Genomic DNA, 55,609 nt, shown 5'->3' on the forward strand with positions numbered 1-55,609 from the left:
ACGCGATGGCCGACTGGCTGTTCGAGCACGCCTACGACGTCGCCCACGTCGACGTGCGGCCCGCAGAGGGCGTGCCCGAGAAGCCCTACCCGGTCCTCGCGGCGACGGCTGCGGGCGATCAGGAGCGAGCCGAGGCCGAGGGCGACAGCACCTCCCGAGAGCAGCAGCCAGGAGCCGGTCTCCACTCCGGTGGAGGGGAGGCCGCCGGGGCCGGTCGGTGCGGTGATCGGCGCGGCCGTGGCGGTCGGTCCGGCCGTCGGCACGACGGTGGGCTCCGGGGTCGGCGTGGGCTCCGGGGTCGACGTGGGCTCGGGGGTCGACGTGGGCTCGGGGCTCACGGTCGGCTCGGGCGTCGCGGTGGGCTCGGGCGTCGCCGTCGGCTCGGGCGTCGCCGTGGGCTCGGGAGTCGCGGTCGGCTCCGGCGAGCCGGTCGGCTCCGGCGTCGGCGTGGGCTCCGGGGTCCCCGGCAGCTCGACGGCGGCGCCCTCCGGCGCCACGGCGAGCAGCGCCCGGGCGACGTCGCTGAACGCTCCGACCGGGTGGTTGCGGAACACCGGCGAGGTGCCGAAGAGGAAGCCCTCGGTGCCCGACTCCGTCGAGAACGAGACGGCCGAGGCCTGCCCGGCCGCGTCGCTCCGGGACTGACCCTCGGAGTCGACCCAGTGCCCGGCGACGAACGTGCCGTCCTCCGAGTAGCTCTGCTCGACCGCGACCGACTCGTCGAACCCGGCGAACCACAGTGCCGGCGAGACGAACGCGGTGTCCTGCGGGTAGTCGCCCAGGACTCCGCCGGCGGGCGTCTCGACCGAGACGATGCCGTTGGAGCCGCTGGTGCCGGTCTGCGCGGTCAGCTCGGCCAGGCCGAAGTCGGACACGAAGGCCGCTCCAGCGCCACCGCGGCCGACGACGTCGCCGCCCGCCGCGAGGAACTCCTCGACCACGGTGCGGCCCGCGGCCTGCTCCGGGGTGAAGGAGAGGGCGCGTCCTACGTAGAGCACGTCGGCACCCTCGAGGGTCGCGGTGCCCGCGGTGAGCGCGGCCGCGTCGACGGCGACCGCATCGGCGAAGCCGAGCTTGGCCAGCGCGTCGCGGTCCTCGTTCGTGCCGGAGTAGGCGACGCGGAGGGCGTCGAGCGCCTTCCCGTCCTCGGCGCGCACGCGGTCGGCGGTGGTCGCCGTGAAGTCGACGCCGAAGACGGCGGCGGCTCCCTCGGCGGCCGCGAGCCCGGCGGCGTCGGCACGCAGGGCGATGGTGCCGTCCTCGAACTGCTCGAGAGCGACGCCGTCGGCCAGCAGCGCGTTGACGGCCTGGTACTCCAGGACGCCGCGCGGCTCGAAGGCGAGGTAGTCGGCGCCTGCCGGGACGGAGCCGACCGGAGCCACGGCGGTCACCGGCTCCAGGCCGACGGCCGGGAGGGCGTCGGTGGTGGAGCCGATCGCCTGCACGTCGGCGCCCCAGAGGAGCGAGAGGCTCCAGGCCGAGACGTCGTACATCTCGGGCACGCGGCTCGAGATGTCGCTGCCGTCGGCGAGGAGGACGTTGGCGAGGCCGCGGACCGACTGGTGCATGTCGACCAGGTAGGTGCCCGCGGGGTAGGAGACTCCTCCGACGCTCGTGGCGGCCGTGGTCCGCGACACCTCGACGCCGTGGGCGAGCAGCTGCGCGACGAGGGTCTCTGCGTCCGAGACGGAGCGCTGCGTGCCGTCGACGGGGATGACGTAGGCGCGCGGGTACTCGGTCGTGTAGACGTCGGTCTCGTCCCAGATCTCGGTCCACTCGGTCGGCACGCCCGCGGGCAGGTCGGCCGCGGAGACGTCGGCGGGGATCTCGATGGCGGGGGCGCCGGTGACGCCGCGCTCGAAGATGGCGACCTGGTTGCTCAGGAGCGCGTCGCGGTTGGCCTCGATGTAGTCGACGGAGGCGTCCATGACGATCCCGGCGACCTCGACGTCGATGTCCGCGTTGGCCTGGCCCTGGGCGATCTCCTCCGGAGTGCTGTTGGCCGTGCGGCCGAGCGGAAGCTCCACCGTGTTGGTGATCGCGCCCTGGAAGGCGACGTACTGCGGGGCGAAGATGGGGGGCCAGTCGTCCCAGCCCGCGCGGATGTCGCGGTAGGGGATGAGGATCTTCCCGGTGTTGTCCGTCGTGGCGCTGCCGTCCTCGGCGAGGTAGGTGTTGCCGGGCACGTCGGCCTCGACGACGCGGCGCTCGATCTCCAGCGCGGTCGCGTACGCGTGCGGGAGGAAGAGGTCGTACTCGTAGTTCTCGCCGTGCGGCGGGCCGCAGGGCTCGACCTGGAGGATCCCGGTGTAGCCGTGGATGTCGATGAAGTACGTGGGCTGGAGGACGCTCGAGAGGTCGCGGATCACGGCCGCCTCGCTGGTGGCTCCGGTGATCATGTCGCGGTTCGGGTCGTAGCCCGCGGCGACGGCGCGCTGGCCGAGGGCGCGGCCGTCGGGGTTGTTGGTGACGGTGAAGTAGAGGCGGTTGCCCTCGAGCAGCGCCTCGGTCTCCGCGTCCTCGGCGGTGGCGACGCCCTCGATGTACTCGAGGATCGCGTCGCTGCCCTCCCACTCGTTGCCGTGGATGTTGCCGTTGAACCAGACCGGCACCTTGTAGCCGTCCAGCAGCTCGGCGTCGGCGGCCGCGGCGGCGGGCTCATACTTGAGCCGGTCGCGCCACTCGGCCTGCTGAGCCGTCTCGGCCTCGGTCTCGGGGGCGGTGACGGTGACCAGGTAGATGTCGCGGCCGAGGCCGGACTTCCCGACCACCTGGGTCGAGACCCGGTCGGAGCGGGCGGCGAGCGCGTTCAGCTGAGGCGCGATGGCGTCGTAGGGGGTGACTCCGCGCAGGAGCGAGGCGTCGGTCGGGTCGACGGGCACCTCGGTCAGCGGGGTCTGCTGCGGGTAGCTGGTCGGCACCGCGATCGGAGCGGACGGCGGACGCACGATGTCCACGCGGGTGTAGTCGGCGGGTGCTGCGGTCGTGGCGGTCGCCGGCGGGGCGACCAGGAGGCCGCCGGCGGCGAGCGCGAGCGCGGCGCATCCGGAGGCGAGGGCGGTTCGAGATCTCAAGCGGAGTTCTTCCCTTGTCGAGGCGTGACGGAACGGATCGGGCCCCCGTCGGCGTCTGGATCTCCGAATCGGATGTGAACCCTCTCAGGAAGATAGAGGCTCCATGTTTCCGTCACGTGTCGGCCGGGTCAGCTCCGCGAGATGCCTCTTCGGTACGCCTGGCCCGGCGACTCGAGTACCCGAGTGGCATCCGGCGGAAGGAGGAGGGAGGGCCCGGTCAGAGGAAGAGGGAGAGGACGAGCGTGGCGCCGAGCGCGAGGACGGAGGCGAGGGAGACGCCGACGGTCACGGACTTGAGGGCGCCGCGGACCGACTGGCCGAGGAAGCTCTGCAGCAGCCAGAAGGTGTTCGAGGTGACGTGGATGCAGAACAGCGCGCCGGAGCCCGCGGCGAGTGCGATCAGCAGCGGGTCGAGGCCGAGTGTCGCGGCGACCGGCGCGACGACTCCGGCCGCCGTGATCGCCGAGAGGGTGACCGAGCCGACCGCGATGTGCAGCACGGCCGCCATCACCCAGACGAGCAGCAGCGGCGCGGTCGCCGAGGTCGAGAAGTAGCCCTTCAGGATCTCGCCGAGGTCGCCCTGCGCGATCACCGCGGCGAGCGCCCCGCCGACGCCGGTGAGCAGGAAGATCTGCCCACCGTCCTGGAAGCCCTTGGCGACCGCCTTCTCCATCCGCGCGGTTCCCACGGTGGACCGGCCGACCACTCCGGTGCCGATCACGGCGAGGAGGAGCGCGATGACGGGGTTCCCGAGGAACTGCAGCACCGGCAGCTCGACCCCGGAGACGGTGAGCACCGCCTGCGCGGCGATGAGCAGGAGGGCGAGGAGCATGGGCGCGAAGAGGAGCAGGAGCGGGCGCTCGCGGGCGGCGTGGGCGTCCTGCGCTCCGGCGGGACCCGCCGCGTCCTCGACGGACGAGCCGGACGAGCCGCCCGATGCCGCTCCGGCTCCGCTCGAGGACGCCCCGCCGCTCCCCCGCGCTCCGAACGACGGCAGCCGTCCGCCGTCCGCGGCGGGCGACGCCCCCACCGTCGCGAGCCCGGTCGTGTCGTCGCGCACGACCAGCTGCTCGTCGCGCGCCGGGTCCCAGAAGCCGAGGCGGAACGCGAGCGACATCAGCAGGATCGTGACCACGACCGTCGGCGCCACCACCGCGAATCCGCCGAGCATCATCACGCCCAGCGGCACTCCGAGCAGCCCCGCGAGCGCGACCGCGGCGAAGCCGGGCACCATCATCACGATGCCCGTCTCGAGCCCGACGGCGAAGGTCACGGCGACGATGCCGGTGCCGGCGCGCCCCAGCCGCGGCGCGATCCGGCGCGCGAGCGGGGCCGCGATCACGATCAGCGCGTCGACGAAGATCGTCTGCAGGTAAGTGGCGAAGGAGAGGCCCAGCGCGTAGGGGATCCCGCGGCGGCCGAAGACGCGCAGCAGGCCCTCGACGAGCCGGACGACGGCGCCCATCTCGTTGAGCATCGCGCCGATGAGCACGCCCCAGCCGATCAGGAGGCCCGCCTCCATCATCACCTCGCCGAAGCCGGTGGTCATCGTGGAGACGGTGTCGACGGGGCCGAGCCCGGTGAGCAGGCCGATCGCGGCGGCTCCGACGGCCAGCGCCAGCACCGGGTTGAACCGGAAGCGCACGATCGCGACGACCACCACGACGATCACGAGGGCGACGACGCCCAGGGTGTACCACTCGGGCATGACGTCCTCCTCCGCCCGCGACTGCGCGTGCCGTCACACCCTAGGGGACCGCCGCGCACCCCCTCGCCCCCGCCGGGCACGGGGCCCTAGCGTGGACGCATGGCACTGACGCTCCCCGAGCCCCGACTCCCCTCCCTCCTCGACTCCCCCGTCCTGCGCTGGGGGGTGATCGCGCCCGGCTCGATCGCCGGCTCGTTCGTCGAGGCGCTGCAGAAGCACACCCGGCAGCGCGTGGTCTCGGTGGGCTCCCGCTCGCTGGAGCGCGCGGAGCGGTTCGCGAGCCGGTTCGGGATCGAGCGGGCCTCGGCCGGCTACGAGGCCGTGGTCGAGGATCCTGAGGTCGACGTGGTCTACATCGCCTCGCCGCACTCGGAGCACGCCCGCCAGGCGCTGCTCGCCATCGCCGCGGGCAAGCACATCCTGGTCGAGAAGCCGTTCGCGCCGACCCCGGGCGAGGCCGAGATGATCGTGCACGCCGCGCGCGACGCCGGAGTCTTCGCGATGGAGGCGATGTGGATGCGCTACCTGCCGCACATGGACGTCGTGCGGCAGCTGCTCGCCGACGGGGCGGTCGGCGCGCCCGCCGTCGTCTCGGCCGACTTCGGCGCCGCCTTCGACTTCGACCCCTCCAGCCGCATCTTCGACCCGGCGCTCGCGGGCGGCGGCCTGCTGGACGTCGGCGTCTACGCCTCCTCCTTCGTCTCGATGGTGGCGGGCACCCCGCAGAGCACCGTCGTCGCCGGCAGCATGACCTCGACCGGCGTCGACGCGACCGCGACGATCGTCGGCAGCCACGCGCACGGGGTGCAGTCGGTGGCCACCTCGACCGTGCTGGCCGACACCCGCCACGCGGCGAGCGTCGCGGGGCGGGCGGGGCGGATCGACGTGCACCCGTCGTTCTGGACGCCGGGCGGCGTGACGCTCACCCGCGGCTCCGAGAGCGGGTCGTGGATCGACGAGACGCCGCTCCAGGGCGGCGAGGGCCTCGCCTGGGAGGCGCTGCACGTCGCGCAGTACGTGACGGAGGGGCGCACCGAGTCGCCGCTGCACCCGCTCGACGAGGTGGTCGCCGTGGTGCGGACCCTCGACGACGCGCGCCGCCGGCTGGGCGTCTCGGTGTAGGGCGGGCGGCGGGAGACCGCCGCCCCGGCCCTCAGCCCGCCGGCAGCTCGACGCGGAAGCTCGTGCGCCCCTGCTCGGACGCGACGAGGACGCGCCCGCCGTGGGCGTCGACGACCGCCGCCACGATCGCCAGGCCCAGCCCCGTCGATCCGGTCGTGCGCGCTCGGGAGGAGTCGCCGCGGGCGAAGCGCTCGAACAGCACCGGCACCAGCTCCGGCGCGATGCCCGGGCCGGAATCGGTGACCGTCACGACCGCGATCGGCCGCCCCTCCGACACCTCCTCGGCGAGCGCCGCCACGACCCGGGTGCCGGGGGGCGTGTGCACGGTCGCGTTCCGCAGCAGATTGGCGACCACCTGGTGCAGCCGGAAGCCGTCGCCGCGGATCTCGATCGGCTCCTCGGGGAGCTCGAGGTCCCACTCGTGGTCGGGGCCCGCGGCGTGCGCGTCCGAGAGCGCCTCGATCACGAGCAGCGTCAGGTCGACGGGCTCCTTCTCGAGGTCGCGGCCCTCGTCGAGGCGGGCGAGCAGGAGGAGGTCCTCGACCAGCGAGGTCATCCGGGTGGCGGCGGACTCGATCCGATCGAGGGAGTAGGCGGCCGACTCCGGCAGCTCGGTCCCGCCGCGCCGGGGCAGCTCCGCGTAGCCGCGGATCGCCGCGAGGGGGGTCCGCAGCTCGTGCGAGGCGTCGGCGACGAACTGCCGCACCTTGTCCTCGCTCGCCTGCCGCGACTCCAGAGCACCGGTGACGTGGTCGAGCATGCGGTTGAAGGCGGCGCCGACGCGGCCGACCTCGGTGCGGGTGTCGGCGTCCTCCTCCGGGACCCGCTCGACCAGCTCGACGGCGCCGCGGTCCAGCGGCAGCTCGGCCACGCGGGTCGCCGTCGCCTCCACCCGCTCCAGGGGCCGCAGGGCCACGCGGATGATCGCGGTGGCGACGAGGGCGACCAGCAGCATCGCCAGCAGCACCACCACGACGACCACCCAGGTGAGGGAGGCGAGCGTCTCGGCGACCTCGCCCAGGGGGACGCCGACGACGACGACGGAGCCCTCGACCGCCGCCGCGCGCACGCGGTAGGTCCCGAGGCTCCCGGGCAGCTCGATGGTCGCCTCCTCGCCCCCTGCGGCGACGGCCGCCGCGAGCACCGAGTCGGCCGGGTCCGAGAACTGCCGGCAGACCCCGTCGGCGTCGACGTAGGCGCCGATGAAGGAGCCGTCCGAGCCCTGGACGGCGGTGATGGTGCTGAGGTTCTGGCTCGGGCCGCCGCCGAAGGATCCGCTCGGGCAGGTCGTGGCCTGCTCGATCGCGCTCGACCCGCCGAAGCGGCTCGGCCCGTCGAAGTCCTGGAGGCGCGTGACCGACTGGCTGAGCGACGCGTCCGTGCTGCCGTAGAGGATCGAGCGGGCGGAGAGCACGCTGACCGCTCCCACGACGCCCGCCGTCACCGCGACGAGCGCGACCACGGCGACGACCATCCGCCGCCGCAGAGTCCACGGCGCGCGCCGTCCGCGGCGGGAGCCGCGGAGGGCAGAGCGGGTCGCGAAGTCGCCGAGCGACGGGCGGCCGGTGCGGCTCACTGGTCGGCGGGCTTCAGGAGGTAGCCGGCGCCGCGCACGGTGTGGATCATCGGCGAGCGGCCGGCGTCGATCTTCTTGCGCAGGTACGAGATATAGATCTCGACCACGCTCGACTTGCCGCCGAAGTCGTACGACCAGACCCGGTCGAGGATCTGGGCCTTGCTGAGCACGCGGCGCGGATTGCGCATCAGGAAGCGCAGCAGCTCGAACTCGGTGGCGGTCAGCTCGATCTCGTCGCCGCCCCGGCGGACCTCGTGGCTGTCCTCGTTCAGCACCAGGTCCCCCACGACGACCTCGGGGTCGTCCGCGTCGTTGGCGAGCAGGGTGCTGCGGCGGATGAGGCCGCGCATCCGGGCGACCAGCTCCTCGAGGGAGAAGGGCTTGGTGACGTAGTCGTCGCCGCCGGCGGTGAGCCCGGCGATCCGGTCGTCGAGCGCGTCCTTCGCGGTGAGGAAGAGGACCGGGGTCTCGCTGCCGTCCGCGCGGACCCGCTGCAGGACCTGGAGGCCGTCGATGTCGGGGAGCATCACGTCGAGCACGATCACGTCCGGTCGGAACTCGCGGGTGATCGTGATCGCGGCGCGGCCCTCGGCGGCGGTGCGCACCTCCCAGCCCTCGTAGCGCAGCGCCATCTGGAGCAGGTCGGTGAGGGTGCTCTCGTCGTCGACGACGAGGACGCGGATCGGCGTCCCGTCGGCCCGCTTCAGGCGGGTGCGCTGCGCGGGGGCGAGGTGCTTCGAGGGGGCCGGGGTGCTCATGACTCCAGTATCGGGAGTTCCCTATGGATCGGCTATGACCGGCCGATGCCGTCGCTGTGCGCTCCCGATGCGTCCTCCGCGGGATCGGCGTCGAGCTCCTCCGGAGCGATCGCCGCGGTGCGCGCATAGCCGCGGACCCGCCGGTCGATGAAGGTCGCCACCCAGAGCAGGACGCCGATCACGAGCAGCACCCCCGCGATGCCGTACTGGGCGGTGTCGCGTCCCGAGGTGATCGGCAGCACCAGGTAGACGCAGGCGATCGTGCCCAGCACCGGCAGCACGGTGGGGGTCCGGAAGTGACGGTGCTCGACCGGCTGCCGCCGCAGCACCAGCACGGAGACGTTGACGACGGCGAAGACCGCCAGCAGGAGGAGCGACGTGGTCCCGCCCAGGAGCACCGCGATGGGGTCGGAGGGGTCGCGCGACACGTAGGCGGTGAGGAGCAGGGCGATCACCGTCGTGAAGAGGATCGCGGCCCACGGCGTGCGCCGTCCGCGCAGCACGTTCTGCAGGAACGGCGGCAGCACGCCCTGGCGGCTCATCCCGTAGAGCAGGCGGCTGGCCATCATCATGTTGATCAGCGCGCTGTTGGCCACGGCGAAGAGCGAGATGAAGGGCAGGAGCGTCGAGATCGGGAAGTCGGGCGCCGCGGCCTCGACGACCGTGACGAGCGGAGTGTCGTTGCCGGCCAGCTCCCCCACGGGGACGATCGCGACGGCGAGCGTGGATACGAGCACGTAGACCACGGCGGTGATGCCGAGACCCGTGAGCATCACGCGCGGGAAGATGCGGCTGGGCTCCTTCGTCTCCTCCGCCATGTTCACGGAGTCCTCGAATCCGACCATCGCGAAGAACGCCAGCGAGGTCGCGGTGCTCACCGCGAGCAGCAGCGACTTGTCCTCCGGCGCCTCGAACGCGACCACCCGCGAGAAGTCGGCCTGCCCGCCGAACACCGCGAAGAAGCACACGAAGATCACCAGCAGCAGGCCCGAGAGCTCGATCAGGGTGAGCACCACGTTCAGCCCGACGCTCTCGGCGACACCGCGCAGGTTCACCAGGGCGATGCAGACCATGAACACCAGCGCGATGCTCAGCCGCGTCCCCGCGCCGTCCCCGAGCCCGAAGCCGATCGCGAAGTTGCTCGCGAAGGCGCCCGAGGCGGCGGAGGCCGAGGTGATCCCGCTCGCCATCACGGTGAAGCAGACGAGGAACGTGACGAAGTGGATCCCGAACGCCTTGTGCGCGTAGAGCGCGGCGCCCGCCGCCTGCGGGTACTTCGTCACCAGCTCCAGGTAGGAGCAGGCGGTGAGCGTGGCGACGACGAACGCGATCACGAAGGGGAGCCACGCGGCCCCGCCCACCTCGGCCGCGACCTGCCCGGTGAGGGCGTAGATCCCGGTCCCGAGGATGTCGCCGACCACGAACAGCAGCAGCAGCTTGGGGCCGAGCACCCGCTTGAGCTCGGGCGGGGCGGACGTCTCTCTCGTGGCGGTCATCGTCGGCCCCTCCCGTTGCGGATGAGCGCGAGCCTACGACCGCGGGCACCGCCCCGGGAAGAGCGGGCGCCCGGGGAGCAGGAGCTGACGACACCCACCACTCCGCTGTCGCGCCGTGCGCAGCGCAGCCTCCACCTCGCCGGCGGGAGGCTGCGCGAGGCCGGCTGACCGGATGCTGCCACGGCCGGAGCCTGTCCGGACGTCCCGTGGGCCCCCGACCCTCCGCCCCGCGCGGAGCCGGGGGTCCGCCGCATGTCCGGATGCTGCCGTGCCCGGATGCTGATCTGGTGCCGCCGACGGGCCTCCGCGAGGCTCTGAGGAACACGACGAGAGGACGCACCATGACCGCCACTGCACCCGCCGCCACCCCGCACCTCGGCCCCGTCGCCGCCGGAGGCGCCCTCGCCTGGGCCGCGCTGGCCGCGCTGCTCCTGCTCGGGGAGCCGCACCCCGCGGCTGTCCTCGTGCTCGTGCTCGCGGCCGCCGCCGCGACCTCGCTGAGCGTCGTCGCCGTCGCCCGCCGGCAGCCCCCCGCCCGCCGCACCGGCGTCGTGATCGGTCTCCTCGCCCCCCTCCTCGCGAACGCCGGTCTCACTCCGCTCGCCGCGCTGGTCGGCCCGGCCGTGTTCGGAGCGGTGGCGCTGGTCCTCGCCGGTGAGCTCGCCGTCGTCGCGGTTCTCGCGCGGCGGCGCTGAGTGCGCGCCTCCTACACTCGGGAGGGTCGGGAGAACGGGGGGCCGCCGGTGCTGAGCGAGAACGCGATCGCGCTGTACCTGCACGCGTCCGTGCGCGGAGACTGGTCGCTCGAGAGCGCGTCGGACGAGCTCGGCGTCACCGTCGACGGCCTCCGCGAGGCGCGCGACGAGCTGATCGGGCTCCGGCTGCTCGCTCCGCTGCACGCGGGGGCGGAGTCGCTCGCCACGGCCGCGCCGGACATCGCCCTGGCCGAGCTGATCGCCGACGACGAGCGGCGCCTCCTTGAGCTGCAGACCGGGATCACCCGCCGCCGCAGCGAGCTGATGGCCCTCGTCCCCGCCTACCGGAGCGCCCGCAGCGCCCTCGCCGCCGCGGAGCAGGTGGAGGTGATCGAGGACCCGGCGACCGTCCTCCGGCTGCTCCTCGACCTGCAGCGCGGAGCCTCGGAGGAGGTGCTGATCGCCGCTCCCGGCACCAGCAGCGTGGAGCGGCACGAGGCGAGCGACGCCGTCGACCGCGAGCTGCTCGGGCGCGGCATCGCGAGGCGGACGCTGTACCACGACCGCCGCCGCGACAACGCGGCTCTCCGGCGCTCGGTCGCGGAGCTCGAGCCGCTGGGCGCGCGGTTCCGGACCCTCCCGACGCTGCCCTTCCGGCTGGTGGTCTTCGACCGCTCCCTCGCGATCGTCGCCCGCTCCCGCGACGAGGACGACCGCGCCGCCCTGGTCGTCCGCTCCCCCGAGCTCGCGGCGACCCTGGCGCGCGTGTTCGACGCGGCGTGGGAGTTCGCAGCGCCCCTGCACGCGGCAGGTGCCGAGGAGGAGCCCTCCCTCTCCGCGGTGCAGCGGTCGATCCTGCAGGGCCTCGCCGCCGGGCTCACCGACGAGGCGCTCGCGGCACGGCTGGACCTCAGCGTGCGCACCTGCCGTCGGCACATCGCCGGTCTCTTCGAGCTGCTCGGCGCCGAGAGCCGCTTCCAGGCGGGCGTGCTCGCGGCCCGGCGGGGCTGGCTGCCGGTCCGACCGCGCTGAAGCCGGCCGTCGGCGAGCTCAGCGCCGCGGAGCCGCAGTGTCGGAACGGGGTGTCCGCTAGCGGACACGTCCTCTTCCGGCTCTTGTCCCGGCACTCTCCCAGGTCGAACATGGGGACCGCCGCCGACATCCCCGATGACGGGCGGCCTCCGCACCGCGACCCCGTACCCGACGGGACCGCGGCCCCGACGCCCGCGCCGTACCCGACGGACCGCGGCGCATCAGCGACCTGAGCCGAACGCGCGCACAGGCGCTCCTCCGGCGCGCCGTCCGGCACCCCCGACCGACGACGCTCCGGGCCCCCGCTTCCACCTACCCGAAGAGCTCACCCGTGAACCCCAGCACCCCCGCCCGCCCTGGTCCTCCCGCTCCACCCGAGATCCGCCCGCTCCTGACGCGCCAGCAACGCGTCGCCAGCCCCCGTGCCGTCACCAGCCGCGCCAAGCAGCAGTCGCCCTCGCTCATCATGATCGTGCTCCTCTCCGGCGCCGGCGCTCTGCTCTACGGCGCCTTCCTGCTCAACCCGCGCAACATCGGCGACCCCCTCCCGTTCGCCATCGTCATCATCTGCGAGCTGTACCTGATCGGCCAGGCCGCGCTCACGATGTGGACCGCCCTGTCGAGCACCTACGACCCGCGCGACTCCGCCTTCCACTCCGCTCGAGCGACGCTCTACGGGAGCCCGGTCGACGGCATCCCGATCGGCGAGGACCTCTACCTCGGCCGCCGCCGCATCACCGTCGACGTCTTCATCACGACCTACAGGGAGGACCCCGCGATCATCGAGGAGACGGCCCGTGCGGCCCGCGACATGCGCGGCACCCACGTGACGTGGCTCCTCGACGACGGGGACGACCCGCAGGTCGCCGCGATCGCCGGGCGCCTGGGCGTCCGCTACGTGGTGCGCGAGGACCGCGCGGGTGCCAAGGCCGGCAACGTGAACCACGCGCTCCGTCTGACCGACTCGGACTTCGCCGTGATGATCGACGCCGACTTCGTGACCGTGCCGGAGTTCCTGGAGGAGACTCTCCCCTTCTTCGCCCACGACGACGTCGCCTTCGTGCAGGCCCCGCAGGTCTACGGGAACGCGCACAACTTCATCTCGCGCGGCTCCGCCTACATGCAGATCGTCTTCTACGCCCTCACCCAGCCGGGCAAGAACAAGTACAACTCCGCCTTCTGCGTGGGCACCAACGCCGTCTTCCGCCGCAAGGCCCTCGACGACATCGGCGGGATGTACGAGGGCTCGCAGTCCGAGGACATCTGGACGTCGATCTTCGTGCACGAGCGCGGCTGGCGCTCGATCTTCGTGCCGATGACCCTCGCGGTCGGGCGCACGCCCGAGACGATCGAGGCCTTCGTCCGCCAGCAGGTCCGCTGGGCCGTCGGCGGGTTCGAGATCCTGCTCAAGCACAACCCGTTCTCGCCGAAGCGCCGGCTCACGACCGACCAGCGCGTGCAGTACTTCATGACCGTCACGTTCTACTTCACCGGGATCGTGCCGCTGGGCCTGATCGTGCTGCCCCCGCTGCAGATCTACCTGAACATCACGCCGGTCAGCCTGGAGGTGCCGCTCGTCGAGTGGATCCTCTTCTACTGCGGGTTCTACGTGCTGCAGATCGGGCTCGCGCTGTTCATCATCGGCTCGTTCCGGTGGGAGACGCTGCTGCTGTCGACCGTCACCTTCCCGATGTACACGAAGGCGTTCTTCCTCGCTCTCGCGGGCCGGAAGCCGGCCTGGACCTCGACGGGCGCGACCGGGCAGGCCGCCTCGCCCTTCAACTTCATCAAGGTGCAGATGGTCTTCCTGGTGTTCCTGGCCGCGACCTCCGTCGTCGGCTTCCTCAAGGCGGAGTGGACCGCGGAGTACTCGGTGGCGCTCGCCTGGAACGTCCTGAACACCCTCACGCTCGGAGCGTTCGCGGTGATCGCGGCGCGCGAGCACGTCCTCCTGAAGCGCGCCGCCCGGGCCGAGGTGGTCGCTCCGAGCGGCCCCGCCGCCGCGGGACGCCACGGACTCGCCGTCGGTGCGGCATGACCGCGCTGCGCTGGCTCGGCTTCCTCGCCTCGTGCGCCCTCGCGCTCGGCGTCGCCGCCGCCGGCCTGGTCTACGCGAACAACTCCTCGCTCACCGTGCGGGCGGCGAGCGCTCAGCTCGTCACCGACGAGTACTCGCTGGGGACGCCCTACGCGGGCACGATCCAGGACCTCACGATCTCCCGCGGCGACGCGGTGGAGAAGGGCGACGTGCTCTTCAGCCTGCAGAGCACCGTCCTCGAGTCCGACATGCAGACGAAGACGTTCACCAGCGCCGATGTCGGCTACCGGATCGAGGAGGGCGGCCTGATGGTCTTCACGGCGGCGCTGGACGGCGTGGTCACATCGGTCGACGCCGAGATCGGCTCCTTCGTCGAGGAGGACCAGATGATCGCGGTCGTCGCGATCTCGGACTCGATCCACCTCGAGAGCGAGTTCGTGCTCGGCGCCCGGGACTACTCGCGGGTCCCGATCGGCGGCACCGTCGCCGTGGCGATGCCGGACGGGACGACCGTCGACGCCGAGATCTACGACGTCGAGGTGGAGCGGTTCCACGAGGGGCGGGCGACGACCGTCATCCGCGCGCGCACCGACGAGATCACGACGCAGGACTACACCGTGGTCGGAGCTCCCGTCGCGGCGGAGGTGCGGCTCCGCGACGACGGCGACGGCTTCGGCGGCTGGCTGGTCGCCCAGCTCGGCAGGCTCTTCACGCCGGGCGGATTCGCGCGGTGAGGCGCGGGGCGGGGGCGGCCCTCGCTCTCGCCCTCGCGATCGCAGGCCTCACCGGATGCACGTCCGACGGCTCCGCGTCCGACTGGGCCGTGGCAGCGTCCGTGCACGCGCGGGAGCTGCCGCAGGTCCCCGGCCCCTACGCGGGGACGGCGCGGCTTGCCGAAGGGGTGCGGCCGCCGACGAACTCGTGGGTGTCCGGACCGGTGTTCGGGGAGGATCTCCCGCTCTACTCAGGGATCCTCACCGTCACGCCGCGCGCCGACGGCTTCACCGTGGGCCTCCCGATCGTGGAGGCGGCTCCGCGGACCGTCTACGCCCTCGCCCGGGACGATCTCACCGTGACGGTCCCCTCGAGCGCGGTGGCGCTCTCCGCGTTCGACGACCTCGTCGCGCACTGGAGCCTTGCGGGTGCCGGTGAGCTCGTCGCAGCCGAGGGCTGGCCCTACGCCTCCTACCGGACCGAGAGCGCCCAGACGGTGCTGATCGGAGGCGCCACCGCTCCCGAGCGCGCGGCCGGCGGCCTGCTCCTGGTCACCGCGGGCGGACAGCGGTACGGGCTGGTGGCGCCCGCCGCCGCCCTCGATACGTTCCCCCGGATGACGCTGGACGGCACGCTGCTCCTCTTCGCGGTGCCTCCGGGAGCGAGCAGGGCGCGGATCGACGAGCTTCGGCGTCGTGCAGTGCCCCTCGAGGGCGCGAGCGTCTCCCACGACGTCACGGCGAGCACCACCACCACGACCTACGCGCTGCGGACCGAGGGCGGCGCCGAGACGTTCTTCGGCCTCGGGGCCGAGGGGGCGATCGGCTACGACACGCTCTACGGCCGGGTGGGGCTCCGTGCGGGAACGTCGTTCTCCCGCGCCGCCCCCACTATCGTCGAGTCGGGGGCGCTCGATCTCGGCTCCCTCACGGCCGAGGAGAAGACGACGCTCCGGACGCAGGTGCCACTCGACGCCGCGGCCACCCGCTTCGCCGCGCCCGACACCTACGGAGCCGGCAAGGAGCTCTACCGCGCCGCTGCTCTGCACCGTCTCGCCGTCGACCTCGGCCTGGAGGAGGTGGCGGCCGACCTGCACGACCGGATCGCCGCCGAGCTCGACCAGTGGCTCGACCCGCGCGGCTGCGCACCGGGCGCCGTGAAGTGCGTCGTCTACGACCCCGTGCTCGGAGGCGTCGTCGGCTCCGCGCCGTCGTTCGGGTCCGACGCGTTCAACGACCACCACTTCCACTACGGCTACCTGCTCTCCGCCGTCGGGATGCTGGCCGCCGAGGACCCGTCCCTCCTCGAGCGGTACCGGACCGTCGCGGACCTGCTCGCCCTGGATCTCGCCTCTCCCGTCGACACCGCCGAGTTCCCGCGGCTGCGCGTGTTCGACGCGTACCGCGGCCACTCCTGGGCCTCGGGGCTCGCGCCGGCCCGGGACGGCAACGACCAGGAGTCGGTGTCCGAGGCGGTCAACGCCTGGAACGGCCTCGCCCTCTGGGCCGCCGCCTCCGGGAACGCGCCGCTGCTCGAGGAGGCGCGCTGGCTGCTCTCCCTCGAGACGCAGGCGGCCGCAGACCTCTGGCTGAGCCCGGAGACGCCGGTCGGCTTCGAAGCGCCGTTCGTCGCGATCAACTGGGGCGGCAAGCGCGACTATGCCACCTTCTTCGACGCGACACCCTCGGCGCTGCTGGGGATCGAGCTGATCCCGATGCCGCCGTCGACCGCGTTCCTCCCCGACCCCTCGCGGGTCGACGAGCTCGTGGCCGGAGCCCCAGGCGCGCCGCTCGCCGACTACGTGCTGATGCTGCAGGCGACCAGCGACCCGGCCGCGGCTCTCGCGCGGGCGGAGCGCCTGCCGGACTCCTCGATCGACAGCGCCGACTCGCGCAGCTACCTGGTGGCGTGGATCCTCACCCGCTGATCCCGCACAGCCCGCTCAGCCCGCGTGCGCTCCGAGGAACGCGAGCGCCCGCGGCCAGGCGTCGGTCGCCGCCTCGGCCTGGTAGGTCTGCTCGTTCGCGTCGTTGAAGAAGGCGTGGCCCGCTCCCGGGTAGACGACGACCTCGACGTCCTTGCCCTCGGTCGCCTCGCGGATGCGCGGCACCTGCTCGACGAGGGGAGCGTCCTGATCGCCCAGGAACGCCAGCACCGGCACCTGCAGCGCGCCGAGCTCCTCGGCGGACGCGGTGACGTGCCCGTAGAACGGCAGGGCCGCCGCCAGCCGCGGCTCGGCCAGCGCGAGCGCCCACGAGAAGGTGCCGCCGTAGCAGAACCCGGTGACGGAGACGCTGGTCGCGCCCTCCTGGCGCAGGAGCCGCTCGACGAGGGCGCGGAGGATCGCGACGGTGCGCGTCGCGTGCTCCGGAGTGAAGACGGGGGCGAAGAAGGTGCGCAGCTCGACCTGGCGCGGCAGGCGCCGCACCGGGTGGTCGTAGTCGGCGCGCTGCTCCTCGTCGAGCTGCTCGAGCAGGCCGCTGTCGGCCAGGAGCTCGGGGGCGACGACGCTGTAGCCCTCGGCCGCGTAGCGGTCGGCGACCGAGCGGATGTGCCCGTCGACCCCCCAGACCTCGTGGATCAGGATCAGCGCGCGGCCGCCCTCACCGCTGCGGTACACCGGTACGTCGTGCTCGGCCAGGGTCCAGGTCTCATCGCTCGTGGGCATGCTCGCACCCTAGCCCCGGACCCCGGGAGCACGCGTCGTCAGAAGTCGTACTCGCAGTTGCGGAGGTTCGCCACGTCCTCGGTGAGCGTCGGCTCCCCGCCGAGCAGGAACGCGTAGTTCTTCGAGTTGGAGGCCAGGAAGCGCAGCGTCGAGTCGTGCACGCAGTCGCGCTCGGTCAGCAGCACGGACGAGCCCAGGGCCGCCGCCGTCGTCGCTCCCGAGAGGGCGTCGGCGAAGGAGGACCCCGCGGCGAGGAAGACGCTGTCCTGCAGCAGCGACTGGGGGTAGGCGCTGTTCAGCTCGACGCTGGTCTCGTAGCGGTCGCGGCCGGCGATCCTCGAGACCGAGGGGGCGAGGCCGCGACGCTCGAAGTCCGCCACGTACGCGTCCCGGATCGAGGGGTCGCTGCCGAGGAACTCCACGTGCTCCGGCGCCAGATCGCGCACCGCGGTCGCGGTCGCGGAGTCGGCGCCCGAGGTCGCACCGTCGACCAGCAGCACGGGCTGCGCACGCCAGCCGGCGATCGGCGCGGCCGACAGGGCGTCGGGGAAGTTCGTGCCGGTCGCGACGAACATGTTCGAGTAGGGGCCGCTGCCGAAGGCGTCTGCGACGATCCGGCGGGAGGTGTCGTAGCGGTCCGTCCCGCCGATGCGCTCGGTGCCGCCGACGATCGAGCGGATCTCGGACAGGACCCCGGGGCTCACGCTCAGCTCGCTGCCGACGACCACGACCCGCTCCGGGCGGAGGCGGCGGATCTCGTCGGAGACGACCCGAGGCAGGCGGTCGGGATCGGTGAGCAGGAGCGCGCCTCCGAGGGCGGCGGCGGCCGGGCCGGCGCTCAGCGCATCCGGCCAGTTCGCCCCGCTGGCCACGTAGAGCACCGGGATGCCCGGGGAGAAGTAGCCCGTCGCCTCCACCGAGGTCGCGTAGCGGTCCGATCCGGCGAGGCGGCCGGTGTACTGCTGGTAGTCGCTGCTCAGCGAGAGGTCGATCCCGGCGGCCGATCCGCCCACCGGGACGCGCACGTCGCCCGCGTCGCCCGAGCGGAGGACGTGGTCCCAGTAGCTGTCGTCGATCACGTCGTCGCGGCTCGACGCCCGGACGAGGTAGTCGCCGGGGACGACCTGCTGGAACGAGTACGGGTTGTCGCCGCCCGTGATCAGGTCGAGCTCGCCGGTGCGGAAGTAGCCGTCGGTTCCCGGGTCGCGGTACCAGATGTCGACGCGCTGGTCGCCCGCGACGCCGCTCAGGCGTCCCTCGAGCGACCCCAGCCGTGCGGTGCGCAGCTGCACGCCGGCCGCCGGGGCCTGAAGCGGCTCGGCGCTGCGGGCGACGGCGCTGCCGCCGGACCAGAGGTCGGCGTACAGGTCGGCGTTGTCCTTGATCAGCAGGTAGTAGGTCTGCCCGGCGGTGAGCCCGTCGATGCTGAAGGTGAGGTCGCCGGCGACGGAGTGGTTCCCGAGGAGCCCCGCCTCGCTCGACCAGACCTCGACGTTCAGGAGGGCGCCGCGGGGAGTGGTGGTCGCGATCGAGCCGTCGGCCTCCTCGACCACGACACGGCCGCTGATCGACGCCGCAGCGCTCGCACGGGCGGCGCTCGGCGCCTCGTCCGGCACGGCGGGCAGGGGGGACTCGGCGCTGGGCTGCCAGAGAGGCTGCCCCTCGGGGAGCACGATCGAGCGGGGCGCGTCGGAGGCGGCGCCGAATGCGGCGACGGGGGCGGCCGACGGCGCGGCCGCCGATGCGGCGGAGGCGAGCGGGCTGGAGGTGATCGCCAGGGCGGCGACGAGGACCGCGGAGGCGGCGGACCTCAGAACGAGCGGGGACACGGCGGAGTGCCTGCTTCCAGGAGGAGGTCGCCCTGCGGCCGACCCGGCGGAGGGGATCGCGCTCATGCTAGCGGCGGCCCGCGCCCCGTCGTCCTCCCCGATCAGGGGTCAGGAGACAGGCGGCGCGACGAGGATGTCGTCCCACTCCAGAGCACGCTCGAACAGGAAGCCGTGCCGCTCGTAGAGGCGGCGGGCGTCGCTGCGCTTCAGCACGTCGAGCCGGAAGGGCAGACCCGGCCGCGCCTCCTCCGCCATCACCCGACGCAGGACGGCGCCGCCGACTCCGCGTCCCTGTGCGTGCGGCGCCAGGTAGAAGTGCTCGATCCAGACCGCGTCCGGCTCGACCCGCGCGGCGATGCTCCCGGCGAAGGCGCCGTCGAGCTCGATCACCCGGGTGAGCTCGGGCCGGTAGCCGTCGAGGAAGCGGTGCCGCACGCGGTGCTCGTCGTAGCGGTCGAGCGTCTCGAGCGACGGGCGCATGACGACCGCGCGCAGCTCGGCGATCGCTGCGGCGTCCTCCGCGGTGGCGGGGCGGAGCGACCAGCCGGCGTCGTCGGCCACGGTCAGCGGCCGCGGGGCTTGCGGGTGCGCCGCACCGCCGGCGCGGACGCCTTGGCGCGGGCCGGCTTCTTCTTGCCGCCGCCGGCCCTCTCCGCCTTCTCGCGCGCCTCCCGCGCCTTCGCCTTGGCGGCCTTCGCCCGCGACTCGACCTTCGGCGTCGCGGCGGTTCCGCGCGTGGTGTTCGCGCTGCGGCCGCGGACGACTCCGATGAAGTCCTCGACGTCGTCGCCCTTGTCGTCCGTCACCCAGGCGAGGCGGACGGAGGAGGGAGCGACGCCGGTCACCGGCACCGCGGTGACGTCCTTGCGGCTGTGCACGCGCGCCACCGACTGCGGCACGATCAGCACGCCCACTCCGGCCGCGACCTGCTCGACCGCGTCGTCGAGGCCGGCCATGCGCGGCAGCGGGCGCCGCGAGCCGTCCGCGAGCTCCTCGGCGACCGCGGCCCACTCCGGCACGTCCTCCGGATCCTGGAGGAGATGCTCGCCGGCGAGCTCGGCGACGTCGAGCTCCTCCGCGGCGGCCAGGACGTGCTCGCGGCCGACGACGGCGACGGGCTGCTCGTCGTAGAGGTGGATGGAGCTGAGGGCGGAGGAGGAGACGTCGCCGCGGACGAACGACAGCTGCGCGCGGCCGTCGAGCAGCGCCTGCTCCTGATCGCGCTCGGCGACGACGGTGATGCGCAGCGGGAGATCGGAGCGGCGCTGGCCCCAGACGCGGGTCCACTTGGTGGGGGTGACGCCGGGCACGAGGGCGACGGCGAGCACGGGGCCGGCGGGGACGGCTTCCTCGGCGTCGGAGTCGGCCTCGTCGGAGTCGGCGGCGTCGACATCGCTGTCCCCGGCGTCGCTGTCCTCGGAGTCGAGGTCGTCGGAGTCGCCGTCCTCGGAGTCGCCGTCGGTGTCGTCCGACTCGGTTCCGGCTCCGGCGCCGACCGCGCCCGATCCGGCCGACGCGTCGACAGCCGCCGCGTCCGCCCCGCCCTCCGGACGCCCCTCCGCCTCGGGAGCGGCCTGCGGGTCGACGGTCTCGGGCTGCTCGCTCATCCCCTCAGGGTAGGTGGTCCGCGCCGCGCCGGTAGGGTTGCCGCATGGCCAAGGCGACACAGACGATGAAGGCTGCGACCGCGGCGAAGAAGCTGCAGGTCTACCTGCCCGCGACCCCGGAGGAGTTCCAGGAGTCGGCGATCACGCGCGAGCAGTACGACGAGCTCGCCGCGAACCCGCCCGCCTGGCTCGTGCAGCTCCGTGAGGAGGGGCCGCACCCGCGCTCCGTCATCGCCTCCCGGCTGAACGTCTCCATCTCGGGGCTCGCCCGCGGCGGCGTCACCGAGGCGCTGACCACTCCCGAGATCCAGGCCCTGCTCGACGAGGTCCCCGAGTGGCTGCGCGTCGAGCAGAACCGCTACGCGGAGGTCCGCCGCGAGCAGGCCCGCATCAAGTCCGAGCGCGCCGCCAAGGCCGCCGACTGACCGCTCTCCCGCCTGCGGGACCCCGATCCGGCGCGGGCGACGTGGCCTGCGGACCGGAGCGGGATCCCGCCGAGGGGAGCCGCGCGGCTACTGGTTCGAGAACGCGGCGTCGAACGACGCGGTCGGGGTCCTCCAGAGCAGCGAGCGGATGAAGCCGACGGCCTCCTTCGCGCCGTGGAGGCGGTCCATCCCGGCGTCCTCCCACTCGATGGAGATCGGGCCGGAGTAGCCGATCGACTCCAGCGCCCGGAACGCGTCCTCCCACGGGACGTCGCCGTGCCCCGTCGAGACGAAGTCCCAGCCGCGGCGCGGGTCGCCCCAGGGCAGGTGCGAGCCGAGCACGCCGGCGCGGCCGTTCTTCGGACGCAGGCGGGTGTCCTTGCAGTCGACGTGGTAGATCCGGTCCTTGAAGTCGACGATGAAGCCGACCGGGTCGATGTCCTGCCACATCATGTGCGACGGATCCCAGTTGAAGCCGAAGGCCGGGCGGTGCCCGATCGCCTCGAGGGTGCGCACGCTCGACCAGTAGTCGTAGGCGATCTCGGACGGGTGCACCTCGTGCGCGTAAACCACGCCGTTCGCGTCGAACTCGTCGAGGATCGGGTTCCAGCGGGTCGCGAAGTCCTCGTACCCCTCGTCGATGACGGAGGCCGGGACCGGCGGGAACTGCGCCACGTAGGGCCAGATCTTCGAGCCGGTGAAGCCGACGACCACGTCCACGCCGAGCTTGCGGGCGACCCGCGCCGAGCGCTTCATGTCCTCGGCGGCGCGCTGCCGCACCCCCTCCGCGTCGCCGTCGCCCCAGGTGTAGTCGCGCACGAGTGCCTTGTGGCGGAAGTCGATCGGGTCGTCGCAGACGGCCTGGCCGGTGAGGTGGTTCGAGATGGCGAAGACCTCGAGGCCGTAGCGGTCGAGGATCTCCAGGCGCGAAGCGGCGTAGGCGTCGTCCTCGTCCGCGCGCTTGAGGTCGAGGTGGTCGCCCGAGGCCGCGATCTCGAGGCCGTCGTAGCCCCACTCGGCGGCGAGTCGGGCGACCTCCTCGAAGGGCAGATCGGCCCACTGCCCGGTGAACAGCGTCACGGGGTGGGTGGCGGGGTAGGTCTTCTCGTCGCTCATGCGGCGATCTCCGTCCGGTCGTCGGCGGCGGGCACGGTCACCCAGACGCCTGTCTCGGCCGCGTCGAGCACGGCCTCGGTGATGCGCGCCGCGCGGAGGCCGTCGGCGAAGGTCGGCAGACCCTCCACGTCGGCGCCCGCCACGGCGGCGTAGGTGTCGCGGGCGAACGCCGTGAAGGCGTCCTGGTAGCCCATCGGATGACCGCTCGGCACGATCGAGAGCCGGGCCGCATCGGGCGCGAGGATCGAGGCGTCGCGCGGCACCAGCAGGGCGCTGTCGCGCCGGCCGACCCACAGCGTCTCGGGGAGCTCCTGCTCGAAGCGCAGCGACTCCTCCAGCCCGGAGACCTCGAGCACCAGCTCGTTGCGGTGGCCCGCGGTGACCTGCGAGACGAGGAGCGTGCCGACGGCGCCGCCCTCGAGCCGGACGATCAGGCCGGCCACGTCCTCGGTGCTCACGGGGCGGCCGCCGCGCTCGGCGTGGACGGTGCTCGTGATCGCGGCGAGCGAGTCGATCCGGTCGCCGGTGACGAACTCCAGCAGGTCGACCAGATGCGAGCCGATGTCGCCGAAGGCGCGCGAGCGGCCGCCGGCGGCCGGGTCGACGCGCCAGTTGTCGTCGGAGGCGCCCAGCAGCCAGTCCTGGAGGTAGCTCCCGCGGACCGTGACCAGACGGCCGGTCTCGCCGGAGGCGACGCGGGCACGGGCCTCGCGCACCATCGGGTGGAAGCGGTAGGCGAACGGGACGGTCGCCACCACGCCGGCGGAGGACGCGGCCGCAGCGAGCGACTCCGCCTCCCGAAGCGTCGCGGCGAGCGGCTTCTCGCAGACCACGTGCTTGCCCGCCTCGATCGCCGCGAGCGCGAGTGCGGCGTGCGTGGCGTTCGGGGTGCAGACGTGCACGAGGTCGATGCTCTCGTCCTCGATCAGGGCCCGGGCGTCCGGGTAGGCGCGCTCGACGCCGAGCTCGGCCGCCGCCCGCTCGCCCTTCTCCGGGGTGGAGGAGGCGACTCCGGCGAGCACCGCTCCGGCGCTGCGGGCCGCGCGGCTGTGCACGGCCGCCATGAAGCCGCCGCCGAGCACGCCGACGCGCAGGGGCGCGGGCATCAGGAGAGGGTCGCTTCGGTCGGGTCCCAGCTCTCGGGCAGTGCGGGGCGGGGCGTCACGGAGCTGGTGACGAGGACCTTCTCGCCGGTCTCGGCGGCCTCGAGGAGCGAGAGCATCACGTCGGTGACGTGATACGCGAGGTCTCCGGAGGCGGCCTCGGGGCGGTCGGCCCGGATCGCGCGGGCGAGCTCGAGCACGCCGGTGCCGCGGGAGGCGGTCGAGCCGGTCGCCGCGATGACCTCAGGCTCGGCGGACCCGCGGCGGTGCAGGGTGATCTCTCCGTCGTGCTGGTTCGGGTCGGGGAGGACGAGGGTGCCCTCGGAGCCGTTGATCTCGACGAAGCCGGTGCGCGGCAGGCTCGACTCGAAGCTCCACACGCCCTGGGCCGAGGCCCCGGACTCGAAGCGGAGCAGCCCGCCGATGTGCGTCGGGATGGTCACCGGGAACTCGGTGCCCTCCTTCGGGCCGGAGCCCACCACGCGGGTGGCGCGGGCCTGGGACGAGATGGCGGTGACGCTCTCGACGGGGCCGAGGTTCTGCACGAGCGTGGTGATGTAGTAAGGGCCCATGTCCAGCAGCGGTCCGCCGCCCTCGGCGAAGAAGAACTCCGGGTTCGGGTGCCACGACTCGGGGCCGGGGCCCTGGAAGAGGGTGAGGGCCGAGAGCGGCGTGCCGATGGCTCCGCTCTCGATCACGCGCTGCGCCGTCTGGAGGCCCGCGCCCAGGAAGGTGTCGGGAGCGGTCGCGACGCGCAGCCCCTTCTCCTTGGCCAGCGCGAGCAGCTCGATCCCGCTGTCGCGGTCGAGCGAGAAGGGCTTCTCGGTCCACACGTGCTTGCCCGCCTCGACCGCGCTGCGCGCGACCTCGACGTGCGCGGCCGGGATCGTGAGGTTGACGACGATCTCGACGCCCTCGTGCGCGAGGAGCTCCTCGACGGTGCCGGAGGCGGGGACGCCGAAGGCCTCGGCCTGGGTCCTCGCCCGCTCGAGGTCGATGTCGGCGACGAAGAGCACCTCGAGGTCGGGGAAGACGGTGAGGTTGGTCAGGTACTGGGTGCTGATGTTGCCGGCGCCGATGACGCCGACGCCCACGCGGCCGGTGCCGCTCATGCGCCGAGCCCCGAGACGTAGCGGTGGGCCGACTCCAGGCCCTCGAAGATGTCGCCGGCGTAGGCGTCGAACTCCAGCACGGGCAGGGCCTGCGGAGCGGCGGCGAGGATCGCCGGGACGTCCATCGCGCCCTCGCCCGCGGGCAGCTGCTCCTGGGTGTCGGCCGAGATCGGGCCGTCCTTCACGTGCAGGAAGCGCACCTGGTCGCCGAGGCGTCCGAGCACCTCGACCGGGTCGTCGCCGCCGACGGCCGCCCAGTAGGTGTCGAGCTCGAGGACCATGCGCGGGTCGAGCAGGCTCGCGAGGTGCTCGAAGGCGCTGCGGCCGTCGACGCGGTTCTCGAACTCGAAGGCGTGGTTGTGGTAGCCGAGCACCAGGCCGCGGGCGGCGGCGGAGTCGACCAGCGCGTTCAGCTCGTCGGCGATGCGGGCGACGTCGTCCGCGGTGGTCCAGCGGGTCGGGTCGACGAAGGGGTCGATCACGGTCTCGACTCCGAGCGAGGCGGCGGTGTCGAGGATCTCGTCGACGGTGGCGTCGCCCTGCGGGCCGAGGAGGCGGGCGTGGGCGCTGGGAGCGCGCAGTCCGCTGGCCGGGAGCGCCGCGCGGTAGGCGTCGGCCAGGTCGACGAACCCGAAGAGCTCGACCGTGGTGAAGCCGATCGCCGCGAGGCGGTCGAGGGTGGCGGGCAGATCGGCCGCGAGCGGCTCGCGCACCGAGTACAGCTGGACAGAGAGGTCTGGGGGTGTGGCCACCGGTGGGGCTCCTGATCGCATCGGAAGGTGTGCCTCGAACCCTACGCGGACTTTTGCTCACGGACAAGCAAAACTAGCCCTGCGCGCCCGCCAAGTCGGGCGCCCGCCGCACAGAAGCACGGGCGCTGTGGTTGACTCTGGCCATGTCCCCGCGCCGCCGCATCACCGTCAGCGCGGTCGGCGAGCTGCTGCTCCTGCTGGCCGACGGGGCTCCCCGGACTCGGGCCGACGTGGTCGCCGAGACGGGCCTGCCGCGCGCGGCCGTCTCCGCCCAGCTCGACGTCCTCACCGCCTCCGGCCTGGTCGCCCGACAGGACGACGCCCCCTCCTCCGGCGGCCGCCCCGCCGCCCGCGTGGCCTTCGACCCTCGGGCGCGCAGCCTCCTCGCCGTCGACCTGGGCGCCGCGCACGCCGTCGTCGCCCTGACCGACCTCGACGGCACGGTCCTCGCCCGCCGCCGCGAGAGCATCGCCATCGCCGACGGCCCCCTCGCCGTCCTCGGCCACGCCCTCGACGTCGCCGCGGCCCTGCTCGGCCGGACTCCGGCGGCCGGCCCGCTCGCGGGAGTCGGCGTCGGCGTCCCCGGACCCGTCGAGCACGCGACGGGCCGCCCGGTGAAGCCGCCGATCATGCCCGGCTGGGACCGCTTCGACATCCCGGAGTTCGTCGGCCGCCGCCTCCCCGTGCCCGTCCTCGTCGACAACGACGTGAACCTGCTGGCGCTCGGCGAGCACGCCGACCACTACGCCGACGTCGACGACCTCCTCTACGTGAAGGTCTCCACCGGCATCGGAGCCGGGATCGTCAGCGGCGGCGCCCTGCAGCGCGGAGCCCTCGGAGCGGCGGGCGACCTGGGCCACGTGCAGGTCCCCGGCGACCGCGGCGAGGCCGACCTCGAGGCGATCGCGAGCGGCTCGGCGATCGCCCACCGCCTGACCGAGTCCGGGATCGACGCCGCCAGCACCTCCGACGTCGTCACCCTGCTGACCGGCGGGGACCCCACCACCGTCGAGCTCACGCGCGCCGCCGGCCGCGACATCGGCGAGGTGCTCGCCACCTGCGTGAACCTCCTGAACCCGTCCGTCATCGTCGTCGGCGGCAGCATCGCCCAGGCCAGCCACGAGGTCCTCGCCGGGGTCCGCGAGGTCGTCTACCGCCGCTCCCTCCCCCTGGCGACCCGCGCGCTCGACATCGTGCAGGCCGCGGCCCAGGGCGGAGGCGTCCGCGGCGCCGCCCTGATGGTCCGGCGCCACCTCCTCTCCCCCGCGCACGTCGACGCCTTCCTCGACGCCTGAGCCGCCGGCGCGAGCCGTCGCGCCCCGGTGAGACGCCGCGGGTCGGCGTGCCGATTCGACCGGGCGCCGCAGGGGGCAGAGAATGAATCGGTGCCCGACCTGCAGCTCTCCTTCCCCTGGGAGACGCAGCCCGTCTTCACGGACGCCGAGCCCCCGCACCTCCGGAGGGTCGTCGCCGACTCCTCGGACCGCGTCGCCTGGCTCCGCGCCCGCTCGCGCGGCATCACGGCGACCGACGTCGCCCGCCTCTCCTCCCCCGCCGCGATCGGCAAGGCAGCGCTCGACAAGCTCTACGGCACCGGCTTCGGCGGCAACGCCTTCACCGACCACGGCCGCGCCCGCGAGCCCGAGATCGCCGCCTGGGTGCGGAGCGAGCACGCGATCGAGCCCAGCAGCACCCTCTTCCACGCGAGCCAGGAGCGGCGCCACCTCGCCACGCCCGACGGCATCGGCCTCCGCGAGGACGGCCGGCTCGAGCTCTGCGAGATCAAGACCACGACGAAGCCGTGGCGGAGCATCCCGCGCCACTACCTGCGGCAGGTCTTCTGGCAGCAGTACGTCCTCGGCGCCGAGCGCACGCTCGTCGTCTGGGAGCAGCACCGCGACTTCGTGCCGATCGAGGGCGAGCCGAACTCCCGCTGGGTCGACCGCGACGAGGACGAGATCCACATCCTCGTGCGGCTGGCGGGGATGCTGATGGCCGAGCTGCACGAGCGGACGCGCGCCCGGTGACGGTCCTCCTCCTGCACGGCCTGGGCGGCGACCGCTCCCAGCCGCTGGGGCTGCTGCGCTCCGCCCTCCCCGCCGGCAGCGAGGTCATCGCTCCGGACGTCCGCGCCCACGGCGCCTCTGAGCTGCTCGGCGCGCCCGACGACTTCGCCCTCGAGGCGCTGGCCGACGAGGTGACGGAGGAGGTCGTGCGCGCCGGAGCCGCGCACAAGCCGCTCACGGTGCTCGGCATCTCGATGGGCGCCGCGATCGCCCTGCGCCTCGCGGTCCGACGCGTGCTGCCGATCGACCGCGCCGTCTTCGTGCGCCCCGCCTTCACCGCCGAGCCGCTGCCCGAGAACCTCACCGTGTTCCCCGTCATCGCGCAGCTGCTGCACGACCACGGCGCGAAGCGCGGCGAGCGGATGTTCCGCGCCTCGGGCCTGTTCGCGCGCGCCGCCGAGGTGTCCCCCGCGTCGGCGGAGGCGCTGACGCTGCAGTTCCGCTCCCCGCGCGCGGCCGAGCGCGCCGTCCGGCTCGCCCAGATCCCGCGGAACGCCGCCTACCGCGATTCCGGAGAGCTGGGCGAGGTCATCGCGCGCACCCTGGTGATCGCGGCCGAGCGCGATCCCGTGCACCCGGTCGAGGTCGCGGAGGCGTGGGCTAGGGCTCTTCCGGATGCGGACTGCGAGCGGGTGCCGTCGCGGGACGAGGGCTTCGCCGCTCAGCAGGACCGGATCCGCGGGCACGTCCGCGGCTGGCTCGCTCGGCGCTGAGGTCCTCGAGCGCGAGCACCAGGCCGACGAACGCGAGCCAGAGCACTGCGATCGCCGTCGCCACGAACTCGAGCGTGCCGCCGAGCCGCAGCCACACGCGCAGGAGCGACAGGATCCCACCCGTCCCGGCGACGACCGCCACCGAGATCCCGGCGGCGAGCGAGAGCCGCGCGACCGCAGGGCGCCCCCGCACGGTCGCCAGCTGGAGCATCGCGGCGCAGGCAGCCCCGAAGCCGAGCACGGCGGCCGAGGTGTGGATGAGGTCCTGCCAGCGGAAGGCCGGCCCGACCGGCAGCGGGCAGCCCGCCGTGCAGGTCACCTGCGAGGCGAGCGCGAAGCAGGCGGCCGCCAGGAGGATCGCGCCCGCCGGGCGGAGGGCGGGGAGCAGGCGGGCGCGCACCGGCCAGGCGCCCGCGGCGATCAGCGCGCCGCCGGCCGCCACGAGCAGAAGAGCGGCCTCGAAGGCGCCCGCCGTCGGCAGGTCCGGCGCGCCCATCTCGCTGACGTAGACCCAGCGGCTGGTGCCGATGCTGATCCGGGCGGCCAGGAGGACCACGAGCCCGGCCAGGACAAGGAGGGCACCGCCGACCAGCAGGGTACGTCGGCGTCGCATCCCCTCATCGTGCCAGACCGGGCGCCCGCGGCTCCGCGCGCCAATCTTCTCCCGAGGGTGACACCCCCGTAACAGCGCCGACTCATTGCCTCGATTGACTGGTCGCGGCGTCGGATGCGGGGATCGGGGGCGACGTCCTCGGCACGCTCCACCCGCACGCCTCAGCGACAGGAAAGGCGACGATGCACACCAGCGCGCTCGGGCACGGCCTCGCGATCGGCGAGATCCCGGAGGAGGTCGTCCTCCCCGACACGATGACGGCGGCGGTGATCGACGCGCCGGGCGACGCCTCCGCCCTGCACCTGGCGACCGTGCCGACACCCTCCGCCATCAACGCCGAGTTCACCGTGAAGGTGGTCGCGGCCGGCGTGAACCCGCTCGACGCGAAGACGCGCGCGGGCCAGGGGGTCGCCTCGCAGATCGCCTCCTACCCTGCTGTCCTCGGCCACGACTTCTCGGGCGTCGTCGTCTCGAGCCCCTACCCGGCGCATCCGCTGCGGCCGGGCGACGAGGTCTACGGCTTCGTCATGGTGCCGCGCTACTCGGGCTCCTACGCGGAGTACGTCAGCGTGCCGAGCGTCTCCATCGCGCGGAAGCCGTCGACGCTCTCGCACGTCGAAGCGGCCGGCGTCCCGCTCGCGGCGCTCACCGCCTGGGGCATGGTCGTCGAGCTCGCCAAGGCGCACGAGGGTCAGCGGATCCTCATCCACGCCGGGTCGGGCGGAGTCGGCCACTTCGCGGTGCAGTTCGCCGCCTACTTCGGCGCCTCGGTGATCGCGACCGGCTCGACCCGCAACCTGCAGTGGCTGCACGAGCTCGGCGCCGCGCAGGTGATCGACCACACCGCCGAGCGCTTCGACGAGCTGCTGTCCGGCGTCGACGTAGTCATCGATCTGGTCGGCAACGTCCACGACGACACGGGCTCGCGCTCGCTGAGGGTCCTCCGCCCCGGGGGCCTGATCGTGAACGCGCCCACCGGGAGCTGGCCCGGGTTCTTCGAGGAGGCGGCCGCTGCGGGCGTGCGCGCCTCCACCTACCGCGTCGCTCCCGACGGGGCGACCCTCGGCGTGGTCTCGCGCCTTCTCGAGTCGGGCGACGTCCGCGTCTTCATCGACGGCATCTTCCCCCTCGCCCGCGCCTGCGAGGCGCACGAGCAGCTCGAGACGGGCCACACCCGCGGCAAGATCGTCCTCACCGTCTCCGAGGGCTGACCTCGGCGAGAGGCCACTCGGATACGCCGCGCGGAGCGGGTCGCGTACCCGGGTGGCGTCTCGCGGGGAGGGTCAGGCGAGAGAGCGCTCGAGGACGAAGTCGTCCTCCCAGCGGTCGCCGACGAGGAAGCGCTTGCGGCCGACGACCGCGAAGCCGTGCTTGGAGTAGAACCGTTGAGCACGCGCGTTCTGCTCGTTGACGCCGAGCCAGACGCCCGCGGCACCGTGATCCAGCGCCTCCTCGAGGGTCGCGGCCATCAGCGCGGCCGCCGCTCCGGAGCCGTGCCGGCCGGGCAGGAGGTAGAACTTGCTGAGCTCGACGGTCGGACGCAGCCGGATCGCCGCGACGACGTCGGCGTCGGCGGGCTCCCCGCGCACGAGCATCGCGTAGCCGGTCAGCGCGCCGGAGTCGTCGTCGACCAGGAGCGAGCGGAGCGGATCGGCGAGGTGGTCGCGGAAGCGCTCGACCGAGAGCACGGTGCGCACGAACTCGGCCTTCGCCTCCGCGGTGGTGTGCGGCGGGCAGGCCAGTGGGAAGGTCGCGGCGGCCAGCTCGGCCAGGGCGTCGGCGTCGGCGGGGGACGCCCGGCGGACGGTCACGGGAGGCGCGACGGAGCGGAGCGGCGGATCACCGGTCCAGTATGCCGGGACGACGAAGGAGGGGGCCCGCCGAAGCGGACCCCCTCCTCACGTCAGTGCGTGCTCGGCTCAGGCCAGGACGTTGACGTCCAGCGGGATGCCGGGGCCGAAGGTCGTCGAGACGGCGGCCTTCTGGATGTAGCGGCCCTTCGAGGAGGACGGCTTGAGGCGGAGGATCTCGTCGAGCGCGGTCTTGAAGTTCTCCTGGAGCTGCTCCTCGGTGAACGCGGCCTTGCCCACGACGAGGTGCACGTTGGCGTGCTTGTCGACGCGGAACTCGATCTTTCCGCCCTTGATCTCGGTCACGGCCTTCGCCACGTCCGGGGTCACGGTGCCGGTCTTCGGGTTGGGCATGAGGCCGCGGGGGCCGAGCACCTTTCCGAGACGGCCGACCTGGCCCATGAGCTCCGGGGTCGAGACGGCGGAGTCGAACGAGGTGTACCCGCCCGCGACCTTCTCGATGAGCTCGGCGCCGCCGACCTCATCGGCACCGGCGGCCAGCGCGGCCTCGGCGGCCGGACCGGTCGCGAACACGATGACGCGGGCGGTCTTGCCCGTGCCGTGGGGCAGGATGACCGTGCCGCGGACCATCTGGTCGGCCTTGCGGGGGTCGACACCGAGCTTGAGGGCGACCTCGACGGTGCTGTTGAACTTGGCGGAACCGGTCTCGCGGGCGAGCGCGACGGCCTCGTCGGCCGTGTAGAACTTGCCCTCTTCGAGCTTGGCCGCGGCGGCCCGGTAGGCCTTCGACTTCTGTGCCATGTTGTTTCTCCTTGAAACGAGAATGTGGTTCTAGAGCCTGGCGGGCTCTCCCACGGGGGTGATGGAGTTCTGGTGGTGCCGCGATCGCGGCCGTGACTGCTGCTCGCGGGAGGCGGGGAGGTCCTGCGGAGGCGTATCCGGACCGGGCGTGCGACCCCGCTGAGGGGCCGCCGTCGGGTTCATGAGGCTTCCGCGGTGGGTCCGCGCCGATGGGCGCGTCGCTCCCGCCGTCGAGCAGCGCGTCGCGCTACTCGACCGTGATGCCCATCGAGCGGGCGGTGCCGGCGATGATCTTCGCGGCGGCGTCGATGTCGTTGGCGTTCAGGTCGACCTGCTTCGCCTCGGCGATCTCGCGGACCTGCGCCTGGGTGAGCTTCGCGACCTTCACGGTGTGCGGGGTCGAGGAGCCCTTGGCGACGCCGGCGGCCTTCTTGATGAGCTCCGCCGCGGGCGGGGTCTTCAGCACGAAGGTGAACGAGCGGTCCTCGTAGACGGTGATCTCGACGGGGATGACGTTGCCGCGCTGCGACTCGGTCTGCGCGTTGTACGCCTTGCAGAACTCCATGATGTTGACGCCGTGCTGACCGAGCGCCGGACCGATCGGGGGCGCGGGGTTGGCCGCGCCGGCCTTGATCTGGAGCTTGATCAGGCCGGTGACCTTCTTCTTGGGGGCCATTCTGATTCCTTTTCTCAGGGTTCGAGCGGTCGGGGGCTCCCGGCCGCTCTCCCGCGCATCCGACGGTGCCGGATCGCGGTGGAGGAGGGTCGTCCGGCGCGCACAGAGGCGGGCGCCGACACGAAAACCCGTACGAGCTTACACGAGCGGGGCCACCCCCGACAGGGCGGAGGAGGTGCCGACGCCCGGGGGCGCGTGGGGCGGTGCCGGAGGGGGCGCCGCCCGGAACGGCGAACGCCCCCTCCGACGTGCGGAGGGGGCGTTCACGCGGCGCGGAGGCGACGCGTCAGAGCTTGGTGACCTGGTCGAACGACAGCTCGACCGGGGTCTCGCGCTCGAAGAGCGAGACGAGCACGGTGAGCTTGCCGCTCTCGGGCTTGATCTCGCTGATCGAACCGGGAAGACCCGCGAACGAGCCCTCCTTGATGGTGATGGTCTCGCCGATCTCGAAGTCGACCTCGGCGGGCAGCACGCGCTGGGCCTGCTTCTGCCCCTTGGCACCGGAGGTCTTCGAGGGGGCGACATCCTTGATCTCGACGAGGCTCTTCAGCATCGTGAAGGCCTCCTCGAAGCGCAGCGGGGTCGGGTTGTGGGCGTTGCCCACGAAGCCGGTGACGCCCGGGGTGTGGCGGACGACCGACCACGAGTCCTCGTTGAGGTCCATGCGCACCAGCACGTAGCCGGGGATGCGCACGCGGGTGACCATCTTGCGCTGGCCGTTCTTGATCTCGACCACGTCCTCCATCGGGACCTGGACCTCGAAGATGTAGTCCTCGGCCTCGAGCGAGACCTTGCGGTTCTCGATGTTCGACTTCACGCGCTTCTCGAAGCCGGCGTAGGAGTGGATGACGTACCACTTGCCCGGCTTGCCGCGCAGCTCGGTCCGGAAGGCCTCGTACGGGTCGATGTCGGCGAGGTCCTCACCGGCGGACTCGGCGTCCTCGGCGGCGACCTCGGCCTCGTCCTCGACGGCCTCGAGGGCCGCTTCGGCCTCCTCGACGGTGTCGATGTGCGCGGCCTCGTCGACCGCGGAGTCGGCCTCGGGGTCGTCGACGGAGCCGATGGCGTCCAGCGCTGCCTCGAGGTCGGAGGCGAGGTCGTCCTCGGACTCGTTCTCGTCGATGATGCTCAGCGCACCCTGCTCGGCGGGCTCGACGGCGTCCTCAGCCTGCGACTGGACGTCGCCCTCCTGCTCCTCCTCGACCTCCGACGACTGCTCGGCAGCCGTCGCCCAGTCGACGTCGTCGCGGTTTCTGTCAGACACTCGTCACAACTCTCTCTCGATCGATCGGTCGCGCCCCTCGGGGCGCGTCCCGCTGTCGCCGGCACCCTCCGCTCGCGCGGCCCGGATGCTCTCGGGTCAGGCGGCGGGTGTGCCGAACACGTACGTCACGGCCAGGGCGAAGACCCAGTCGAGGAAGGACACCAGCGCCATCATGATGACGACGAAGATCAGCACGACCACGACGTAGTTGCCCAGCTCCTTGCGGGTGGGCGTCACGACCTTCTTCAGCTCGGCGATGACCTGCCGGATGAAGAGGGCGATGCGCGCGAACGGGTTGCGCCGCGCGGCTCGCTGCTGATTGGCGATCGCGACGACGTCCTCGCTCGGCTCGTCGACTGCTTTCCCGGCCACCTGCACGCACCTTTCCCGCACCGGAACCTCCGGTGTGGCCGACCGCCCGTCATGGGCGGCCCTGGACCGATGACCGCAGCGTCGCGGGGACCGCGTGCGACGGGCATCGATGTGCAGGGCGGACAGGGCTCGAACCTGCAACCTGCGGTTTTGGAGACCGCTGCTCTACCAATTGAGCCACCGCCCTATGGATGCCGTTGCGAGCATCCGAGGAGGAGACCGACCCGCCGCCCCACCGCCGCGACCCTCGCGGGCGCTGCGGATGAGGGCAGAGATCGACTACCTCGGACGAGTGTACGTGGACCCGAAGGGCGTGTCCAGCCGAGCGGCGGGGGGCCTCGGAGCCCCGTGTGCGCGCAGGATACGCTGGCCGTCGTGTCCTCCACCACGCGCATCTCCGCCCGCATCGCCGCCATCGCCGAGTCCGCCACTCTGAAGGTCGACGCCAAGGCGAAGGCCCTCCAGGCCCAGGGCCGCCCGGTCGTCTCCTACGCCGCCGGCGAGCCCGACTTCCTCACTCCCGAGCACATCGTCGAGGCCGCCTCGGCCGCCGTGCTCGACCCGAGGAACTACCGCTACACCCCCGCGGCGGGCCTCCCCGACCTCCGCGCGGCCATCGCGGAGAAGACGGCGCGCGACTCCGGATGGGCCGTCGACCCCTCGCAGGTCGTGGTCACCAACGGCGGCAAGCAGGCCGTCTACCAGGCCTTCCAGACCCTCCTCGACGACGGCGACGAGGTGCTGGTGCCGACCCCGTACTGGACCACCTACCCCGAGGCGATCAAGCTCGCCGGCGGCGTGCAGGTGGACGTGTTCGCGGGCGCCGACCAGGGCTACCTGGTCACGGTCGAGCAGCTGGAGGCCGCGCGCACCGAGCGCACCAAGGTGCTCCTGTTCGTCTCCCCCTCCAACCCCACCGGCGCCGTCTACTCGGCCGAGCAGACCCGCGAGATCGGCGAGTGGGCCGAGGAGCACGGCCTCTGGATCATCGCCGACGAGATCTACCAGAACCTCGTCTACTCCACCGGCGACCAGGACGACGCGAGCCCGCTCGAGCACGCGACCTCGATCGTCGAGGCGGTGCCGGCCCTGCGCGACCGGACGATCCTCGTCAACGGCGTCGCGAAGACCTACGCGATGACCGGCTGGCGCGTCGGATGGATGGTCGGCCCGGCCGACGCGATCAAGGGCGCCTCGAACCTCCAGTCGCACCTCTCGAGCAACGTCTCGAACATCTCGCAGCGCGCCGCGATCGCCGCCCTCACCGGCCCGCAGGAGCCGGCCGAGGAGATGCGCCTGGCCTTCGACCGCCGCCGCCGCACCATCGTCGCCGAGCTGAACGCGATCGACGGGATCGAGTGCCCCACCCCCGGCGGCGCGTTCTACGTCTACCCCGATGTGAACGGGCTGCTGAACCGCGAGTGGAACGGCACCACCCCGACGACCTCCCTCGAGCTCGCCGACCTCATCCTCGAGCAGGCCGAGGTCGCCACCGTCCCCGGGGAGGCCTTCGGACCGAGCGGCTACCTCCGCCTGTCCTACGCCCTCGGCGACGACGCGCTCCTCGAGGGCGTGCGCCGCTTGCAGCGGCTCTTCGGCACCGTCTAGCCCCTCTCCTCCTGCGTCGTCGATAGGCCGCGGCCGGCTCGACGACGAGGTGCGTCGCAGAGAGCGGGATGCGCAGCGCGGACGACGATCCGTGACACGCGGACCGCCGATCGCCGCTCGACCGTGCCGCACGGTGACGGCGGGTACTGCGACGGGCCTGTCCGACAGGTGAGGGGTGCCTGGCATCTCGGGGCGGGGAGGGCAAGAGGGAGGCGGAAATCGGGGATCACTGTCGCCGGAGGGGTGCGACAGGGCACGCTGTGACGATGAGCGAAGACCACGCCGTCCGAGTCCGCGACCTGCGGAAGGACTACGGGGGCGCTCCGGCGGTCGCGGGAGTCTCCTTCGACATCCACCGGGGCGAGACCTTCGCGCTCCTCGGCCCGAACGGCGCCGGGAAGTCGACGACCATCGAGATCCTCGAGGGCTACCGCGACCGCTCCGGCGGCGAGGTGTCGGTGCTCGGGGTCGACCCGCGCCACGGCGACCTGGCGTGGAAGGCGCGTCTGGGGATCGTCCTGCAGTCCAGCGGCGAGTCCGGCAACGCGACGGTCCGCGAGCAGATCGCGCACTTCGCCAGCCTCTATCCGCGACCGCGCGACGTCGACGAGACCATCGAGGCCGTCGGGCTGACGTCCAAGGCCCGCTCGCGCATCGGGCGCCTCTCGGGCGGCCAGCGCCGCCGCGTCGACGTCGCCCTCGGCATCATCGGCCGTCCCGAGCTGGTGTTCCTCGACGAGCCCACCACGGGATTCGACCCCGAGGCCCGCCACTCCTTCTGGGACCTGATCGCCCTGCTCAAGAGCGAGGGCACGACCATCCTCCTCACCACCCACTACCTCGACGAGGCCGCCCGCCTCGGCGACCGCGCCGCCGTGATCTCCGGCGGGCGGCTCCTGGCCATCGGCCCGATGAGCGCGATCGGAGGGGACGAGGCGCGCGTCCCGATCGTGCAGTGGCGCGAGGACGGCGTGCTGCACCGGCTGCGCACCACCGAGCCCGCCCGGACCGTCGCCGAGCTGCACGCCCGGATCGGGGAGCCGACGGCGCTCGAGGTCGTCCGCCCCAGCCTCGAGGACATCTACCTCGACCTCATCCGCGAGGACCGCGACGCGGTCGACCTGATCGGAGAGCCCGCGTGACCGCCGTCGCCACCCGCCCCCGCACCCTCTCCACCGGCCCGGGACGCACCGTCCGCCTCGGACTCGCCCGCGCCCGCTACGAGATCCGCTCGTACTTCCGCGCTCCGGACCAGGTGTTCTTCACCTTCCTCTTCCCGGTGCTGCTCCTGACGATCTTCTCGGTCGCGTTCGGCGACACCGCGGTGATGCAGGCGAACCCGCAGGACCCGGGCATCCCGATGGCCGAGTACTACGTGCCGGGCCTCGCCGCGGCCGGGATCCTGCTCTCGGGCGTCCAGAACCTGGGCGTCGACATCGCGGTCGAGCGCGGCGACGGCACGCTCAAGCGCCTCGCGGGGGCACCGCTGCCGGTCTTCAGCTACTTCATCGGCAAGTTCGGCCAGGTGCTCGTGACGAGCCTCGCGCAGACGGCCCTGCTGCTCCTCGTCGCGGCGACGGTGTTCTCGGTCGAGCTGCCCACCGACAGCGGGCGCTGGGCGACCTTCGCCTGGGTCTACCTGGCAGGAGTCGCGACGTCGGCCATCCTCGGCATCGCCGTCTCCGCGCTGCCCCGCTCGGGCAAGAGCGCGACCGCCGTGATCGTGCCGCCGCTGCTCGTGCTGCAGTTCATCTCGGGGTCGTACCTGTCGTTCACGACGCTGCCGGACTGGCTGCAGAACACGGCGAGCGTCTTCCCGCTCAAGTGGATCGCGCAGGGCATGCGCGCCGTGTTCCTGCCGAGCGGGTTCGAGGAGGCGGAGGTGAACGGGTCGTGGGACCTCGGCGGCGTCGCGCTGGTGCTCGGTATCTGGCTCGTCGTGGGGCTCGTCGCCTGCCGCTTCGGCTTCCGCTGGATCCGCCGCGACAGCTGAGCCGGAGGAGGCCGCGGCCGGAAGGCGCGCGTCCCCGGGAGCGCGGGGCCTGCGCGCGCAGACCGCGCGGACTCAGACCGCGGTGCCGACCACGACGGGCTCGGGGTGCAGCAGCACGCCGAACTCCGCCAGGACGCGGCCCTGGACGTACCGGGCGAGCTCGGCGACCTGCTCGGCCGTCGCTCCTCCGCGGTTGGTCAGGGCGAGGGTGTGCTTGCTCGACACGGCGGCCCGCGAGCCGGGCAGGGCGAAACCGCGCGAGACGCCGGCGTGCTCGATCAGCCACGCGGCGCTGAGCTTCACCAGGCCGTCGGCGCGGGGAGGCACGGGCAGCCCGACGGGCGCTCCGGCCTCGACCGCGGCGAGCGGGGTGATGACGGGCGCCTCCGCCGTCGGCTCGACCGGCCAGCGCGGCGCCTCGGGCGGCAGGGAGTCGGCGAACGCGCTCGTGACGAGGGGGTTGGTGAAGAAGGAGCCGGCGCTCGCGGTGTCCGGGTCCTCCGGATCGAGGACCATGCCCTTGCCCGCACGCAGCGCCAGCACGGTCTCGCGCACCCGCGCGAGCGGCACGCGGTCGCCGAGCGCGACTCCGAGCGCCGACGCCAGCTGACCGTAGGCGACGGGAGTGCCGTCGCCCTCGGCGCCGACCTCCTCGAGCGCGAACTCGACGGCCAGCACCGCGCCCCGGCGGCCCTGCTTGATCACGGAGGTGCGGTAGGCGAACTGCAGCTCCTCCGCCGTCAGCCGGACGGGCTCGCGGGCGCCCTCGTCGAGGAAGTCGACCGCGACCAGCGTGTCCGAGAGCTCCTGGCCGTAGGCGCCGATGTTCTGCACCGGCGACGCACCGACCGTGCCGGGGATGCCGCTGAGAGCCTCGAGGCCCGCCCAGCCGCGCTCCACGGTCGTCGCGACGAGGCCGTCCCACGACTCGCCCGCCTGGACCCGCAGGAGCACGAGCCCCGGCTCGTCGGAGGGGAGCCGCTCGACGCCGGTGGTGCGCACGCGCACGACCGTGCCCTCGACCCCGTCGTCGCCCACGAGGAGGTTGGAGCCGCCGCCGAGCAGCAGCCACGGCTCGTCGTCCGACCACAGGCCGACGAGCGTCTCGACCAGCTCCGCCTCGGTGGCGGGCTCGACGAGGCGCTCGGCGGGTCCGCCGACGCGGAGGGTGGTCAGGGCGGAGAGCAGCGGCGCGGAGGTCACGCGAGTCGGACCCGTGCCTGGGCCTTGCCGAGGACGGACTGGCCCTCGACCGAGACGGCGAGGTCGACGCGGACCCAGCCCTCCTCGGCGTTCACAGCACCGATCCTGGCGACCACGTCGATGGCGGCGCCGTCGCGCGGGTCCACCACGACGGGGCGGGTGAAGCGCACCTGGTAGTCGACCACGCGTCCGGGGTCGCCGACCCAGTCGACGACGACCTGCACCGCGGTGCCCATCGTGAGCATGCCGTGCGCGAGCACGCCGGGCAGGCCGACCTCGGCGGCGACGTCGTCGCGGTAGTGGATGGGGTTGAAGTCGCCCGAGGCGCCCGCGTAACGCACCAGGGTGCCGCGGTCGATCGGGAAGCGGCTCTCGGCGACGACCTGGCCGACGCTCAGCTCGGCGAGAGCGGGCAGTGCGGTGCTCATTCGTCTCCCCTGACCACGAGGGTCGAGATCGCGGTGACGACGTGCTCGCCGCTCGCGTCGACCATGCGGGACTCGGTGGTGACCATCGAGTGGGCGCCGAGCTTCTTGATGGCGGCGACCGAGAGGGTCGCGGTCAGCTCGTCGCCGGCGACGACCGGACGGGACAGCACGAAGCGCTGGTCTCCGTGCACGACGCGGCTGAAGTCGATCCCGCCGTCGGGCTCGGCGAGCAGCTGCTGGAGCGTGAACTCCTGCACGACGACGGCGAAGGTGGGCGGAGCGACGAGGTCGGGGTGCCCGGCGGCGCGGGCGGCCTCGACGTCGTGGTGCAGGGGGGAGGTCGCGGAGACGGCGCGGGCGAACTCGCGCACCTTCTCGCGCCCCACCTGATAGGGCTCCGTGGGCGCGAAGACGCGCCCGACGAGTTCGGGGTTCACTGGCACCCGGCCATACTAGGCGCTGCCGTCGCGGGGCCCTCGGGGCTCCGGAGGCGCCGCCGGTGGTCACCCGGGTATGACCACCGAGAATTTCCCATCCGTGTATGGCTGACCCGCGGCCGAACTTCTCCGAAGCTGGCGGGCATGTCGACACCCACTCCCGAGCGCGACTGGGCGACCTACGCCCGCGAGCTCGGCACCAACATGCACCGGGCCCGCATCGCCAAGGGCGCCAGCCAGGAGCGGATCGCCCACGCGGCCGGGCTCGCGGGCTACACCTACCAGAAGTTCGAGAAGGGCGAGTCGAAGCCCGGCTCGCCCGCGAACCCCACGCTGCACACCCTCCTCGCGCTCTGCGAGGCGCTCGAGATCGAGCTGACGGACCTCCTGCCGCCCGATCCGCCGCGCACCTCACGAGGCGCCGAGTAGCCGGAGCACCGCGCCGGCCAGCCGCGACCCCGAGCTGAGATCGAGGTCGACCTCGCCGAGCCCGTCGGCCTCCAGGCGGAGCCTGTCCTCCCCCGACTCCCCCGGGCGGCACAGGGAGACGTGCACCGTCGCGCCCGCGGCCCCGTCTCGGCCCGCCCAGAGCACCACCGGGAGCGAGCTCGCCGCGGAGCGGTGCAGCCGCTCCCCCGCCGCGACCAGCTCGTCGTGCTCGCCCGCGCACCAGCGCGGGCACCCCTCGTCGTTCCTGCCGTCCATCCGCTCCTCCACGTTCCGCACCCCTCGGTCGAGGAGACCAGCCCACCAGGCGGTACCGACACCGAGGGCCCGCCGCGCCCCGATCCCGACCGGGGTGTGGACAGGAGACGGTCGTCCGCCCGTTGTGGAGGAGCGAGGACCAGGGTCCCATACGCAGGTGGTGCCGCCAGGGGTCCGGCACGAAGCACCGGCGCAGTGTCAGCGGTGGACGATCAGCCAGGTCGCGATCGCCGTGGTCGAGCCCGTGTTGACCATGCGGTGCGGCCGCTCGCACGGGAACGTAATGGCGTCGCCCGGCCCGAGGACGACCGACTCGTCCTCGAACTCGACCGTCAGCTCTCCGAGCGTCACCGTCCCCATCTCGAACCCGTCGTGGCGGAGCAGCTGCCGGTGCGCCGTCGAGGTCGAGCCCGGCGGGTAGGTCGACTCGAAGAAGTCGACGGCGTCCAGCGGACGCGGCGCCAGACGGCGGAACAGCACTCCGCCCTCGAGCGCCACGGGCGCCGACTCGCGCGCCCGGACGACCGCGGTCTCGACCGGCGCCGACGCGCCCTGGTCGAACACGGCGGACAGCGGGACCCCCAGCGCGTCCACGAGGGCGATCAGCCGGCCGACCGAGGGCTGCATGGCTCCGCGCTCGATCTGCGAGACGGCGCTCACGGAGATGCCGAGTCGCCCGGCGAGTGCCTTCAGCGACAGGCCCGCCGAGAGCCGCAGCTCCCGCAGCCGGGCGCCGAGTCCGGCCCCGTCCGCGATCGCCCGGGCGGCCGCCTCGTCGGGCGCGGTGTCGTCGGAGGGCATGGCCCGTCCCCTCTCGCGGATCGTCACACAGCCGTAACGGAGCCGAAACGAGCGGCGGCCTCCCGACTCGTAGCGTGGCCCGCGTGAAGTGATCACTTCACTCGGAACGCTCTCCGCGACGCCCCGCCTCCTCGGCCGGACGTCCCGACCACCCTGACACATCCGCTCCGTGCCGCTCTGCGCACGACCGCCCGAGAGGTGGATCCACCCATGTCCGACCGAGTCACCGCACCCCGAGTCACCGCTCCTCCCGTCGATCCGGATCCCGCCGCCGCGGCGAGCGCCGGCTACGACGACCGCCTCTCCAACGAGGACCTCGCCCCGCTCCGGAAGCAGCGCTGGTCGAGCTACAACATCTTCGCGTTCTGGATGTCGGACGTGCACAGCGTCGGCGGGTACGTGACCGCGGGCTCGCTCTTCGCGCTGGGCCTGGCCGGCTGGCAGGTGCTCGTCGCCCTGGTGGTGGGCATCGTGATCGTGCAGGTCTTCTGCAACCTCGTCGCCAAGCCCAGCCAGGTCACCGGCGTGCCCTACCCCGTCATCAACCGGGCGATCTTCGGCATCCGCGGCGCGAACATCCCGGCGATCATCCGCGGACTGATCGCGATCGCCTGGTACGGCGTGCAGACCTACCTGGCGGCGCAGTCGCTGAACATCGTCTTCCTCAAGTTCTTCCCGGGCATGGCCGCCCTGAACACGCCCGAGGCGTCGTTCCTCGGCCTCTCGGCTCTGGGCTACCTCTCCTACGCGATCCTCTGGGTCGCGCAGGCCGCGCTGTTCTGGCGGGGCATGGAGTCGATCCGCCGCTTCATCGACTGGGCGGGACCGGCGGTCTACGTGGTGATGCTCGTGCTGGCCGTCTACCTGGTGTCGCAGGCGGGCTGGGAGAACATCTCGCTCACCCTCGGCTCCGGCGAGCCGCTCGACCTCGCCGCCGCGGTGCCGGTGATGATCTCGGCCGTCGCCCTGGTCGTCTCCTACTTCTCGGGCCCGATGCTCAACTTCGGCGACTTCTCCCGGTACGCCCGCAGCTACGGCGCCGTGAAGCGCGGCAACCTGCTCGGCCTCCCGATCAACTTCCTCTTCTTCTCCCTCCTCACCGTGATCACCGCGTCGGCGACCGTCCCGGTCTTCGGCGAGCTGATCACCGACCCGATCGAGACCGTCGAGCGGATCGACACCTGGTTCGCCGTGCTCTTGGGCGGGCTCACGTTCGTCATCGCGACGATCGGCATCAACATCGTCGCCAACTTCATCTCCCCCGCGTTCGACTTCTCCAACGTCAACCCGAAGAAGATCAGCTGGCGGATGGGCGGCATGATCGCCGCCGTCGGCTCGGTGCTGCTCACCCCGTGGAACTGGTACTCGAACGACACCGCCATCCACTACACGCTCGGCATCCTCGGCGCGCTGATCGGACCGCTGTTCGGCGTCCTCATCGCGGGCTACTACCTGATCAGCCGCCAGCGCGTCTGGGTGGACGACCTCTACACGATGAGCGAGAAGGGCCGCTACTGGTTCTCGCGCGGCTTCAACCCCAACGCCGTCTGGGCGACCGTGATCGGCGGAGTCCCCTCCGTCGCCTCGGTGCTCGTGCCGCGCTGGATCGCGGAGGCGGGAGGCGCGGAGTTCACCTGGCTCGGCGACTACAGCTGGTTCCTCGGCTGCGGGCTCGGGTTCGTCGCGATGGCCGTGCTCGAGCGGCGCGCGCCGCGGATCGGGCGCCTCGACGACGACCTCGAGCACGTCAGCGACGGCTCGACCGTCTGATCCGGCCGGCACGGAGGAGGGATCCGCTCCGGCCGCTCCGCATCCCGCGGACCGGCGGCCGGGCGGGCCCCTCCCCCTCCCGGCACCCGAAGCGAGGAACCACCATGCGCATCACCGTCGTCAACCCGAACACCAGCACTGCGATGACCGCGGCGATCGGCCGGGCCGCCCGCTCCGTCGCCTCGCTCGGCACCGAGATCACGGCCGTCACTCCGCCGATGGGTCCGGCGTCGATCGAGAGCCACTACGACGAGGCGCTCGCCGTGCCCGGCGTCCTGCACGAGATCGCCCGGGCGGAGGCGGCCGGCTGCGACGGCGCGGTCATCGCGTGCTTCGGCGACCCGGGCGTCGACGCCGCGCGCGAGATCGCGAGCGGCCCGGTCGTGGGGATCGCCGAGGCCGCCATGCACATGGCCGCGCTCGTCGGCCGGGGCTTCAGCGTGGTCACCACGCTCTCGCGCACGAGCGGCCGCGCCTGGGACATCGCCCGCCGCGCCGGGTTCGGCGACGCCTGCCGTCAGGTGCGCGCCTGCGACATCCCCGTGCTCGAACTCGACGACCCCCGCTCCGACGCCCGCCGCGCGATCCTGGCGGAGTGCGCCGAAGCGCTGGCCGTCGACGGGTCCGACTCGATCGTGCTGGGCTGCGCGGGCATGGCCGACCTGTGCCGCGACCTCTCACGGGAGCTGGGCGTGCCCGTGATCGACGGCGTCGCCTCGGCGGTGCGCCTGGTGGAGGGGCTCGTCGCGATGGGCGTCAGCACCTCGCGGCGCGACGAGTACGCCGCGCCGCGGACGAAGGCAATGGCGGGGCTGCTCGCTCCGTTCGAGCGGGTCTGAGGCTCCGCACCCCGCACGGTCGGGTGTTCTACCGGACCGCCGGGCCGGACCCACCTGCGAGGATCGGGGGATGAGCGTCCTCCGCGATCTCGGCCTCGGTGCCCGGCTCTTCCTCCGCGGCTTCCGCACCTGGGTCCGCTCGCCGCGGGCGATGCTCCTCGGCGCGATCCCGCCCCTGATCGTCGGTCTGGTCTTCGTCGGCGTGCTGGTCCTGGTGCTCACGCGGGTGCAGGACGCGGTGACCGCGCTCACCCCGTTCGCAGGCGGCTGGGACGAGGGCACGGCCGCCACCGTCCGCCTGGTGCTCTCGATCGCGGTGGTCGGCGCCGCGCTCGCCCTCGGCGTGGTCCTCTTCGCCGCGGTGACCCTGCTGGTCGGCGACCCCTTCTACGAGCGGATCTGGCGGCGGGTCGAGGACGACCTCGGCGGCGTGCCCGACGAGCGCGAGAGCACCTTCTGGCAGGGGGTCGGCCGCGGCCTCCGCGACTCCGCCGTGCTGGTCGCCACCTCCCTCGGGATCGGCGTGGTCCTGGTGCTGCTGGGCCTGGTGCCGCTGGTCGGCTCGATCGTCGGCCTCGTCGCGGGCGCCCTGGTCGGCGGGAGGGCCCTCGCGCTCGAGCTGACCGGGTTCGCGGGCGACGCCCGGGGGCTCTCCCTCCGCGACCGCCGCCGCCTCCTCGGCGAGCACCGCGCGGTCTCGCTCGGCTTCGGCATCGCCGTCTACCTGGCGTTCCTCGTCCCCGGGGGCGCGGTCGTCGCCACCCCCGCCGCCACGGCCGGCGCGACCCTCCTGCTCCGGACCCTGCGGGGCGAGCCGACCGAGCGGCCGGCCGCCTGACACCGCTTGGCCGCCGCCCGGCTCTCCCCTAGACTCGCCGCGTGCGCACGTCGATCCGAAGCCCCTGGTGGCCCGCCTCCTAGGCGGACCGACGCGCAGACCCCTCGCACGCGACCGCCTCCTCCGGGCGGTCGTTCTGCATGTCAGGGCCCGGGTGGGGCACGACCCGATTCAAGGACCACGATGACCTCGCTCCTCTCCCGCATCCTCGCCTCCGACGGGACGCTGCCGTTCGCGGTGGTCCTCCGCCAGGGCCGCGACGCCGTCGACGTGTTCACGGGCGACGTGCTCGACGTCGAGGGCCTGGCCGACATCCCGCTCGACGGCGACGACGTGCTGACCCTCGTGCCCTACCGGCAGGTGCGCGAGCGCGGCTTCGCGGCGAAGGACGACGGAGCCCCGCTGCGCAACCTCGTGGTGCGCGAGCGCGAGAGCGTCCCCCTGGCGGAGGTGCTGCGGCTCCTGCCCGAGCGGGAGATCCCGGTCGAGGAGCGCGGCTTCGACGTGCCGGACGACGAGTACGCCGACATCGTCCGCCGGGTGATCGAGGACGAGATCGGCCGCGGCGAGGGCGCCAACTTCGTCATCAACCGCGCCTTCGTCGCGCAGACCGACGCGCCGCCCGTCGAGGCGGTCCTGGCCTGGTTCCGCCGCCTGCTCACCGACGAGTCCGGCGCGTACTGGACCTTCGCGATCCACACCCCCGGCGTCGACGGCGCGCAGACGGTCACCGCCGTCGGCGCGACCCCCGAGCGCCACGTCTCGGTGCGCGACGGCGTCGCCATGATGAACCCGATCAGCGGCACCTTCCGCCACCCCGCGGCCGGACCCACCGGGGAGGAGGTGCTCGCGTTCCTCGCCGACGTCAAGGAGAGCGAGGAGCTCTTCATGGTCGTGGACGAGGAGATGAAGATGATGAGCGCGGTCTGCCCGGACGGCGGCCGCATCCTCGGGCCGTTCCTCAAGCAGATGTCGCGGCTCAGCCACACCGAGTACCTGCTCGAGGGCCGCACCGGACTCGACGTGCGCGAGGTCCTGCGGCTGACGATGTTCGCGCCCACGGTCACCGGCTCGCCGATGGAGAACGCGTGCGCCGTGATCGCCGAGTACGAGAAGGAGCCGCGCGGCTACTACTCCGGCGTGCTCGCCCTCTTCGAGCCGGAGGAGCACGGCTACACGGTCGACGCCCCCATCCTCATCCGCACCGCCTACCTCCGCGCGGACGGCCGCCTCACCGTGCCGGCCGGCGCGACGCTCGTGCGCCACTCCACCCCCGAGGGCGAGGTCGCCGAGACGCGGGCGAAGGCGTCGGGCGTCCTCTCCGCCCTGGGCCTGCTGCCGCACCGCGAGGTGCCGCCGGCCATCGACCTGAACGCGCAGCCGGGCGTGCAGGAGGCGCTCGAGGCGCGCAACGAGCGGCTCGCCTCGTTCTGGCTCCGGCCCCAGGCGCCCGAGCACATCGCCGGCCTCGCCGGGCACACCGCGCTGATCGTCGACAACGAGGACCAGTTCACGACGATGCTCGCCCACCAGCTGCGCCACCTCGGGATGGACGCCCGGGTCGAGCGCTGGTCGGAGGTCGCCGACGTGCTGAGCGACGACCTCGTCGTCTTCGGCCCCGGCCCGGGCGACCCCCGCGACGACTCCGACCCGCGGATCGCGCACCTGCGCTCGCTGATGACCACGCGCCTCGAGGCGGAGCGGCCGATGCTCGCCGTCTGCCTCAGCCACCAGATGCTGTCGCTGCTGGCGGGCCTCCCGGTCGAGCCGCTGCCCGCGCCCCGCCAGGGCGTGCGCCTGGCGGTGGACGTGTTCGGCGAGGACGCCGCGATCGGCTTCTACAACACCTTCTCCTCCGTCGCCCCCGGCGTCGCGCGCACGCCCCGGCTGGGGCTCGAGGTGTCGGTCGATCCGGAGACGGGAGTGGTCAACGCCCTGCGCGGCGAGCACGTCGCGTCGGTGCAGGGGCACCTGGAGTCGGTGCTCTCCTCCGACGGCCTGCGCACCCTGGAGCGGCTGGTCCGCACCGCGACCGCTCAGCCCGCGCGCGCATGAGCGGCCTGCGGCTGATCGCGTCGCCCGCCTACCCGGCCGAGCTGCAGGAGGCGGTGGCCGCCGCCGTGCGCGCGGCGGCCGAGGCGGCGCGCGGCTGGTACGGGCGCGGCGACAAGATCGCGGCGGACGAGGCGTCGGTCGCGGCGATGCGCGCCGTGCTGGCCGACGCTCCGTTCGACGGCGTCGTCGTGATCGGCGAGGGCGAGAAGGACGAGGCCCCGATGCTCGCGAACGGCGAGCGCCTCGGCCGCGCCTCCGCTCCCTCCTGCGACGTGGCGGTCGATCCGCTCGACGGCACCCGGCTCACGGCGGAGGGGCTCCCCGGCTCGGTGAGCGTGATCGCGCTCGCCCCGCGCGGCACGCTGTTCGACCCGCGCGACGTGTTCTACATGGACAAGCTGGTCTGCTCTGCAGCGGGCCGGGGCGCCGTCTCGCTCGACCTCCCTCCCGCCGAGAACGCCGCACGGCTGGCGGCGGCGCTCGGGAAGCCCGTCGCGGAGCTGGTCGTCGTCGTGCTCGACAAGCCGCGTCACTCCGGGCTGATCGCGGCCCTGCGCGCGGTCGGGGTCGCGCTCGAGCTGCGCGGCGAGGGCGACGTGTCGGTCGCGATCGAGGCGGCCGATCCCGCGGGCCGCGTCGACCTCGTCCTCGGCATCGGCGGAACCCCGGAGGGAGTGGTCGCCGCGTGCGCCGTCCGCGCCCTCGGCGGGGTGATGGAGGGGCGCCTCGCCCCCCAGACCGCACCGGAGCGCGCCAACGCCCTGGCCGCCGGCCACGACCTCGACCGCCTGCTGACCCTGGAGGACCTGGTCTCCTCGGACGACGTGCTCTTCGCGGGCTGCGCGGTCTGAGACGTCTCCCGCGGGCAGGACCTCGCCCGGGAACGCCGAAGGCCCCGGCTCGACGCGCGAACCGGGGCCTTCTCGCTGTAGCGGGAGCGGGACTTGAACCCGCGACACCACGATTATGAGCCGTGTGCTCTAACCACCTGAGCTACCCCGCCGCGCGTTCTTCGCAGGTCTGGCCTGCGGGGAACGGAGCCCCCTGTGGGAATCGGACCCACTACCTCTTCCTTACCAAGGAAGTGCTCTACCAATGAGCTAAGGGGGCGCACCTGCGGGTCTGACAGCCCCTCTCGGGGCGTGCCCGCGATTTGGCACCGTTAGACGATAGCACCTCCGCGGAGCGTCGACGACCGCGGGGGACGCGCCCCCGCGGCCGCCCGTCTGCGGCTACGCCCGGCTCGCCTCGTCGAGCGCGGCGAGCTCCTCGGCGCTCAGCTCGAGGGAGGCCGAGGCGATCAGCGCCGGCAACTGCTCCATCACGCGGGCGCTGGCGATCGGCGCGACCACTCCGGGCTGCGAGCGGAGCCACGCGAGGGCCACCGTCGCCACCTCGGCGCCGTGCGCCTCCGCCGCCGCGTCGAGCGCCGCCAGCACCCGGCGGCCGCGGCCGTCGAGGTAGCGGGAGGCGCCGTCGGCGCGCGGACCCTCGGGCGTCGATCCGTCACGGTACTTGCCGGTCAGGAATCCTGACGCCAGGGCGGAGTAGGGGACGACGGCCAGCCCCGCCTCGCGGGCGAGGGGCAGCAGGTCGGCCTCGATCCCGCGCTCCACGAGGTTGTAGTGCGGCTGCAGCGCGACGGGCGCGTGCAGGCCCTCCTCGCCCGCGATGCGCAGCCACTCCGCGACGCGCTCGGCGCTGAAGTTCGACACTCCGATCGCGCGAACCAGGCCCTGGTCCACGAGCTCGGAGAACACGGCGGCGATGTCGGCCATCGGCACGGCCTCGTCGTCGAAGTGGGCGTAGTAGAGGTCGATCCGGTCGGTCGCGAGCCGCTCGAGGGAGGCGCGGGCGGCCGCGCGCACGGTGTCGGGCGCGAGGCCGGTGAACTGCGGGTGGCGGCCCGCCTTCGTCGCGATCACCACGTCGTCCCGGTCCCCCGAGCGCTGCGCGAGCCACTCGCCGATGATCGTCTCGGACTCGCCGCCCGTGTTGCCCGGGACCCAGGCGGAGTACGCGTCGGCGGTGTCGATGAAGTCGCCGCCCGCGGCCGTGTAGCCGTCGAGGACGTCGAAGGAGGTCTGCCGCCCCGCGGTCCAGCCGAAGACGTTGCCGCCGAGCGAGAGCGGGAAGACGTCGATGCCGGAGTCGCCGAGCGGCGAGCGGGTGACGGAGGAGGATGCTGCGCTGTCGATGCTCATCCCCCGATTCAAGACCCGCTCCCCGCCGTGATCGATCCCCCTCCCGCGCATGCGCGGCAAGGACTCAGGCTCTCAGCGCCGCGGGTAGTCGGCGTAGGCGAAGCGCGTCGAGTCCGGCGCCCAGCCGGAGACGTTGATCGTCCCCTGCCCGCCGTGGAGGCGCTCCAGCACGCGGCCGGGCTCGAGCGTCGCGCGCCCGGGGAGGTCGAGCAGCCGCAGCTCGACGTCGACGTTCTCGGGGTGCCCGGCCGTCCCCTCCGGATAGGCGAGGTAGAGCAGGTGCGCGCCGTCGGGCGACTCGTGCGGGAACCAGTCGACCGTGTCCGACTCGACCAGGCGGGAGAGCGCGGAGCCGTCGAGGCCGATGCGGAACAGCTGCGCGCCTCCTCCGGCCCGCTCGGAGTTGAAGACGAGGGTGCGGCCGTCGGCCGAGACGTCGACGCCGTCGTCGGCCGCCTCGTCGTCGGTCAGGGCGGTGAGCGGGCCTCCCCCGGCCGGCATCGTGTAGACGTCGGTCCGCCACCGCCCGGAGGCGTCGCCGCCGCCGATCAGCGCGAGGGTCGCGCCGTCGGGCGAGACGCCGTGCAGGTAGTGCTTGAAGCGCGCGCCCTCGCGCTCGGCGGTCAGGCGGCGGGCGGGGGCGGAGCCGTCGAGCTCGACCGCGTAGAGGTGCCCGTCGCGCGCCGAGACGTAGGCGAGCCCGCCGGACGGGGCGAGCACGTGGTCGTTGTTGAGCTCGGCCGGCACCCCGTCGAGCGGGATCGGCTCGAGCACGGCCGCCCCCTCGAGCGGCAGCCGGAAGAGGCCGCCGTCGCCGTTCACGATCAGGGCGGAGCCGTCCGGAGTCCAGTTCGGCGCCTCCACGAGGACGGAGTCGGACTCGAAGACGGTCGTCGACTCCCCCGTCGCGAGGTCGTGGACGCGGAGTCGGCAGAGCTGGTCGGGGAGGAGCGAGCGGGCCATGCTCCCCACGGTAGGGCCCTGGCGGATCACGACGGGGCCGTCAAGCCTTCGCACACTCAGGTTCCGCGGGAGGGCGCTCCGATATTCTTGACCGACTTATGCGCTGGGTACACCTTGGGAGGAACATGTGATGCTCCTCATCCTCGTGATCTCGTTCGCGATCGCCGTGGTGACCCCCTGGCTGGTGGACCGGTTCGGGCCGAAGACGTTCTACGCGCTGGCGCTGATCCCGGCCGCGAGCTTCGTCGCCACCGCGACCGCCCTGCCGACGATCCTCGACGGCGGCGAGATCCGCGAGTCCGTGCCGTGGATCCCCGCGCTCGACATCGCCCTCTCCTTCCGCCTGGACGCGCTCTCGATCGTCCTCGCCCTCGTGGTCAGCGGAGTCGGCGCCCTGGTCCTCGCCTACTGCGCGACGTACTTCAGCCGCGACGAGCCCTCGCTGGGCCGGTTCGCAGCGCTCCTGTCCGCGTTCGCCGGAGTGATGTACGGGCTGGTCACGGCCGACGACGTGATCATCCTCTTCGTCTTCTGGGAGGCGACGAGCGTCCTCTCCTACCTCCTCATCGGCCACTACAGCGGGCGCAAGGAGAGCCGGGGTGCCGGGCTCCAGGCGCTCCTGGTCACGACTCTCGGCGGGCTGGCGATGCTGGTCGGGATCATCGTCCTGATCGTGCAGGCCGGTACCACCAGCCTCTCCGGGATCGTCGCCGCCGCCCCCTCCGGCCCGATCGTGTCGACGGCGCTGGTGCTGGTGCTGCTCGGCGCGTTCTCGAAGTCCGCCCTGGTGCCGTTCCACTTCTGGCTGCCGGCCGCGATGGCCGCTCCCACGCCGGTCAGCGCCTACCTGCACGCCGCCGCGATGGTGAAGGCGGGCATCTACCTCGTCGCGCGCCTCGCGCCGGGCTTCGCCGACGACTCCGTCTGGCTGCCCGTGGTGGTGAGCGTCGGAGTCTGGACCATGCTCGTCGGCGGCTGGCGCTCGCTCCGGCAGTACGACCTCAAGCTCGTGCTGGCCTACGGCACCGTCAGCCAGCTCGGCTTCCTGACCGTCGCCGTCGGCTTCGGCTCGCGCGACGCCGCGCTGGCCGGACTGACCCTGCTCGTCGCCCACGCCCTCTTCAAGGCGCTGCTCTTCCTCACCGTCGGCATCGTCGACCACCGCGCCGGCACGCGCGACCTCCGCAAGCTCAGCGGCCTGGGACGGCAGGCGCCGGTGCTCGCGGGCGCCGCCCTCGTCGGCGTGCTGTCGATGGCGGGCATCCCGCCGCTGCTGGGCTTCGTCGCCAAGGAGGCCGTGTTCACGAGCCTGATCTCGGCGATCGAGCAGGGCTCGTTCTGGGCCTGGGTCGCGCTGGTCGGCCTCGTCCTCGGCTCGATCCTCACCGTGGCCTACTCCGCGCGCTTCTTCTGGGGCGCCTTCGCCCGGAAGAAGGGGCTCGAGGACACGCACCTGCACGCCGAGCCGTGGACCTTCACCGCCGCCCCGGTGCTGCTGGCCGCCGCCAGCATGATCGGCGGGATCGCCGCCTCCGTGCTCGACCCGCTCGTCGCCGTCTACGCGGACACCCTCCCCTACGCCGCCCCGGACGCCGACCCGGAGCTCGCCGCCGCCGCGGAGGCCTCCGACCACGGCGGCTACCACCTCGCGCTCTGGCACGGCTTCGAGCCCGCGCTGGCACTCAGCGCCCTCGTGATCGCCGTCGGACTCCTGCTCTTCGCCAAGCGCGTCGCCGTCGCGCGCGCCCAGTCGATGCTGCCCAACCGGATCGACTCGGCCGAGGGCTACTGGGCCACCGTCCGCTGGCTCGACCGAGTCGCCAGCACGGTCACCGAGTCCGTCCAGCGCGGCTCGCTCCCCCGCTACCTGACGGTGATCTTCGCGGTCTTCGTCCTCGGCGTCGGCGGTGCGGCCGCCCTCAACCGCACCTGGCCGGGCGATCTCGTCTTCTGGGACAGCCCGGGCCAGCTCGCGGTCGCGGCCGTGATGATCCTCGCGGCGGTGCTGTGCGCGATCGCCCGCAACCGCGTCGCCGCCGTGCTGCTGGCCGGCGCCACCGGCTACGGGATGGTGGCCCTCTTCGCCCTCCAGGGTGCACCGGACCTCGCCCTCACCCAGGCGCTGATCGAGACGGTGACCCTCGTGGTCTTCGTCCTGGTGCTGCGCCGCCTCCCGACCCGCATCGCCGCGAAGCACCAGCCGATGCGCAAGCGCCTGCGCGCCGTCATCGGCATCGCGGTCGGAGCGGTCATGGCCCTCGCCGCCACCATCGCCCTCGGCGCCCGGACCGCGACGCCGATCTCGGCCGAGCTGCCCCGCCTCGCCTACGAGGAGGGCAAGGGCCGCAACATCGTCAACGTCCTGCTCGTCGACATCCGCGCCTGGGACACGATGGGCGAGATCTCGGTCCTCGTCGTGGTCGCCACCGGCGTCGCGAGCCTGATCTTCCTCTCCAGCCGGGCCGGAGGCGCTCCCCGCCTCGAGTCGCAGAGCGCCGACGACCGCCGCGAGCGCGCGATGGACCTGACCACCTCCTCCGCCGACGCCGAGCGCGACGGCGACCGGGGCTCCTGGCTCGTCGCCGGGCGCACGCTCCGGCCGGAGAACCGCTCGATCGTGCTCGAGGTGCTGGTGCGCCTGCTCTTCCACCCCGCGATGATCGTGTCGGTCTACCTGCTCTTCACCGGACACAACACCCCGGGCGGAGGCTTCGCGGGCGGCCTGCTCGCCGGTCTCGCCCTCGTCGCGCGCTACCTCGCCGGCGGCCGCTTCGAGCTCGGCGAGGCCGCGCCGATCGACGCGGGCAAGGTCCTCGGACTCGGCCTCTTCTTCGCCGTCGGCACGGCCGTCTCCTCCCTCGCCTTCGGCCTCGAGGTCCTCGAATCGAGCTGGCTCGACCTCGAGGTGCCGGTGCTGGGCGAGCTCCACCTGGGCACGTCCACCCTCTTCGACATCGGGGTGTACCTGATCGTGATCGGCCTCGCCCTCGACATCCTCCGCAGCCTCGGCGGCGAGGTCGACCGCCACGGCGAGGAGGCCGAGCAGGGCTCCCCCTCGGGCGACGGCGTCACGCACTCGACGGACAGCACCCCCGGCCCCGGCCAGGGCACGGTCGACGGGCTCGAGACCTCGCTCCCCACCGGCTCCACGGTCGTCGGCGGACCGGGCAGGGGGGACGGCGCATGAGCATCACCCTCGTCCTCGTCGTCGTGATGGCGGTGATGTACGCGGCGGGCGTCTACCAGATGCTCGAGCGCAGCCTCACCCGCATCCTGATCGGGTTCCTGCTCGTCGGGAACGCGACCAACATCCTCATCCTGCTGATGGCCGGCCGCTCGGGCATCGCGCCGTTCGTCACCGACGACGGGCGCTCCTACGAGCAGATCGCCGCCGAGATGGCCGACCCGCTGCCGCAGGCGCTGATCCTCACCGCGATCGTGATCACCTTCGGGGTGTCCGCCTTCCTCCTCGCGATGATCTACCGGCGCTGGCGCCTCGCCAACGCCGACCAGGTGGAGGACGACGAGACCGACGCCTCCGTCCGCGAGGACGCGGCGGGCATCTCGGCCCAGACCACCGCCGACGACCGGGCGCTCGACGTCCTGCTCGAGTCCAGCGACGAGGGCACCGCCGCCAAGCACGGGGAGAGCGCCATGACCGACGACAGGAAGGAGGACCGATGGACGCCCTGATCCCGCTCGTCGTCACCCTCCCCCTCCTGGGGGCGGCCGTCGCGCTGATCCTCGGACGCCACCGGCGCGCGCAGATCACCGTGAACATCGTGACGCTCTCGAGCGTTCTGGTGATCTCCTCGGTGATGCTCGTGCTGGTCCTCACCGGCGACGGAGGCGGCAGCGCCGTCTACGTGGGCGGCTGGGAGCCGCCGTGGGGCATCGTGCTGGTCGTCGATCCGCTCGCCGCGCTGATGCTCGTGATCACCTCGATCACCCTGCTGGGCGTCCTGCTGTTCTCGGTCGGCCAGGGCCTCGTCGACGGCAACCGCGAGACGCCGGTCACGATCTTCCACCCGACCTACCTGATCCTCTCGGCGGGCATCCTCAACGCCTTCGTCGCGGGCGACCTCTTCAACCTCTACGTCGGCTTCGAGATCCTGCTGGCCGCGAGCTACGTGCTGATCACCCTGGGCGGCACCGCGCCGCGGATCCGCGCCGGCACGACCTACGTGGTCGTCAGCCTGGTCTCGAGCGTGTTCTTCCTCTCGGCCATCGGCCTGCTCTACGGCGCCACCGGCACGGTCAACATGGCGCAGCTCTCGATCCGCATCGCCGAGCTCCCCGCCGACGTGCAGCTGGTGCTCCACGTGGTGCTGCTGCTCGGCTTCGGGATCAAGGCGGCCGTGTTCCCCCTGTCGTTCTGGCTCCCGGACTCGTACCCCACGGCTCCGGCGCCGGTCACCGCCGTCTTCGCCGGACTCCTCACCAAGGTCGGCGTGTACGCGCTGATCCGCACCGAGACCCTGCTCTTCCCCGGCGGGAGGCTGAGCGAGGTGCTGCTGGTGGTGGCGCTGCTGACGCTGATCGTCGGCATCCTCGGCGCCGTCGCGCAGGCCGACATCAAGCGGATGCTGTCCTTCACGCTGGTCTCGCACATCGGCTACATGGTCTTCGGGATCGCCGTGGGCACCCCGGCCGGCTACGCGGCGACGATCTTTTACGTCATCCACCACATCACGGTGCAGACGACGCTCTTCCTCGCGACCGGCCTGATCGAGCGCGTCGGCGGCACCACCTCGATCCTGCGCCTCGGCGGGCTGCTCAAGGCCTCGCCGCTGCTGGCGCTGCTCTACTTCATCCCCGCGATGAACCTCGGCGGGATCCCGCCGTTCACCGGCTTCCTCGGCAAGGTGGGGCTCTTCGTCGCCGGCACGGAGGCGGCCGTCGACCAGCCGTCGTGGCTGATCTGGGCCGTCATCGCCGCCGGAGCCGTCACCTCGCTCCTGACCCTCTACGCCGTCGCGCGCGTCTGGAACATGGTCTTCTGGCGCCGGCAGGAGGAGGTGCCCGGCTACGAGTCGCCCCTGATCGACCAGCTGCAGGAGGACCCCGACGACACGGGCAGCATCCGCACCCGCCACTCGCCGCCCATGATGGTGCTCGCCACCGCGGGGATGGTCGTCGTCGGCGTCGTGCTGACCGTCGGCGCCGGTCCCCTCTACGACGCGAGCGAGCGAGCGGCGAGCGCGGTCGCCGACCCCGCGACCTACATCGCGACCGTCTACCGCGACTCGTCCTTCGGAGAGGAGGGGCCGCGATGAGCCCCCGCCGCCGCGTCGACATCTGGAACCGCGTCGCGATGTTCGTGACCCTCGTCGGGATCTGGGTGCTGCTCTGGGACGACGTCTCGGTGCTGTCGATCGTCACCGGCTTCCTGGTCGCCCTGCTGATCACCCGGGTGTTCTACCTGCCGCCGGTCGAGTTCTCGAACCGCATCAACCCGTGGTTCGTGCTCCTCTTCCTCCTGCGCCTGCTGGCCGACATCGCGGTGGCCTCGGTGCGGGTGTCCTGGCAGATCCTGACCCTGCCCGTCCCGGTGCACAACGCCATCGTCGCCGTGCACCTGCGCAGCCGCTCCGAGGGGATGCTCGTCTGGACGACGGAGGCCGTCTCGCTCGTCCCCGGCTCCCTGGTGATCGACGTGGACCCGCAGCTGAACGTCCTCTACCTGCACGTGCTCGGCGTGACCCACGACGAGGGCGAGCGGATCGACGAGGTGCGCCGGACGGTCCTCCGGACGGAAGCGCGCATCGTCCGGGCCATCGGCTCCCGCGAGGACGTGCAGCGCGTGAATCGGCCGATCGAGGCCGGATCGGGGGTGGTCCGGTGATCGACTGGCTGATCTGGATCCTGGTGCCGGTCTTCGGCGCCGCCTGCCTGCTCGCGCTCGTGCGGATCCTCCGCGGTCCGTCCGTGCTCGACCGGGTCGTCGCGGCCGACGTGCTCGTCGCGACGATCATCTGCGGGATCGGCGCCGAGATGGCGGTCAACCACCACGCGCGGACCCTGCCCGTCGCGCTCGGGCTCGCGCTGTTCGCCGTCTTCGGATCGATCAGCGTCGCCAAGTTCATGGCCAACCGCGAGGAGGACTGACATGGACCTGTTCTTCGACGTGCTCACCGCTGTGCTGCTGCTGGTCGGCGCCCTGCTCTCGCTGCTGGCCGCGATCGGCTTGATGCGGTTCGACGACCTGCTCTCCCGGATGCACGCGGGCACGAAGCCGCAGGTGCTCGGACTGATCTGCGTGATGCTCGCGGTCGCCATCCGGAACCCCGGCTTCGCCGCCGCAGGGACCATCGTGCTGGTGATCGGCTTCCAGCTGCTGACCGTGCCCGTCTCGGCGCACATGGTCGGCCGGGCGGCCTACCGGGCCGAGGCCGTCTCTCCCGGGTACCTCGTCGCCGACGAGCTCGCGGAGGCGGTCACCCGCGCCGACGAGCAGGCCCGCGCGACCGGGCCCGAGACCGCGCACGCGTCCGAGGAGCGGGCGCGCACTTCCTCCGCGCCCCCGCCCGAGGACGAGGACGGCCCGGCCGCGACCGCCTAGGCGACGAGGACGAGCTGCACGGCGGAGGCGCCGGTCATGCTGCGCAGCGCGAATCCGCCGAT

The 55,609-nt window shown here is 72.9% G+C and carries 53 protein-coding genes and 3 tRNA genes (1 of these 56 cut by a window edge); 26 read left to right on the forward strand and 30 right to left on the reverse strand.

Going from position 1 to position 55,609, the window contains the following annotated elements:
* Positions 1–3,074, reverse strand: a 3,074-nt coding sequence (locus C5C33_RS03500) for a M14 family metallopeptidase (protein ID WP_104260435.1), incomplete at its 3' end; no start/stop codon positions are given.
* A 217-nt stretch (positions 3,075–3,291) separates the two neighbouring features.
* Positions 3,292–4,782: a GntP family permease gene (locus C5C33_RS03505; RefSeq protein WP_104260436.1), complete on the reverse strand. Its 1,491-nt coding sequence runs from the start codon at positions 4,780–4,782 to the stop codon at positions 3,292–3,294.
* Positions 4,783–4,881: 99 nt separating this feature from the next.
* Here C5C33_RS03505 and C5C33_RS03510 point away from each other — a divergent pair, with 99 nt between their 5' ends.
* A complete protein-coding gene (locus C5C33_RS03510; RefSeq protein ID WP_104223651.1) occupies positions 4,882–5,904 on the forward strand; it encodes a Gfo/Idh/MocA family protein in 1,023 nt (340 codons plus the stop codon).
* Between the two features lie 31 nt (positions 5,905–5,935).
* Here C5C33_RS03510 and C5C33_RS03515 read toward each other — a convergent pair whose 3' ends face one another.
* Genes C5C33_RS03515 through C5C33_RS03525 form a run of 3 tightly spaced genes read right to left on the reverse strand, consistent with a single transcriptional unit; the run spans position 5,936 to position 9,734 of the window.
* Positions 5,936–7,480: a cell wall metabolism sensor histidine kinase WalK gene (locus tag C5C33_RS03515; protein ID WP_219814935.1), complete on the reverse strand. Its 1,545-nt coding sequence runs from the start codon at positions 7,478–7,480 to the stop codon at positions 5,936–5,938.
* Entirely contained in the window at positions 7,477–8,238 is a 762-nt protein-coding gene (locus tag C5C33_RS03520; protein WP_104223650.1) for a response regulator transcription factor, read from the reverse strand. Before C5C33_RS03520 ends, C5C33_RS03515 begins: the two co-directional genes overlap by 4 nt.
* A gap of 32 nt (positions 8,239–8,270) precedes the next feature.
* Complete coding sequence (locus C5C33_RS03525) at positions 8,271–9,734, reverse strand: APC family permease (protein WP_104227060.1); 1,464 nt, start codon at positions 9,732–9,734, stop codon at positions 8,271–8,273.
* 341 nt (positions 9,735–10,075) lie between these two features.
* On the opposite strand from C5C33_RS03525, the gene C5C33_RS03530 reads away from it, so the two are divergent.
* The 5 genes from C5C33_RS03530 to C5C33_RS03550 all read left to right on the forward strand — a co-directional run bounded on the left by C5C33_RS03530 (position 10,076) and on the right by C5C33_RS03550 (position 16,140).
* Complete coding sequence (locus tag C5C33_RS03530) at positions 10,076–10,429, forward strand: hypothetical protein (RefSeq protein ID WP_104247765.1); 354 nt, start codon at positions 10,076–10,078, stop codon at positions 10,427–10,429.
* A 48-nt stretch (positions 10,430–10,477) separates the two neighbouring features.
* Positions 10,478–11,461 carry a LuxR C-terminal-related transcriptional regulator gene (locus tag C5C33_RS03535; RefSeq protein ID WP_104247766.1) on the forward strand — a complete coding sequence of 328 codons (984 nt, stop codon included), beginning with the start codon at positions 10,478–10,480 and terminating at the stop codon, positions 11,459–11,461.
* Between the two features lie 331 nt (positions 11,462–11,792).
* Entirely contained in the window at positions 11,793–13,499 is a 1,707-nt protein-coding gene (locus C5C33_RS03540) for a glycosyltransferase family 2 protein (RefSeq protein ID WP_104260437.1), read from the forward strand.
* Complete coding sequence (locus tag C5C33_RS18360) at positions 13,496–14,233, forward strand: biotin/lipoyl-binding protein (protein ID WP_104247768.1); 738 nt, start codon at positions 13,496–13,498, stop codon at positions 14,231–14,233. Before C5C33_RS03540 ends, C5C33_RS18360 begins: the two co-directional genes overlap by 4 nt.
* Positions 14,230–16,140 carry a glycosyl hydrolase gene (locus C5C33_RS03550; protein ID WP_104260438.1) on the forward strand — a complete coding sequence of 637 codons (1,911 nt, stop codon included), beginning with the start codon at positions 14,230–14,232 and terminating at the stop codon, positions 16,138–16,140. The genes C5C33_RS18360 and C5C33_RS03550 overlap by 4 nt, the downstream gene beginning before the upstream one ends.
* A 15-nt stretch (positions 16,141–16,155) precedes the next feature.
* Here the strand turns inward: C5C33_RS03550 and C5C33_RS03555 are convergent, their stop codons facing one another.
* From C5C33_RS03555 to C5C33_RS03570, 4 genes are all read right to left on the reverse strand, one after another.
* Positions 16,156–16,881: a dienelactone hydrolase family protein gene (locus C5C33_RS03555; RefSeq protein WP_104260439.1), complete on the reverse strand. Its 726-nt coding sequence runs from the start codon at positions 16,879–16,881 to the stop codon at positions 16,156–16,158.
* Between the two features lie 38 nt (positions 16,882–16,919).
* The gene (locus C5C33_RS03560) at positions 16,920–18,710 is read right to left on the reverse strand and encodes a cell wall-binding repeat-containing protein (protein WP_104260440.1); all 1,791 of its coding nucleotides are present in this window, start codon (positions 18,708–18,710) and stop codon (positions 16,920–16,922) included.
* Positions 18,711–18,818: 108 nt separating this feature from the next.
* The gene (locus tag C5C33_RS03565; protein ID WP_258063585.1) at positions 18,819–19,271 is read right to left on the reverse strand and encodes a GNAT family N-acetyltransferase; all 453 of its coding nucleotides are present in this window, start codon (positions 19,269–19,271) and stop codon (positions 18,819–18,821) included.
* 2 nt (positions 19,272–19,273) lie between these two features.
* Positions 19,274–20,317, reverse strand: coding sequence for a LysR substrate-binding domain-containing protein (locus C5C33_RS03570; RefSeq protein WP_104260441.1), 1,044 nt, complete (start codon positions 20,315–20,317; stop codon positions 19,274–19,276).
* Between the two features lie 44 nt (positions 20,318–20,361).
* Between C5C33_RS03570 and C5C33_RS03575 the strand changes: the two genes are divergently transcribed.
* On the forward strand, positions 20,362–20,742 hold the full coding sequence (locus C5C33_RS03575; protein WP_104223641.1) for a DUF5997 family protein: 381 nt from the start codon (positions 20,362–20,364) through the stop codon (positions 20,740–20,742).
* Between the two features lie 87 nt (positions 20,743–20,829).
* Here C5C33_RS03575 and C5C33_RS03580 read toward each other — a convergent pair whose 3' ends face one another.
* Genes C5C33_RS03580 through C5C33_RS03595 form a run of 4 tightly spaced genes read right to left on the reverse strand, consistent with a single transcriptional unit; the run spans position 20,830 to position 24,825 of the window.
* Positions 20,830–21,858 carry a sugar phosphate isomerase/epimerase gene (locus C5C33_RS03580; protein WP_167299019.1) on the reverse strand — a complete coding sequence of 343 codons (1,029 nt, stop codon included), beginning with the start codon at positions 21,856–21,858 and terminating at the stop codon, positions 20,830–20,832.
* A complete protein-coding gene (locus C5C33_RS03585) occupies positions 21,855–22,964 on the reverse strand; it encodes a Gfo/Idh/MocA family protein (RefSeq protein WP_104260442.1) in 1,110 nt (369 codons plus the stop codon). The genes C5C33_RS03580 and C5C33_RS03585 overlap by 4 nt, the downstream gene beginning before the upstream one ends.
* Positions 22,964–24,073, reverse strand: coding sequence for a Gfo/Idh/MocA family protein (locus C5C33_RS03590; RefSeq protein WP_104260443.1), 1,110 nt, complete (start codon positions 24,071–24,073; stop codon positions 22,964–22,966). The genes C5C33_RS03585 and C5C33_RS03590 overlap by 1 nt, the downstream gene beginning before the upstream one ends.
* A complete protein-coding gene (locus C5C33_RS03595) occupies positions 24,070–24,825 on the reverse strand; it encodes a sugar phosphate isomerase/epimerase (RefSeq protein WP_244230510.1) in 756 nt (251 codons plus the stop codon). Before C5C33_RS03595 ends, C5C33_RS03590 begins: the two co-directional genes overlap by 4 nt.
* Positions 24,826–24,968: 143 nt before the next feature.
* On the opposite strand from C5C33_RS03595, the gene C5C33_RS03600 reads away from it, so the two are divergent.
* The 3 genes from C5C33_RS03600 (at position 24,969) to C5C33_RS03610 (ending at position 27,604) form a co-directional block, all read left to right on the forward strand.
* Entirely contained in the window at positions 24,969–26,120 is a 1,152-nt protein-coding gene (locus C5C33_RS03600; protein ID WP_104260444.1) for an ROK family transcriptional regulator, read from the forward strand.
* A 99-nt stretch (positions 26,121–26,219) separates the two neighbouring features.
* Positions 26,220–26,852: a YqaJ viral recombinase family protein gene (locus tag C5C33_RS03605; protein ID WP_104223661.1), complete on the forward strand. Its 633-nt coding sequence runs from the start codon at positions 26,220–26,222 to the stop codon at positions 26,850–26,852.
* Positions 26,849–27,604, forward strand: coding sequence for an alpha/beta fold hydrolase (locus C5C33_RS03610; protein WP_181129980.1), 756 nt, complete (start codon positions 26,849–26,851; stop codon positions 27,602–27,604). The genes C5C33_RS03605 and C5C33_RS03610 overlap by 4 nt, the downstream gene beginning before the upstream one ends.
* On the opposite strand, the gene C5C33_RS03615 is transcribed toward C5C33_RS03610, so the two are convergent.
* On the reverse strand, positions 27,492–28,217 hold the full coding sequence (locus tag C5C33_RS03615; protein WP_104223635.1) for a DUF998 domain-containing protein: 726 nt from the start codon (positions 28,215–28,217) through the stop codon (positions 27,492–27,494). The two genes, C5C33_RS03610 and C5C33_RS03615, sit on opposite strands and share 113 nt — an antisense overlap.
* 182 nt (positions 28,218–28,399) lie before the next feature.
* Here C5C33_RS03615 and C5C33_RS03620 point away from each other — a divergent pair, with 182 nt between their 5' ends.
* Positions 28,400–29,428, forward strand: coding sequence for an NADP-dependent oxidoreductase (locus C5C33_RS03620; protein WP_374952914.1), 1,029 nt, complete (start codon positions 28,400–28,402; stop codon positions 29,426–29,428).
* A 72-nt stretch (positions 29,429–29,500) separates the two neighbouring features.
* Here the strand turns inward: C5C33_RS03620 and C5C33_RS03625 are convergent, their stop codons facing one another.
* The 6 genes from C5C33_RS03625 to C5C33_RS03650 all read right to left on the reverse strand — a co-directional run bounded on the left by C5C33_RS03625 (position 29,501) and on the right by C5C33_RS03650 (position 33,328).
* Positions 29,501–30,028 (reverse strand): GNAT family N-acetyltransferase, encoded by a 528-nt coding sequence (locus tag C5C33_RS03625; RefSeq protein WP_104260445.1) that lies wholly within the window; start codon positions 30,026–30,028, stop codon positions 29,501–29,503.
* A gap of 108 nt (positions 30,029–30,136) precedes the next feature.
* Entirely contained in the window at positions 30,137–30,829 is a 693-nt protein-coding gene (gene rplA / locus C5C33_RS03630) for a 50S ribosomal protein L1 (RefSeq protein ID WP_104223633.1), read from the reverse strand.
* Between the two features lie 247 nt (positions 30,830–31,076).
* Positions 31,077–31,505, reverse strand: a complete 429-nt coding sequence (gene rplK, locus C5C33_RS03635; RefSeq protein ID WP_104223632.1) for a 50S ribosomal protein L11 — start codon at positions 31,503–31,505, stop codon at positions 31,077–31,079.
* A 286-nt stretch (positions 31,506–31,791) separates the two neighbouring features.
* Entirely contained in the window at positions 31,792–32,769 is a 978-nt protein-coding gene (gene nusG / locus C5C33_RS03640; protein WP_104223631.1) for a transcription termination/antitermination protein NusG, read from the reverse strand.
* Positions 32,770–32,865: 96 nt separating this feature from the next.
* Entirely contained in the window at positions 32,866–33,141 is a 276-nt protein-coding gene (secE, locus tag C5C33_RS03645; protein ID WP_068208793.1) for a preprotein translocase subunit SecE, read from the reverse strand.
* A gap of 114 nt (positions 33,142–33,255) precedes the next feature.
* Positions 33,256–33,328, reverse strand: a tRNA-Trp gene (locus C5C33_RS03650).
* A 179-nt stretch (positions 33,329–33,507) separates the two neighbouring features.
* Here C5C33_RS03650 and C5C33_RS03655 point away from each other — a divergent pair.
* From C5C33_RS03655 to C5C33_RS03665, 3 genes are all read left to right on the forward strand, one after another.
* Complete coding sequence (locus tag C5C33_RS03655; RefSeq protein ID WP_374953278.1) at positions 33,508–34,749, forward strand: pyridoxal phosphate-dependent aminotransferase; 1,242 nt, start codon at positions 33,508–33,510, stop codon at positions 34,747–34,749.
* A 266-nt stretch (positions 34,750–35,015) separates the two neighbouring features.
* Complete coding sequence (locus C5C33_RS03660) at positions 35,016–35,891, forward strand: ABC transporter ATP-binding protein (protein WP_104223630.1); 876 nt, start codon at positions 35,016–35,018, stop codon at positions 35,889–35,891.
* A complete protein-coding gene (locus C5C33_RS03665) occupies positions 35,888–36,742 on the forward strand; it encodes an ABC transporter permease (RefSeq protein WP_104223629.1) in 855 nt (284 codons plus the stop codon). The genes C5C33_RS03660 and C5C33_RS03665 overlap by 4 nt, the downstream gene beginning before the upstream one ends.
* Before the next feature lie 72 nt (positions 36,743–36,814).
* Here C5C33_RS03665 and C5C33_RS03670 read toward each other — a convergent pair whose 3' ends face one another.
* Genes C5C33_RS03670 through C5C33_RS03680 form a run of 3 tightly spaced genes read right to left on the reverse strand, consistent with a single transcriptional unit; the run spans position 36,815 to position 38,816 of the window.
* Complete coding sequence (locus tag C5C33_RS03670) at positions 36,815–37,945, reverse strand: UDP-N-acetylmuramate dehydrogenase (RefSeq protein ID WP_104260446.1); 1,131 nt, start codon at positions 37,943–37,945, stop codon at positions 36,815–36,817.
* Positions 37,942–38,373 carry a MaoC/PaaZ C-terminal domain-containing protein gene (locus C5C33_RS03675; RefSeq protein ID WP_104238284.1) on the reverse strand — a complete coding sequence of 144 codons (432 nt, stop codon included), beginning with the start codon at positions 38,371–38,373 and terminating at the stop codon, positions 37,942–37,944. The genes C5C33_RS03670 and C5C33_RS03675 overlap by 4 nt, the downstream gene beginning before the upstream one ends.
* Positions 38,370–38,816, reverse strand: coding sequence for a MaoC family dehydratase N-terminal domain-containing protein (locus tag C5C33_RS03680; protein WP_104227045.1), 447 nt, complete (start codon positions 38,814–38,816; stop codon positions 38,370–38,372). The genes C5C33_RS03675 and C5C33_RS03680 overlap by 4 nt, the downstream gene beginning before the upstream one ends.
* A 138-nt stretch (positions 38,817–38,954) precedes the next feature.
* On the opposite strand from C5C33_RS03680, the gene C5C33_RS03685 reads away from it, so the two are divergent.
* The gene (locus tag C5C33_RS03685; RefSeq protein ID WP_104223625.1) at positions 38,955–39,239 is read left to right on the forward strand and encodes a helix-turn-helix domain-containing protein; all 285 of its coding nucleotides are present in this window, start codon (positions 38,955–38,957) and stop codon (positions 39,237–39,239) included.
* Here the strand turns inward: C5C33_RS03685 and C5C33_RS03690 are convergent.
* Entirely contained in the window at positions 39,222–39,515 is a 294-nt protein-coding gene (locus tag C5C33_RS03690; RefSeq protein WP_104227044.1) for a DUF6907 domain-containing protein, read from the reverse strand. The genes C5C33_RS03685 and C5C33_RS03690 overlap by 18 nt on opposite strands.
* Before the next feature lie 198 nt (positions 39,516–39,713).
* Positions 39,714–40,316 carry a helix-turn-helix domain-containing protein gene (locus tag C5C33_RS03695; protein ID WP_104227043.1) on the reverse strand — a complete coding sequence of 201 codons (603 nt, stop codon included), beginning with the start codon at positions 40,314–40,316 and terminating at the stop codon, positions 39,714–39,716.
* 210 nt (positions 40,317–40,526) lie between these two features.
* On the opposite strand from C5C33_RS03695, the gene C5C33_RS03700 reads away from it, so the two are divergent.
* The 5 genes from C5C33_RS03700 to C5C33_RS03720 all read left to right on the forward strand — a co-directional run bounded on the left by C5C33_RS03700 (position 40,527) and on the right by C5C33_RS03720 (position 46,669).
* Entirely contained in the window at positions 40,527–42,086 is a 1,560-nt protein-coding gene (locus tag C5C33_RS03700; RefSeq protein ID WP_104260447.1) for an NCS1 family nucleobase:cation symporter-1, read from the forward strand.
* Positions 42,087–42,190: 104 nt separating this feature from the next.
* Entirely contained in the window at positions 42,191–42,925 is a 735-nt protein-coding gene (locus tag C5C33_RS03705) for an aspartate/glutamate racemase family protein (protein WP_104234239.1), read from the forward strand.
* A gap of 70 nt (positions 42,926–42,995) precedes the next feature.
* Entirely contained in the window at positions 42,996–43,763 is a 768-nt protein-coding gene (locus C5C33_RS03710) for an EI24 domain-containing protein (RefSeq protein WP_104260448.1), read from the forward strand.
* Positions 43,764–43,946: 183 nt separating this feature from the next.
* Positions 43,947–45,818, forward strand: coding sequence for an anthranilate synthase family protein (locus C5C33_RS03715; protein ID WP_104254835.1), 1,872 nt, complete (start codon positions 43,947–43,949; stop codon positions 45,816–45,818).
* The gene (locus C5C33_RS03720) at positions 45,815–46,669 is read left to right on the forward strand and encodes a fructose-bisphosphatase class II family protein (protein WP_104260449.1); all 855 of its coding nucleotides are present in this window, start codon (positions 45,815–45,817) and stop codon (positions 46,667–46,669) included. Before C5C33_RS03715 ends, C5C33_RS03720 begins: the two co-directional genes overlap by 4 nt.
* Before the next feature lie 78 nt (positions 46,670–46,747).
* Here the strand turns inward: C5C33_RS03720 and C5C33_RS03725 are convergent.
* From C5C33_RS03725 to C5C33_RS03740, 4 genes are all read right to left on the reverse strand, one after another.
* Positions 46,748–46,821, reverse strand: a tRNA-Met gene (locus tag C5C33_RS03725).
* 35 nt (positions 46,822–46,856) lie between these two features.
* Positions 46,857–46,928, reverse strand: a tRNA-Thr gene (locus C5C33_RS03730).
* Positions 46,929–47,050: 122 nt separating this feature from the next.
* Positions 47,051–48,022, reverse strand: a complete 972-nt coding sequence (locus C5C33_RS03735) for an aldo/keto reductase (protein WP_104260450.1) — start codon at positions 48,020–48,022, stop codon at positions 47,051–47,053.
* Between the two features lie 72 nt (positions 48,023–48,094).
* Complete coding sequence (locus tag C5C33_RS03740) at positions 48,095–48,985, reverse strand: PD40 domain-containing protein (protein WP_104238295.1); 891 nt, start codon at positions 48,983–48,985, stop codon at positions 48,095–48,097.
* Between the two features lie 130 nt (positions 48,986–49,115).
* Here C5C33_RS03740 and C5C33_RS03745 point away from each other — a divergent pair, with 130 nt between their 5' ends.
* The 6 genes from C5C33_RS03745 to mnhG are packed head-to-tail and all read left to right on the forward strand — an operon-like array spanning position 49,116 to position 55,547.
* Complete coding sequence (locus C5C33_RS03745; protein ID WP_104260451.1) at positions 49,116–52,172, forward strand: Na+/H+ antiporter subunit A; 3,057 nt, start codon at positions 49,116–49,118, stop codon at positions 52,170–52,172.
* Positions 52,169–52,678, forward strand: a complete 510-nt coding sequence (locus C5C33_RS03750; RefSeq protein ID WP_104260452.1) for a Na(+)/H(+) antiporter subunit C — start codon at positions 52,169–52,171, stop codon at positions 52,676–52,678. The genes C5C33_RS03745 and C5C33_RS03750 overlap by 4 nt, the downstream gene beginning before the upstream one ends.
* On the forward strand, positions 52,666–54,261 hold the full coding sequence (locus tag C5C33_RS03755; RefSeq protein WP_104260453.1) for a Na+/H+ antiporter subunit D: 1,596 nt from the start codon (positions 52,666–52,668) through the stop codon (positions 54,259–54,261). The genes C5C33_RS03750 and C5C33_RS03755 overlap by 13 nt, the downstream gene beginning before the upstream one ends.
* The gene (locus C5C33_RS03760) at positions 54,258–54,830 is read left to right on the forward strand and encodes a Na+/H+ antiporter subunit E (protein ID WP_104234245.1); all 573 of its coding nucleotides are present in this window, start codon (positions 54,258–54,260) and stop codon (positions 54,828–54,830) included. Before C5C33_RS03755 ends, C5C33_RS03760 begins: the two co-directional genes overlap by 4 nt.
* Positions 54,827–55,093, forward strand: a complete 267-nt coding sequence (locus tag C5C33_RS03765; protein ID WP_308470711.1) for a monovalent cation/H+ antiporter complex subunit F — start codon at positions 54,827–54,829, stop codon at positions 55,091–55,093. Before C5C33_RS03760 ends, C5C33_RS03765 begins: the two co-directional genes overlap by 4 nt.
* Position 55,094: 1 nt before the next feature.
* Positions 55,095–55,547 (forward strand): monovalent cation/H(+) antiporter subunit G, encoded by a 453-nt coding sequence (mnhG, locus tag C5C33_RS03770; protein ID WP_244229587.1) that lies wholly within the window; start codon positions 55,095–55,097, stop codon positions 55,545–55,547.
* Here mnhG and C5C33_RS18365 read toward each other — a convergent pair.
* Positions 55,544–55,609, reverse strand: the end of a protein-coding gene (locus C5C33_RS18365; protein WP_159939698.1) for a hypothetical protein. The gene runs 111 nt beyond the window's last position; the window shows 66 of its 177 coding nt (coding positions 112–177); its start codon lies off the right edge, out of view; it ends in the stop codon at positions 55,544–55,546. The two genes, mnhG and C5C33_RS18365, sit on opposite strands and share 4 nt — an antisense overlap.

Source organism: Rathayibacter sp. AY1H3, from assembly GCF_002932015.1.

Excerpts from the sequence above, each read along its gene's own strand:
- C5C33_RS03505 (WP_104260436.1), bottom strand. The coding sequence starts at position 4,782 with ATGCCCGAGTGGTACACCCTGGGCGTCGTCGCCCTCGTGATCGTCGTG.
- C5C33_RS03510 (WP_104223651.1), top strand. The coding sequence starts at position 4,882 with ATGGCACTGACGCTCCCCGAGCCCCGACTCCCCTCCCTCCTCGACTCC.
- C5C33_RS03520 (WP_104223650.1), bottom strand. The coding sequence starts at position 8,238 with ATGAGCACCCCGGCCCCCTCGAAGCACCTCGCCCCCGCGCAGCGCACC.
- C5C33_RS03525 (WP_104227060.1), bottom strand. The coding sequence starts at position 9,734 with ATGACCGCCACGAGAGAGACGTCCGCCCCGCCCGAGCTCAAGCGGGTG.
- C5C33_RS03530 (WP_104247765.1), top strand. The coding sequence starts at position 10,076 with ATGACCGCCACTGCACCCGCCGCCACCCCGCACCTCGGCCCCGTCGCC.
- C5C33_RS18360 (WP_104247768.1), top strand. The coding sequence starts at position 13,496 with ATGACCGCGCTGCGCTGGCTCGGCTTCCTCGCCTCGTGCGCCCTCGCG.
- C5C33_RS03555 (WP_104260439.1), bottom strand. The coding sequence starts at position 16,881 with ATGCCCACGAGCGATGAGACCTGGACCCTGGCCGAGCACGACGTACCG.
- C5C33_RS03570 (WP_104260441.1), bottom strand. The coding sequence starts at position 20,317 with ATGAGCGAGCAGCCCGAGACCGTCGACCCGCAGGCCGCTCCCGAGGCG.
- C5C33_RS03575 (WP_104223641.1), top strand. The coding sequence starts at position 20,362 with ATGGCCAAGGCGACACAGACGATGAAGGCTGCGACCGCGGCGAAGAAG.
- C5C33_RS03580 (WP_167299019.1), bottom strand. The coding sequence starts at position 21,858 with ATGAGCGACGAGAAGACCTACCCCGCCACCCACCCCGTGACGCTGTTC.
- C5C33_RS03585 (WP_104260442.1), bottom strand. The coding sequence starts at position 22,964 with ATGCCCGCGCCCCTGCGCGTCGGCGTGCTCGGCGGCGGCTTCATGGCG.
- C5C33_RS03590 (WP_104260443.1), bottom strand. The coding sequence starts at position 24,073 with ATGAGCGGCACCGGCCGCGTGGGCGTCGGCGTCATCGGCGCCGGCAAC.
- C5C33_RS03600 (WP_104260444.1), top strand. The coding sequence starts at position 24,969 with ATGTCCCCGCGCCGCCGCATCACCGTCAGCGCGGTCGGCGAGCTGCTG.
- C5C33_RS03615 (WP_104223635.1), bottom strand. The coding sequence starts at position 28,217 with ATGCGACGCCGACGTACCCTGCTGGTCGGCGGTGCCCTCCTTGTCCTG.
- C5C33_RS03620 (WP_374952914.1), top strand. The coding sequence starts at position 28,400 with ATGCACACCAGCGCGCTCGGGCACGGCCTCGCGATCGGCGAGATCCCG.
- rplA (WP_104223633.1), bottom strand. The coding sequence starts at position 30,829 with ATGGCACAGAAGTCGAAGGCCTACCGGGCCGCCGCGGCCAAGCTCGAA.
- rplK (WP_104223632.1), bottom strand. The coding sequence starts at position 31,505 with ATGGCCCCCAAGAAGAAGGTCACCGGCCTGATCAAGCTCCAGATCAAG.
- C5C33_RS03660 (WP_104223630.1), top strand. The coding sequence starts at position 35,016 with ATGAGCGAAGACCACGCCGTCCGAGTCCGCGACCTGCGGAAGGACTAC.
- C5C33_RS03675 (WP_104238284.1), bottom strand. The coding sequence starts at position 38,373 with ATGAGCACCGCACTGCCCGCTCTCGCCGAGCTGAGCGTCGGCCAGGTC.
- C5C33_RS03685 (WP_104223625.1), top strand. The coding sequence starts at position 38,955 with ATGTCGACACCCACTCCCGAGCGCGACTGGGCGACCTACGCCCGCGAG.
- C5C33_RS03690 (WP_104227044.1), bottom strand. The coding sequence starts at position 39,515 with ATGGACGGCAGGAACGACGAGGGGTGCCCGCGCTGGTGCGCGGGCGAG.
- C5C33_RS03695 (WP_104227043.1), bottom strand. The coding sequence starts at position 40,316 with ATGCCCTCCGACGACACCGCGCCCGACGAGGCGGCCGCCCGGGCGATC.
- C5C33_RS03700 (WP_104260447.1), top strand. The coding sequence starts at position 40,527 with ATGTCCGACCGAGTCACCGCACCCCGAGTCACCGCTCCTCCCGTCGAT.
- C5C33_RS03705 (WP_104234239.1), top strand. The coding sequence starts at position 42,191 with ATGCGCATCACCGTCGTCAACCCGAACACCAGCACTGCGATGACCGCG.
- C5C33_RS03710 (WP_104260448.1), top strand. The coding sequence starts at position 42,996 with ATGAGCGTCCTCCGCGATCTCGGCCTCGGTGCCCGGCTCTTCCTCCGC.
- C5C33_RS03715 (WP_104254835.1), top strand. The coding sequence starts at position 43,947 with ATGACCTCGCTCCTCTCCCGCATCCTCGCCTCCGACGGGACGCTGCCG.
- C5C33_RS03720 (WP_104260449.1), top strand. The coding sequence starts at position 45,815 with ATGAGCGGCCTGCGGCTGATCGCGTCGCCCGCCTACCCGGCCGAGCTG.
- C5C33_RS03735 (WP_104260450.1), bottom strand. The coding sequence starts at position 48,022 with ATGAGCATCGACAGCGCAGCATCCTCCTCCGTCACCCGCTCGCCGCTC.
- C5C33_RS03740 (WP_104238295.1), bottom strand. The coding sequence starts at position 48,985 with ATGGCCCGCTCGCTCCTCCCCGACCAGCTCTGCCGACTCCGCGTCCAC.
- C5C33_RS03745 (WP_104260451.1), top strand. The coding sequence starts at position 49,116 with ATGCTCCTCATCCTCGTGATCTCGTTCGCGATCGCCGTGGTGACCCCC.
- C5C33_RS03750 (WP_104260452.1), top strand. The coding sequence starts at position 52,169 with ATGAGCATCACCCTCGTCCTCGTCGTCGTGATGGCGGTGATGTACGCG.
- C5C33_RS03755 (WP_104260453.1), top strand. The coding sequence starts at position 52,666 with ATGGACGCCCTGATCCCGCTCGTCGTCACCCTCCCCCTCCTGGGGGCG.
- C5C33_RS03760 (WP_104234245.1), top strand. The coding sequence starts at position 54,258 with ATGAGCCCCCGCCGCCGCGTCGACATCTGGAACCGCGTCGCGATGTTC.
- mnhG (WP_244229587.1), top strand. The coding sequence starts at position 55,095 with ATGGACCTGTTCTTCGACGTGCTCACCGCTGTGCTGCTGCTGGTCGGC.